The sequence below is a fragment of the Dyella sp. EPa41 genome (assembly GCF_016586165.1).
In the GTDB taxonomy this organism is placed as follows: domain Bacteria; phylum Pseudomonadota; class Gammaproteobacteria; order Xanthomonadales; family Rhodanobacteraceae; genus Dyella.
The window spans coordinates 56,573-114,243 of sequence record NZ_BCPR01000001.1; the positions used below are offsets into that span (position 1 = coordinate 56,573).

The following is a 57,671-nucleotide window of genomic DNA, read 5'->3' on the forward strand; positions in this document are numbered from 1 at the left end:
CGCCAAGCTCGAGGACGAGCTCGACGCGGTGAGCCGGGGCGAAGAAGCGTGGGTGCCGCTGATGGAGCGCTTCTGGCAGCCGTTCAAGCAGCAGGTGGAAGAAAAGACCGAGACGGTCGATCGCAGTGAAGCCACCGGCGCGCGCGAGCTGGGCACCGACCCCAAGAGCGGCAAGCCGGTCTCGGTGCGCCTGGGCCGCTACGGGCCGTACGCGCAGATCGGCGACAAGGATACGGACGAGAAGCTGCAGTTCGCCTCGCTGCGCCCCGGCCAGAGCATGCACACCATCACGCTGGAGGAGGCGCTGGAGCTGTTCAAGCTGCCGCGCAAACTCGGCCACGCCGAGAACGGTGACGAGGTGAGCGTGGGCGTGGGCCGCTTCGGTCCGTTCGTGAAGCAGGGCAGCACCTATGCCTCGCTCAAGGCCGAGGACGACCCGTACACCATCGAGCTGCCGCGTGCCCTGCAGATCGTGCAGGAAAAGCTGGAGATGATCGCCAACCGCATCATCAAGGACTTCGGCAACGGCGTGCAGGTGCTCAATGGCCGCTTCGGCCCGTACATCACCGATGGCGAGAAGAACGCGCGCATCCCCAAGGACCAGGAGCCGAAGGACCTGACCGAGGCCCAGTGCATCGAGCTGCTGGCGGCGGCGCCGGTCAAGAAGGGACGCGGCGCGTTCAAGAAGGCGGCGGCCAAGAAGGCGACGGCCGAGAAGAAGCCGGCGGCGAAGAAGGCCGCAGCCAAGACGGCCACCGCCAAGAAGACCGCGACCAAGAAGGCACAGGCGGCGAAAAAGGCGGCTGCCAAGAAGACCGTCGCCAAGAAGGCTCCGGCGAAGAAGGCCACCGCCAAGAAAGCCGCCAGCAAGAAGACGACCGCCTGAGTGGCGGTCCGTTTCACCCTCGCCGAGCTTGATGCCGCCGCCGCGCTGCTGCGCCGCGGCGGCGTGATCGGCTATCCCACCGAGGCCGTGTTCGGCCTGGGTTGCGACCCGCATGACCGTGCCGCGTTCGAGCGCATCTTCGCGCTCAAGCAGCGTCCCGCCACCCAGGGCGTGCTGCTGATCGCGGCGGATTTCGCCCAGGTCGAGCGCTATATCGATCTGGCGGCCGTGCCGGCGGCCGTGCTGGCCCAGGTCCGCGCCAGCTGGCCCGGCCCCTATACCTGGATCTTCCCGCGTTCGGCCGCCGTGCCCGACTGGGTCGCCGGCGCGCATGCCGGCATCGCCCTGCGCGTGACCGCCCATGCCCCCGCTGCCGCGCTTTGCCGTGCGTTCGGCGGGGCGCTGGTATCCACCAGCGCCAACCCCCATGGCGAGCCGCCGGCCCGCAGTCCGGCCGTGCTCGAGGCCTATTTCGGCGACCGGCTCGATGGTCTGCTCGATGCCCCGCTGGGCGATCAGCAAAAGCCTACGGTCATCCGCGACGCCATTTCAGGCGCTATCATCCGGTCCTGATAGAGATTGTTCGGTTCGCCAGATCTTGCGAATCATGAACAAGCTCCGCACGCCACGAAGCGCCGGTAAAGGCGGATTCAGTGGTTGCCCTGAGGATGGGGACCTCGTGGGCTCCTTGGTGTTCACCGTTCGCACGGCGGCCTGCGCGAGCCGGCTTGCCGGTGTCATGGCAGTGTTTGGGAGATGAGCTTGGCCATCGTTTTCGAAAGCTTCCAGCGGGACCAGGCGGCCAATGGCCTGCCCTTGCTGGTCGCCGGCCACCCGGACCGCACCGTGGCCTGGCGCCAGGGCGCAGCGGTCAGCGCCGCGCGATTCATGGCCCACGTGCAGGCCATCGCGGCCCAGCTCCCGCCGGCCGCCACGGCGGTGAACCTGTGCGAAGACCGCTACGCCTTCCTGGTCGCCTTCTGCGCCATCGCGCTGCGCGGCCAGGCCAACCTGCTGCCCTCCTCCCGCGCGCCGCAGGCGGTGGCCGAAGTGATGGCGGCACATCCGGGCTGCTACGCCGTGGGGGAGTTGGCGCTGGACCATCCCCCGCCGCACTACCGCCATCTTCCGGCGCTGTCGGTCACGCCCGAAACGGACGACGACTGCGCCTGGCTCGCGCTGCCGGCCGACCAGGTGGTGGCGATCGGCTACACCTCCGGTTCCACCGGCGTGCCCAAGGGCAATGCCAAGACCTGGGGCAGCTTCCACGCCAGCAACGCCGGCAACCTGCGCATGCTGCATGCCGCCGTGGGCAAGGGCTTCCACGTGGTGGCCACGGTGCCGCCGCAGCACATGTACGGCATGGAGATGTCGGTGGTGCTGCCGCTGCTGGGCGATCTCAGCGTGCATGCGGGACGCCCGCTCTTTCCGGCCGATGTCGCAGCCGCCCTTGCCGAGGTTCCCGCGCCGCGCGTGCTGGTGACCACGCCGGTGCATCTGCGTGCGCTGATCGAATCCGGCGTGGCCTTGCCGCCGATCGCCGCCATGGTATCGGCCACGGCGCCGATGCCCGTGGAGCTGGCCCAGGCGGCCGAGCAGCGCTACGGCGCGCCGCTGCTGGAAGTGTTCGGCTCCACGGAAACCTGCGTGTTCGCCAGCCGTCGTGCCGCGGCCGACGAGCCGTGGACCTTGTTCGAGGGCGTGCACCTGCACCCGCAGCCCGATGGCACCCAGGTGCGCGCGCCGCAGCTGGATGAGCCGATGACCCTGGCCGACATCGTCACCCTGCATGACGGCGGTCAGCGCTTCCGCCTGTGCGGCCGTCATTCCGACCTGCTGGAGATCGCCGGCAAGCGCGCCTCCCTCGGCGACCTCACGCGCCGCCTGCTGGCTGTCCCTGGCGTGAAGGATGGCGTGGTGTTCCAGCTCGACGGCGGCGACGCGCTGGGCGTGCAGCGCATCGCGGCGCTGGCGGTGGCGCCGGGCATGCACGAGCAGTCCATCCTCGATGGCCTGCGCCAGGCGATCGACCCGGTGTTTCTGCCGCGGCCGTTGAAGTTGGTGGATGGGTTGCCGCGGAATGAGACGGGGAAGTTGCCCAGGGCAGCGCTGTTGGCGCTGCTGTAGCTTCCCTCCTGGCTGACCAACACCCCTTGCACTGACCACGCCCCCTTGTACTGACCACGCCCCCTTTGTAGGAGCGCACCCTGTGCGCGACATCCTTTCGCGGCGGGCTGCATGGTTGTTTTTTGAGATTGGGTTATCGCCTTCGGTAGCCCCGCTACCGCGAGGTTGCCGCTTACGCAGCGGGCGTTTCGACGTCCTGCCGGCCGCCGAGTCACTTTTCTTTTGCTTGCCCAAAAGAAAAGTAACCCAAGAAAATGGCCTTGAGAGCCAAGGCTCACAGCGATATGGGGGATAGGAGCGTCGGACGACCGAGGCCAGCCGTGATGCGCTCGTTACTAGCTCGAACGGCGCGGCTACACCGCCACGCGCCGACGCGAAGAGGACTTAAAGCCACTTCGCTGAGCCGTGATGAAGCCTATGGGCTGCCGCCCCCTTTCTCCCTCTCCCCTCCGGGGCACGCGGGGAGCGGCCATGGATGGCCGCGGCTTTGAGGAGCGAGGAGAGGGCTGGGGTGAGGGGCGGGGCTCGCGAAATTCCTGCCTACCTCTGTAGGAGCGCACCCAGTGCGCGATCCGCGCTCGCGCTCACCAACCCCCACCTGACTCCCTCCCCCTCCCCCTTGCTGCGCTGCGCAAAGCCACCCCAGCCACTACAATGACGGGCTGCGCCGGCCATGGCGCCTTCTTTCGCAGTTGGAGTCCCCATGAAAGTCCTGGTTATCGGCAGCGGCGGGCGCGAGCATGCGCTGGCGTGGAAGCTCAAGCAGTCGCCGCGGGTGAGCGAGGTGATCGTTGCGCCGGGCAATGCCGGTACGGCGCGCGAGAAGGGGCTGCGCAACGCGAATGTGGCGGTTACCGACATCGATGGCCTGCTCAAGCTGGCGAAGGCCGAGAAGATCGCGCTGACCGTGGTCGGTCCCGAGGTGCCGCTGGTGGCGGGCCTGGTCGACAGGTTCCGTGCGGCGGGCCTGCGCTGCTTCGGTCCGCGTGCGGTCGCCGCGCAGCTGGAGGGTTCCAAGGCGTTCGCCAAGGATTTCCTGCTACGCCACAACATTCCCACCGCGCGCTACGCGGTGTTCACCGAGCTCAATCCGGCGCTGGCCTATGTGCGCCAGCACGGCGCGCCGATCGTCATCAAGGCGGATGGCCTGGCAGCGGGCAAGGGCGTGGTGGTTGCGCTTACCCTGGCCGACGCGGAGCAGGCATTGCGCGACATGCTCGGCGCGCACCAGTTCGGCGATGCGTCCGCGCGCGTGGTGATCGAGGAATTCCTCGACGGCGAGGAAGCCAGCTACATCGTGATGAGCGATGGCCAGCATGCGCTGCCCATGGCGAGCAGCCAGGACCACAAGCGCCGTGACGAAGGCGACCTCGGTCCGAACACGGGCGGCATGGGTGCCTACTCCCCCGCGCCGGTGGTGACGCCCGAGGTGGAGAAGCGCATCCTCAAGGAAGTGATCGAGCCGACGCTGCACGGCATGGCGATGGAAGGCGCCCCCTTCATCGGCTTCCTCTACGCGGGCCTGATGATCGACAAGAGCGGCACGCCGAAGGTGATCGAATTCAACGTGCGCTTCGGCGATCCGGAAACGCAGCCGATCATGCTGCGCCTGAAGTCCGACCTGGTCGACCTGATCGAAGCCGCGCTCGACGGCGAACTGCACCACACCCATGCGCAATGGGATTCGCGTCCGTCGCTCGGCGTGGTGATGGCGGCGGGCGGCTACCCTGGCAAGGTGCGCAACGGCGACGTCATCACCGGGCTGGACGGCGATTTCGGTGCGGACGTGAAAGTGTTCCACGCGGGCACGCAGCTCGATGCCAACGGCAAGGTCGTGACGGCGGGCGGCCGCGTGCTGACCGTCTGTGCACTCGGCAAGGACATCGCCGCGGCACGCGAACATGCCTACGCGGCGGTCGGCAAGATCCATTACGAAGGTGCGTTCTGCCGGCGCGATATCGCCCATCGTGCGCTGCATCGCGGCTGACGCGCGACGCCACCCTTCAGGAAAAAAGCCCCGGCCGCCATGCCGGGGCTTTTTTTATGGAAGCGCTCGGAGTGCTGCAAAGAGGCCGTGTCGTCGCGACACCGCATGAGTGCATTGATCTCTTCAGCGCCGCTTCGCCACCACCTTCAGCGCGCGCAGCACTTCACCGAAATCGCCCGTCACCATCGGGCCGAACGCCTCGGCCGACGGACCGGTGATGCGGGTGCTGTAGGTGACGCGCACGTCGCCCGACGCCATCGGGTGGATGCGGTGCTCGACGATCACGCGGGTGCCGTCGATCACCGTCTCATCGGTGAAGCCTTCGCGCGCGCGGACATCGACGAGCGTGCTGACGAAGGCGTCCGCGCCGGGTGGCTGCATGGTGAAGGTCGAGCCGGTGGCAAAGGCGCCGTGCAACTCGATGCGATCGATGCCGGCGTTCCAGGCCTTCCAGCCCGCCACGTCGGCGAACAGTTCCCAGACGCGCGCCGGCGTGGCGCGGATCTCGATGCTTTCTTCATGCGTCCACATGACAAGTCCTTGTGCGGGTGGAGGGGCATGATGGCATACGGCCAGGCATCGCTCAGCCCGGGATCTCCGGTTCGACCAGCGCGGCCAGGTGCAGCAGCGATTCCTGCCAGCCGAGGTAGCAGCCATCGACCGGAATCACCTCCGGAATGCCCTCCTGCACGACGGTCAATTCGGTGCCGCAGGACACCTTGCGCAGCGTGATGGTGGTCTGCATCTCGCCCGGCAGGTTTGGATCGTCGAAGCTCGCCGAATAACGGATGCGCTCGCCCGGCACGAGCTCATGGTACGTGCCGCCAAACGCGTGGCTGTGTCCGGTGCTGAAGTTGGTGAACGACATGCGGTAGCCGCCGCCGACCTTGGCGTCCATCTGGTGCACCTTGCCCGTGAAGCCGTTCGGCGGCAGCCACCGCGCCATGGCATCGACGTCCGTGAAGGCGCGATAGATCTTTTCGGGCGTGGTACGCAGTACGCGGTGAAGCTTGACGGTGTTGCCGGCCATGATGCTTTTCTCCAGAGGGTTTCGATAACCAGCAGCGTTTGCTGTGCTGGCATGTCAACGACGAACGGTCGGGCCGCGAATCGACACGGATGTGGAACACACGCGCTTCAGGACCGCTTGCGCAGGAACGCATGCAGCGCCCGCTCACCCTGCATGTGGTGATGGCATTCGTAACCGAGCGCACGCAGGTCGAGGTCCTGGAAGAGGTTCTCGCCCGAGCCCAGCAGCACCGGACGAACGGCCAGGTGCAGCTCGTCGATCAGTCGCTCCTGCAGGTATTGGCGCACCGTGGCCACGCCACCGCCGAGGCGCACATCGAGACCGCCTGCGGCGGCTTTGGCCTGTGCCAGCGCGGCATGAATGCCGCCGGTGACGAAATGGAACGTCGTGCCGCCCGCCATCGGCAGCGGTGGCCGTGGGTGGTGCGTGAGCACGAACACCGGCACGTGGTACGGCGGTTCTTCACCCCACCAGCCGCGCCAGCTCTCATCCGGCCAGGGGCCGCGCACCGGGCCGAACATGTTGCGTCCGAGTATCCATGCGCCGACGTTCTTGAAACCCGCTTCGGCCAGGGTGTTGTCGACACCGGTTTCGCCGCCGCCTTCGCCATACATCGACTGCCACAGCCGCGTGGGGAAGAACCATTCCATGAGTTCCGGGCCGCCGACGCCCAACGGGTTTTCCAGGTCCTGGCGGGGGCCGGCGCCGTAGCCGTCGAGGGAAAGGGCAAAGCTCTGGACGCGGAGTTTCGACATGGCCTGCTCGCTATCGTGGTGGACTCATTCCTGCGACGAATCGGCAGGCCCGATTTCGACAGGATAGGCCTCACGCGCGCTTCTTGCGACGACGCGTGGCGCGCCGCCGGGGACGGCCGAACAGCACGCGCAGCTCATCCTTGGCGTCTTCAAGATGCTTCTTCTGCTGCGCAGGCAACTGGCGGCCGCCGCGGTTGATGTAGAAGTTGAGCATCGACATGGCCGAGCGGAACGGCGACGACTTTCTGCGCCGGCTGTGCTCGGCCGAGGCCTTGAGCGACTTGGCGATGTCGGTGGGGTCGTGCTTGGTGAACATGCCCGATTTCAGGTCGAGCGCGTCGCTGGTCTCCATGACGTGCTTGGACCAGCGGCGCTTGCCGCGCGGGGAGCGCGGGTGGCGAGTACGTTTTGCCATGGGTGTACGGCTCGAGGAAAGACCCTTCATCACTAGCGCGCGGCCGGTCATGGCCACGTGTCCGCCGCCTGATGCGTGCGTGATCATGACGGGTGCAGGCCCCGCGCAAGCGCATGTCATGACCGCGGCGCTCGCGGCCATGGCCTAGGGAGGATCCTTGTCGAATGCCGCGATGCCGGGCGGCAGCGTCACCCATGGATGACGCCTGCAGTCGTAGACGGAAACCGTGGGCGCGGGAAATGCCGGATCCGCGAATGCTCCCACGGCGACGCTCACGCGCCCTTCTTCGCCTTCCTCGGTATGGAACACCGTGGTTGCGCATATCGGGCAGAACCGAAACCGGAATCGCGCGCCCTGGTCACCCGTGCGTACATAGTCGGTGGCCATGCCCGTGATGCGGAACGGCGCCGCGAAACTCGCCAGCGCCGCAAACACGCTGCCGGTGCGTTGCTGGCAGGCCAGGCAATGGCAGAGGCCAATGCCGCGCGGCTCGCCGTTGACCTCGATGCGCAGCTGGCCGCAGGCGCAGGATGCCGTTCGTGAAAGCATGGGCCGCCTCTTACGAAGCCGGATTCCCGCCACGGCCCGTCTCGTTCGGCGAGCGTCGGACAGGCACGCGATGCACCACCTTGGCCCCGGCGCAAAAGGCGATGCCGGCGACCAGGCCGGTGCAGGCTATCAGCAAGGTCTGCCCGGCAGATGCCAACCGGCTTGCCGTCAGGGTCACCACGGCGATGACGGCCATGCCTCCAAGCAGATGGCCTAGTGAGGCGATGCGTGGCGCCATCATCAGCACGAGCACGAGCACGAGCACGATCAGGGCCAACGGCGAAGCCAGCGTGGCGAACAGCACGCCACGCCAGAACGACCGTTCATGCTGGCGTCCATTCGTCGATGCCATGCCGCCGGAATCCCGTGTCGATGACGACGCGTCGTCAGCCGCGATGCGCCGCCTCGATGGTGGCGATGTCGATCTTCTTCATCGTCATCATGGCATCGAAGGCGCGCTTGGCGGCCTCGCGATCAGGATCGGTGAACGCCTTGATCAGGGCGACCGGCGTGATCTGCCACGACAAGCCCCACTTGTCCTTGCACCAGCCGCAATCGCTCTCCTGGCCGCCGTTGCCGACGATGGCGTTCCAGTAGCGATCCGTTTCGGCCTGGTCCTGCGTGGCCACCTGGAACGAGAAGGCTTCGCTGTGCTTGAACATGGGTCCGCCGTTGAGCCCGATGCAGGGAATGCCCATCACGGTGAATTCGACGGTGAGCACGTCGCCCTGGTGTCCTGAAGGATAGTCGCCCGGCGCGCGGTGCACCGCGTCAACGGATGAGTCGGGAAAGGTCTTGGCGTAAAAGCGCGCCGCGTCCTCGGCGTCGCCATTGAACCAGAGACATACCGTGTTCTTCGCGGGGTTTGCCATGTCGTTTCTCCTTGGGATGGGGGTAACGCAACGCACGTATCCAGCGTGGCCCGGCATGGGCCTCGCCGAGCCCTTGGCGAGGCCCACGCATCGCCCGGGGTGCGGTGGATTGAACGGGCTGATGGCGCGATTGAAAACTGCCGTGTTTGCCAATCACCGGGATGCCGCATCCGTGATGATGCGCGCCTTGGTTTCGCGCTAGGCTTGCGGCGCCGTCACGCCAGGGAATCGCATGAGCCAGTTCCAACTGCTGGGAAGCCGCCGTTTCGCCCCGTTCTTCTGGACGCAGGCGCTGGGTGCGTTCAACGACAACGCTTTCCGCAACGCGATGGTCATGCTGGTGGCGTTCCAGATGGGGCTGGACGACCACACGGTATCGCTCTACACCAATCTGGCGCCCGCCCTGTTCATCCTGCCCTACTTCCTGTTCTCGGCCACCGCCGGCCAGCTGGCGGAGAAGTACGAGAAGTCGCGCATCATCCGCTATGTGAAGCTGTTCGAGATCGCCGCGATGCTGATCGCGGCGATCGGCTTCTACACGCACCACACGACGCTGCTGCTGGCCGTGCTGTTCTTGATGGGCCTGCATTCCACCACCTTCGGTCCGATCAAGTACGCGATCCTGCCGCAGGCGCTGAAACCCGAGGAGCTGGTGGGCGGCAACGGCCTGGTGGAGATGGGCACGCAGCTCTCGATGCTGATCGGCATGATCGCCGGCAACTCGCTGATGCTCATCGCGGGCTACGGGCCGGTGGCGGCGTCTTCCGTCACGATAGGTGTCGCCGTGCTGGGCTATCTCGCCAGCCGCCGCATTCCGCCCGCGCCTGCCACGGCGCCGGACCTGGTGTTCAACTGGAATCCGCTTACCGAGACGGCGCGCGTGCTGGGCATCACGCGCGAAGACCGCAAGGTGTTCAACGCGGTGCTCGGCATTTCGTGGTTCTGGTTCTTCGGCACCGTGCTGGTCGCGCAGCTGCCGAACTACACGCGCATGAACCTGGGCGGCGACGGTTCGGTGAACACCCTGGTGCTGACCTTGTTCTCGCTGGGCACCGGCGTGGGCGCCCTGCTGTGCGAGCGCATGTCGGGACGTCGCGTCGAAGTGGGCCTGGTGCCGCTGGGCGCCTTCGGCCTCACGGCATTCGGCGTGGACCTGTATTTCGCGCATCCGCATCTGTCGAGCGTGCACGGCCTGGATTGGCTGGGTTTCCTGCGCAGCGCCGGCAGTTGGCGCGTGGTGCTGGATCTCACGCTGATCGGCGTGTTCAGCGGCTTCTACGTGGTGCCGCTGTTCGCATATGTGCAGGCACGCACGCCGCGCGAGCGACTGTCGCGCGTGATCGCGGGCAACAACATCCTGAACGCGCTGCTGATCTGCCTTGCCGCCGGGTTCGGGCTGGCGCTTGGAGCGCTTGGCCTCACCGCCGTGCAGATCTTCCTCGCGGCGGCCGTGCTCAACGTGGCCGTCGCGGTCTACATCTTCACGCTGGTGCCCGAATTCCTCATGCGCTTCATCACCTGGGTGCTGGTGAGCACGCTGTATCGCGTGCGCGTGGACGGGTTGGAGCAGATTCCCGAAGAAGGCCCGGCGTTGCTGGTGTGCAACCACGTCAGCTTCATGGATCCACTGGTGCTGATGGCCAACCTGCGGCGTCCCGCCCGTTTCGTCATGTACTACAAGATCTTCAACATCCCGGTGCTGAACTTCGTGTTCCACACCGCCAAGGCGATTCCTATCGCCGGCCAGAAGGAAGATCCCGTGGTGTTGCAGCGAGCGTACGACGAGGTGGATGCCGCGCTCGCCGATGGCGAGCTGGTGTGCATCTTTCCCGAGGGCGGCCTGACGCGCGATGGCGATATCGCACCATTCCGCCCGGGTGTCGCGCGCATTCTCGAACGCAGGCCGGTGCCGGTCGTGCCGCTGGCGCTGCGCGGCTTGTGGGGCAGCGTGTGGAGTCGTCGCGATTCGATGCTGCACCGCGCGCGATTGCCGCGACGTTTCCGCGCGAGGGTGGAGCTGGTGGCCGGCGCGCCGATCGCACCGCCGGATGCGCGCATGGCGACGCTGGAGGCGCGTGTGCGCGAACTGCGCGGGGATTTCGCCTGAGCGTTTCCTGTCTGTTTGTGGGAGCGCACCCTGTGCGCGACAAGCCTACGGAGCGGTAACGACGCTGCTTCGCGGTCGCGCACAGGGTGCGCTCCCACAGCGTCGATGCATCGTCAGGCCATCCAGCCCGCCAACACGATCAGCGCCACCACGCTCAGCCAGGCGAGCAAGGCGCGCAGCAGCGCCCCGCGGAGGCGGATCAGTTCGCCGACGGTGTCGGTGCGTTCTTCGGCGTAGCCGTCGCCCGCTTCGATGTCGACCTGCACGTCGGCACGCGCGGCGGCGCCGAGGAAGCCCGGGCCTTCGACGTACCAGCTGCTCGGCACCTGCTGCTGGTGCCAATGCTTCCAGGCGCCGATCACCGCATCCCAGTGGCCGACCAGCGCCAGGGTGAACACCATCAGCTGCGCCGGCAGCCAGTCGGCGATGTTGGCGAACGTACGCGCGGCACGCTGCGCGGCCGCATCCACCCGCAGGCTGGGATCGCGCCCCAAGGTCTGGGCGAGGCGGTACAGCAACGCGCCTGCCGGCCCCAGCACGAAGAACCACAGCAGCACGCCGAAGCGGCGACGCAACGCGGCATAGGCCGTGGCTTCGCCGAGCGCGACGGCGTTCCAAGCCACCGCCTCGCCATCGTCGGAGAGCGCTTGCGCGGCGGCCTCGCGGGAGGGCTGGTCGGGCGCCTTGATAATGGCTTCCAGGTCCGCTTCGAACGCATGCGGGCCAAAGCAATACAGCAGCACGACCAACGAGAAGATCAGGCGCAGCAATTCGCTGGCGGGCATCAGGCTGATCAGCCACACCACCAGCAGGCACAGCACCACCGGCACGCCGAGCGTCACCGTCGCGCGGGCCGGGCCGCTGGTGTCGCCCAGCTGCGCTACCCAGCGGCGGAAGCCACCGTCACCGCGCCAGTGCGCCAGCTGCGGCGCGATATGCACCAGTCCGAGTGCGATGAGGGCGGTGAGCAGGCTGACAGCCATGAAACGGTCTCCGGTCGTTGGCCGCATTGTAGGTCATGGGTATGACGGCCAGCAGCCAGCGCGACCGCGCCTGCCCCCTTGTAGGAGCGCACCCAGTGCGCGACCGCGGAATGGGGACTCAACTCGATGACCGGTTTTCGCAGGCAAGCCCATTCCGCGATCGCGCACTGGGTGCGCTCCTACAGGGGCGGATACGCGCTCAGCGCCGGTACTGCGCCACCAGCGCATCCAGGTCCAGCCCCGCGCGTTGCTTCAGCCAGTGCTCCAGCAGCCGGTAGGACACCGACAGCGGCAGCGAAGGCAGGAAGCTGCCGTCGGCGAGACCGTTCGCGATGTCCTGCGGGGTGAACCAGCGGGCTTCTTCCAGTTCGCGGTCGCGCAGGCGGATCTCGCGCGAAACGGCCTTGGCGGTGAAGCCCACCATCAGCGATTGCGGCAGGGGCCAGGGTTGGGAGGAGTGGTAGTGCACCTCGCCGACGATGACGCCCGATTCCTCGGCGACTTCGCGGCGCACCGCGTCTTCCAGCGCCTCGCCGGGTTCCACGAAACCGGCCAGGGTGGAATAGCGGCCCTTCGGCCAGCCGGCCTGGCGGCCGAGCAGGCAGGCGCCTTCGTGTTCCACGATGACGATGACGGCGGCGTCCGTGCGCGGAAAATGCATGCGGCCGCACTGGTCGTTGGTGCACTGCGCGCGATGGCCGGAAGCGACCAGGATCAGTGGCGAACCACAGTAGGCGCAGTAGCGGGTTTCGCGCTGCCAGTGGGCAAGCCCCTTGGCATAGGCGAACAGGCCCGCTTCGTCGGCGGCAAGCAGCAGGCCCACGTCGCGCAGGCCGGCACGCCGCGCGCCGAGCGTCGTTTCAAGCCCACTGGCCTGCTCGCTGTTGTCGACGGCAAGCAGGAAATGCGGCCGTTCGCCGGCAAAGCCGAGGAAGGTGGCCTTCAGCTCGCCCAGCAGGCGCTCGCGCTCGCCGCTGTCCAGCCAGCGCAGCGCGTCGCTGCCGGGCAGCAGGTAGGTCTGGCCCAGCGCATCGAGCACCAGGTAGCGGGCATGTTCGGACGCGGCGTGCTCGTTCACCCACAACGATTCGTCACGCTTCTCGGCGACCCGGTCGAGGATGAGGCTCAGGCCCGCGAAGGTGTTGAGGCGCGGCGTCGTAGTGCGGTCCATGCCTCGTCGGCGCTCAGGTGGAGAAGGAGGAGCCGCAGCCGCAGGTGGTCTTGGCGTTGGGGTTGCGGATGACGAACTGCGAGCCGCTCAGGCTTTCCGAATAATCGATTTCGGCGCCGGTGAGGTACTGCAGCGACAACGGGTCGACCAGCAGGGTGACGCCTTCGCGGTCGATCGCGAAGTCGTCTTCCGCCTGGGTCTCGTCGAACGTGAAGCCATACTGGAAGCCGGAGCAGCCGCCGCCCGTGATGTACACGCGCAGTTTCAGTTCCGTATTGCCTTCCTCGACGATCAGCTCATGCACCTTGCGGGCGGCGGCTTCAGTGAAGACCAGCGGCGCGCCGGCGCTGCGATAGTCGGGAACGATGGGAAGGGGGACGACGGTATCCATGATGCTCAGGTGGGGGTGAGGCGGCTCACACGCAAGGATACCGCGTTCAGGCCGGCACGGGCTCCGCATCGGCCAGCAGCGGGGCCGGCAGTTCACGCGGCAGCTCGGTGGCGTGGTGGCTCATGCGGCCGTTGACCTGGGCACCGGCGGCCATCTCCAGCGTGCGGTAGTGCACGTCGCCCGTGATGCGCGCCTCGGGCGCCAGCTCAAGGCGCTCGCCGGCATGGATGTTCCCCTGCACGCGGCCGTTGATGATGGCGTGCGGCACACGGATCTCACCTTTCACGAGACCATTCTCGCTCAGCGTGAAGACGGCGCCATCCTCTTCGGCCAGCACCGAGCCTTCGATCTGCCCGTCCAGGTGCAAGGTGCCGCTGAAACGCACGTCACCGCAAATGGCCGTGCCGCGCGCGATCAGGCTGGTATCGGAGGAATGGGCAGCAGGCGTGCGCTCCGGGCGCTTACGGTTGAGCATCTTGTTCCCCTTGGGTCGGTGTGAGGTGGCCGGACAGGGCGTCGCTCCATGTCACGGCGCGGCTGACCGCGTCATCGCCGGCCGGCTGGGCGGTGATCACCAGGCGGGTCGGCCGGAAATCGGCGGGCAGCACGATGGTCGCGTGCAACTGTTGAAAATATTTGAAGCGGAACGCCATGCCGCTGGCCTGCGAGGTGTCGCCCAGCGCGTCCCAGGCAAGCCGCACCACCTTGTCGCCGCGCAGGCCTTCCACGGCGACGGTGGCGTTGCCGCTCACGTCTTCGCCGCGCTTGGCGTTCTGGGTCAGGCTCAGGGTGAGGTTCCAGGCGTGCGAGCTGCTGACGGGCTGCAGGCGCACCTCCTGCACCTTGAGCCCCTCGCGCTGTGCATCGCCGCCAGTGAGGCGTGAATAGAAGCCCAGGTCCGCGCGCAGGCCGCTGAGTTCCTCCTCGCGTTCGGCGAGTGTCTTGCGCAGCGACTGGTTGGCGATGTCCGCCACCTGGTCGGCGCGCTGCAGGTTGGCTACCTGTTGCAGCAGGTCGTCGTTCTGTTTGCCCAGCGCCTTGAGCTGGCGTTCCTCGACGGCGGCCGGCGTGGCGTGGCGTACCGCGGCCCCTACGATGAGGCCCGTCAGCAGCAGGCTGAGCAGCCACGCGCCGCCCAGCCACCAGGCTCGGCGCCGCCAGCCGGCCGCGTCATGCGGCCGGACGACGAAACGCGGTGGTGGGCGTGAAGCCATGCGCGGCCTCCCCGGGAAAAACCAAGGTATAGCCGCGCCGTGACGAAAGCGTCAAGGAACGATGCCGCAGCTTTGAGCGTGGCCTGGCGGCCCCCGCCGATCAGCTGTCGATCTTGGACTGCAGGTAGCGCTCGGCGCTGATGTCCTTGATCAGGCTGAACTGGGTTTCCAGCCAGTCGATGTGCTCTTCCTCGTCATGGAGGATGGACTTGAACAGGTCGCGGCTGACGTAGTCGGCGATGCCTTCGCTGTAGGCGATGGCTTCGCGCAGGTCACGCACCGCGGCCATTTCCAGGTCGAGGTCGCCCTGCAGGCATTCGACGGGATTCTCGCCGATGCGCAGCTTGCCTAGGTGCTGCAGGTTCGGCAGGCCATCGAGGAACAGGATGCGCTCGATCAGGTGATCGGCGTGCTTCATCTCCTCGATGGATTCCTTCTGCTCGTGCTCCGCCAGTTCGCCGTAGCCCCAGTCCTTGTACATGCGGTAATGCAGCCAGTACTGGTTGATCGCGGTCAGCTCGTTGTAGAGCACCTTGTTGAGGAACTCGATGACCTTGGCGTCGCCCTTCATGAGAAGTCTCCTTGCGTCTACAGCACGCGACTATACGTCGCCCTTGACGCGGATGACGGAACGAGAATGACTTCGGACCGCCCAAACAAAAACGCGCAGCCGAGGCTGCGCGTTTCCGGCGTGCGTGCGGTCTGCGTCCGACTCAGGCGACGACGGCCACCGGCATCGTCAGCAGTACCTGCTGCACGGCCTTGTCCAGCGTGGCGCGCGCTTCCTGCTCGCAGCAGCCGCAGCAGTCGGAACAACCGGTGCGCGCCTGCAGGTCGGCGAAGTGATGGACGCCCTCGGCGGCGGCCCGTCGGATGTCGCCGTCGGTGACGGCGTTGCACATGCAGATATACATGGCTGCATATGGGAACGCAAATGCGAATGATTGTCAACTAATATTATTGCCCGCTGCCGGGCATCGGCCGGCCGTTCAGGCGGCGGCGCGGCCTTTCCGGGGCGAGTGGCCCGGATGCTGTCCATCCGGCTGAGGCAGCTGGCCCAGCTCCAGGCTGAGCAGGGATTCCACCAGCGGTGCGAAATGGCGCAGCGCGCGCTCGTAGACCTGGCGCTTGAAATTGACCACGTGGGCGGCCGGGTACCAGAAATCCACCCAGCGCCAATGGTCGAACTCGGGCTTCTCGCAGGCATCCAGGCGCAGGTCCTGCTCGTTGCCCACCAGGCGCAACAGGAACCAGACCTGTTTCTGGCCGATGCAGGTCGGGCGCTGGTGATGGCGTACGTAACGGCTGGGCAGGCGATAGCGCAGCCAGCCGCGGGTGGCGCCGATGACCTCGACATGGTGCGGGGCCAGGCCGGTTTCCTCTTCCAGCTCGCGGTACATGGCTTCCAGCGGCGTCTCGTCGCTGCGCATGCCGCCCTGGGGGAACTGCCAGCCATCACGATTGACGCGGCGCGCCCAGAACAGTCGGCCGTCCGCGTTCAGCAGAACGATGCCCACATTCGGACGATAGCCATCGACGTCGATCATGTTGCCTCCTGGGCTGGCCGCACGAAGGAAACGCGTATTTCCAGATAAGGCCGCCCGGGGTCGATTCAATCACAGGGTACGAAGACGCGGCAAGCCGAACACTTGAACCGGAGGGCCTCTCCGACTAAACTGCCGCGCCCCGCCTGATTGACGCCACGTCAACGCCCCTAGGCTGGGACGCACCCAAGGCTATGTAGCTCAGCCGGTTAGAGCACAGCACTCATAATGCTGGGGTCGGTGGTTCGAGTCCACCCATAGCCACCAAATTCAAGTTGCTTAACGACCGCCAAGGTCTTTAGGAAGGCTCAGAACCCGCATCACAGCGGGTTTTTTTGTACCTTAGGCGATGCCGCCGATCAAGCCAGAGCTGTTGTGGAGAAGGATGCCCCATTACACGAGAGAATGGCGCGGGTCGCTGCACTCATCGATGGCTTCGAAGACTCGTTTGGCTTGGAGCTTCTGAGCTCCGTGCACTGGGTTGCCACGCAGCAGTCGGCAAAGAGTGCTGACGAAGCAATATCGATGGTTCACAGTTGGAGCGAGCGCAAGCGTGCCCTGATGAAGCCAGAGCATTTGCGAAAGGCGTGGAGCAGACTCGATGATCAAGGCTGGCTCGCGACACCAGTACATCAGAAGGACGACTGATGTTCAGCCTGCTAGGGGCCTTCGCGCAGTTCGAGAATGACATCCGTGCCGAGCGTCAGGCCGATGGAATTACTAAGGCCAAGCAGAAGGGAGTGGCATTTGGGCGGAAGCGTGCTTTGACCGAGGAGCAATGCATCCGCATCCGTACCCTTCGGCATGAAGAAAAGTTCTCGGTCGCCCAGTTAGCCGAGCGATTCAATGTTGGACCCGCGACAATTTATAGGGCCCTTCAACAAGCCGACGAGACTATATGATTGGACCGTCTGCGAGGTCCGCTATCGACCCAATGCGGACGTCCTCCGTCTTGAGGGCGGAGCGAAAAGCAGCCTCAGGTGCAAGTGAAGCCGTTAGCTGGCGAGTCAATATCCCCCAATCCAGGTGTCCTCAATGTCGTCCTTGACGGCACTTCGCAGGTCTACATCTGACAGCTGAGAGATGCCGAAGAGCTTTCCATGGCGCAGGCCCCGAGCCTTCCCATGACGGCGAAAGCAGGCCGACCACCGTATGCTGTCCCGCACGGCACTAGAGTACTCAGCGGTGTAGATGTAGCCATCACTGGTCAAGCCTACGACGTCGGTCATGATCCCACCCTCACGGGGTTAGTCCGGCTGACAGTACTCCTGCCTTGGTATCGCAGCGTGAGTTTGTCGAGCGCCTTCGTGTGCGCTGCGGCCGCGGGCCAAGGTTAATCACCGCCTCCGATCCGCTGCGAACCCGCACGACAGCAAGCAGGCGACGTCGCAAATGGCTGCAGGCATGGGTATGTCTCTCGGTGCTTGCGGTCCGCCGCCGCGTCACCACCACGTAACAACTACAAGCGCATGCTCTCTGGGCGCCAGGATAGAAAGTCTCCTCCTTGGCAGGCGTCTCAGCCACGCGGTCCTCTTCCTAACGCCATCTGAGTATTTCTCCGATCTGCATCGGAGTTGCGGATTCGTCCGCTCTGGATCCGTCTCGCGGATCTCCCATGAAGGCAATTACCCATGTCTAATAACGATTCCAACGTTTCTCGCGTTAGCGGCAAGAACCTCGTCGATACAGCGGCAGCCGATGGTAGCTTCCATACCCTTGGCAAAGCTCTTGAAGCGGCAAACCTCACCAGCGTGCTGAAGGGTCCCGGCCCATACACAGTCTTTGCACCGACGGATGAGGCCTTCGAAAAGCTGCCCAAGGACACGCTAACTAACTGGCTCAAGCCGGAGAACAAGGCCGAACTAATTTCTGTCTTGAAGTACCACGTTCTGCCGGGTCGCGCGTCGGTCGTCGATGTCGAAAAGCTCACTACACCGAAGATGATGCAAGGCCAGACGGCGACGATCACCAAGGAAGGCGACAAGCTTCGCATCGACGAGGCCACCATCACGAAGCCGGATATCACGTCAAGTAACGGTGTCATCCATGCGATCGACATGGTGAATGTGCCAACCAAGCAGTAACCAGCAAGGGTTTGTGGTGGGGCCAGTCCCCGCCACAGAACCTGCCGGGACGCGTGCGGGAGCATCTCCGCATTATTGCCCAGACCGAAAGCGGTGGCGGTCTCGAACACATTCACAGGCGGATCAGCAGCGACTGTTGCTGGCCGCCTGGGCCTTTGGGCCCGCGGGCCGCCGTCCCGATGAGGGCGGCGTCATAATCTAAGGTGATACTCATGGCTGGTCATTCTCGCGCTCCATCCTTCTCATCTCGGCTAGCCAGGTTCACCGGATACATCGGTGATCTGCTCGATCGCATGTTCAGTGAACCATACGTGCAACCGTCGCCCGTGATATCCCGAAGGAAGCGGCTTGCTACCGCGATGGAAGCTGCACGAGTCCACAGGCGGGGTGGCGGTCGATGATCCTCGGTGGCATCGCAAGATTCAGGTATTTCTTCCGCCCATTCCGGAGAGGCGCTTACCAGCATGCGCCATCGATCGAGGAGTTGTATGTGATGCGGCAGAGAATGCATGAGGCCTGGTCGTCGCGGGTAAGCCGTTTCGCCCACGGGCTTGTTCGCCATCTTGTGGAAGCTGTACGGCGGTAGCGCGCATGGCCCTCACGAGAACACAGCTTGCTGAAGAGTTCATCGCTCTGGACGCAGAGCTACTGAGGCTCGAGGTCATTGGCGCGCCTGAGGAGGCAGTTCAACTGGTGCTTGAGCACTTGGTCAACGTGTCGACCCGGTCCGTCGGGCAGCGAGACCGCCTTTGGTGGTGGGGACGACTGTACTCGGCCATGGACAAACACGCCGCTCGACTTTCGACATCGTCGGTCGAGCCTGTGCCGCAATGAGAAGATGCGAAACTTCGAGAGCTGCGGGCGACTCCAAGCCGCCAGCCTAGTCACGTCAATTGCTTTCGCTTGAAGACTCGGTCACTCGAGGTACCTATGCCGCCGGATATGGCATGCGGTGACGAGTGCAAATCCAATCGACCATCTCGCACACCCAGTCCTCGTCCTCACGGCTCGATTGCGCGATGACATCAGAAAAAATGCCGTCGGTAGATGCAAAGAAATCCTTGTCCTGCGGGTGCTTGGTATGCAGTATCGAAACCGATGCATCCAAGCGGCTCAATAAAGCGCGTAGATCCTGACGTGAGCTAGACATGGCTTTGCTCCTGCCGTTGAGGCGGAGATGTTACGAGGCGGGTCTGCCGGATGACGGCTGGGCCAGCAGGGGAAATCCGTGCTAGCTAGGCCACTTTGCGCGTATTGGTGTTAGTCCCATGTAACGACATGGGGAAAGGCTTCGGTCGAGACGCCATCGGAACGAATTGAGGATGCGGGTCTAGTCTGTCTTGGAGAGGGAATAAAGTGTGTCCACGTGCGTCGTTGCATCAAAGCGATGGAATGCCGTTGAGCATTCGTAGGGGGCTGTCGGCAAGTTCAGTGCTAAGGTCCGCTCTCGACCCAGAGTGGACATTCTTAGAGACCAGAAAGACGTATCTGGCAGCCGTGACCAGTCATCAGGCCAGGATATGGCTCAATGATCACTGTGCCGACAGTCATCGAGTCGCCTCGAACAACGGCGGCTGATGCCATCGCGTCGGCATCCTGCTGGGACACTGCAGGTACGGCCGCACGAACGAGCTGGCTGCAAATCTGTGTCAGAAATTGCGCTCCCATCGTTCGCCCCTTGGTCGGGCCATAGCCACCATTGCGCGTACACGAAAGCCCTGCAGGCATGCGGGGCTTTGTTGTTTTTGGCGGCAGTGAGTCTCGCGGCCGATGATCCGTGGCGGCATGCCGTCGCGTGGCCATCCGCGATCGCTCCATCGCCGTCATGCGGCAAGTGCAACGAAGCGTCCCCGATGACGCGGGTGGGACCACGCGTTTGTTGTCCGCCTGACGACCGGGCCGGTCAGTGTCGAACAGCGCATGCCTTCCCCGGCTCACGAATGTGGTGCGGCGCACCACGTGTTTTCACCAATGCTTCGTGTGGATTGATGCCGCCAGAAGCGCGTCGTTCGCAGCAAATGCGGCGACAGCAAACGAAGAATCATCAAGAGCGCCCCGCTTTTTGACAATTGTTTGTCCGCACTCCGTCCTATTCACTACGCCGACGCCGAAGACCGCGCGATGGGGATCGCGCCGCCTCGCGAACTGCGAGGCACGGCTTCCAGCGTAGCGACACAACAACGGAACCGGGCGGCGTGAGCCGCCGGGGACATCACAGCTCGGGGGAGTGAGTTCGAATGAACGGCAAGATGCAAACGATCGATTTGCAGCGCAGGGCGTACCCGCTATTCACCGCTTCGCTGTCCCGCCACCGATTGGCGGCGAGCGTCGCCCTGGGCCTGGCGCTGATGCACGCGCCGACGATGGCCCTGGCGCAGGACGGCACCCAGGCGACGGCCGCCACGACCTCGGCGCCGTCGGAGGCCGGCAAGGCCGACGCGGCCAACAAGAAGAAGGACGGAAAGAAGGACGACGGCAAGAAGGACGTCCAGAACCTCGATGGCGTGACGGTCACCGGCATCCGCGCCAGCCTCGAGTCCGCGCAGTCGCTGAAGCAGAACGCCAGCCAGATCGTGGACTCCATCACCGCGACGGACATGACGGCCTTGCCCGATCGCAGCGTGACCGAAACCCTGCAGCGCATCAGCGGCGTGACAGTCGACCACTTCCTGGCCGACAACGACCCCGACCATCCCTCTTCCGAAGGCAGCGGCGTGCTGATCCGCGGCCTGCCCTACGTGGCCAGCCAGCTCAACGGGCGCGACAGCTTCTCTGCCAACAACGGCCGTTCGCTGGGCTTCGAGGACGTGCCGGCCGAACTGATGTCCGGCGTGGACGTGTACAAGAACCCGTCGGCGGAACTCATCGAAGGCGGCATCGCCGGCACGGTGAACCTGCGCACGCGCATGCCGTTCGACAACCCGGGCCAGGTGATCAGCTTCTCCACCGGCATCAACGAAGGCGACATGGCGAAGAAGAGCAAGCCGTCCGCCTCGTTCCTCTACAGCAACCGCTGGAAGAGCGACAGCCTGGGCGAGTTCGGCGCGCTGTTCGACGTGTCCTATTCGGAGCTCGCATCGCGCAACGACGGCATCCAGACCAACCCGTACGTCATGCGCCCCGATGCGACCGACTCGTCGTACTACGCGCCGAACATCGCGGCCGGTTCGCCGACCAGCACGGTGTACGTGCCGGGCGACATCAACTGGCTGGAGATGCAGATGCAGCGCCGGCGCATCGGCCTGTACGGCGCCATCCAATGGCGTCCCACCAACGATTTCGAGTTCTACTCGCAGTTCTTCCGCTCCGACTACAACCTGGAGTGGAACCAGCACAACGTGCAGACGAACGAGAGCGCGTACAACAACGTGCTGCCCGCGCCGGGCACCCAGTTCAACTACGACAGCCACGGCATCTTCCAGAGCGGCACCATGGCCTCCAACGCATGGCGTGGCGATGCGTCGATGGGCATCCCCGATGGTTACGTGAACTACTACACCGACAACCGCATCCAGCACCAGCACACGCGCACCACGGACTGGTCCAACGGTTTCAAGTACAACATCAACGACCACGTCCTGCTGAGTGGCGACTTCCAGTTCGTGAAGTCGACCAGCGACATGAACGACTTCTCGGTGTTCGGCCAGTTCTACATGCCGCCGGCGAACGTGAGCGTGGTCGGCACGCCGAGCCTGACGCTGTCAGACCCCAGTTACCTCGCCAACCCGGCCAACTATTACCTCGGCGCAGCGATGGACCACCTGGAATACGACTACGCCGTGCAGCGCACCGGCCGCCTGGACCTGGAATACAACTTCCAGGACAGCAGCTGGCTGCAGTTCGCCCGCGTCGGCGTGCGCGCCACCAATCGCGATGCGTCCAGCAACAACACCAACGGCAACTACAACTGGGGTGCGATCAGCCAGATCTGGAGCGCCTCCAATTATACCTCGACGGGCCTGGACTGGTTCACCCAGATCCCGTCCTGGATGTCCGAGCAGTACTCGATGTCGCATTTCTATCGCGGCGCGAAACTGCCGACCACGCTGTGGTTCCCCAGCAATGCGCTGGTGAGCAACTATACGAAGGCGATCCAGGCGCTGTATGCGATCGAGGCCGCGGGTGGCTGGCAGGCGCAGGTGCCGGGCCTGCCGGGTGAGAACAATCACCAGAATGAGGACACGCAGGCCATCTACGGCTCGCTGTATTTCGGCAACGAGGACGCGCTGGGCATTCCCTTCGACGGCAACATCGGCCTGCGTTACGTGAAGACGGACGTGAGCGCCAACGGCGCGATCCAATACCCGTCGGCCAGCAACATCAGCGGCAGCACCGCCAACCTGACGCCGGAGCAACTGGCCTTGTTCAGTGGCGCCTACGTGCCGATCTCCGGCAAGGGCAGTTACCACAATTTCCTTCCCAGCCTGAACCTGCGTTTCAAGCTGACCGACGAGTTGCAGCTGCGCCTGGCCGCGTCGAAGGCGATGACGCGTCCTGACATCAACCAGCTCAATTCGTACATGAAGCTCGGCGCCTCGTGGGGCGGCCCGGCCGGCCAGCAGCCGACCATCACCGGCTGGACCGCGAGCACCGGCGGCAACCCGAACCTGAAGCCGCTGGAGGCCAACCAGTTCGACACCGCGCTGGAGTGGTATTTCTCGCCCACCGGCATGCTGTACACCACGGTGTTCTACAAGAAGATCAAGAACTACATCACCAACGAAGTCACCACGGAAAACATCAGCGGCCAGGAATTCGCGGTCACCGGCCCGCAGAACGCCGGCGACGGCAACGTGAAGGGCATCGAGGCGGGCTATTCGCAGTTTTTCGACTTCCTGCCGGGCGCGTGGAAAGGCCTGGGCGTGCAGGCGAACTACACCTTCCTGCGCAGCAGCAAGATCGCCGGCACCACGTCGTGCGATCCGGACCATGCCAACGGCTCGTGCGGCGCGGATTACATCGTGACCAATCCGCCGCTGCCGATGGCCGGCCTGTCGCAGAACAGCTACAACCTGATCGGCATGTACGAATACGCCAACTGGTCGGCGCGCCTGGCCTGGTCGTGGCGCAGCCGCTACCTGATCACCACGGAAGATTCGGGCGATACCTACCTGCCGATGTGGAACGATGCGTTCGGCCAGCTCGACGCCTCGGTGTTCTACCACATCAACAAGAACATGCAGGTGGGCCTGCAGATGAACAACCTCACCAACTCGACCACGCGCGTGCTGATGGGGCCGGCCAGCTACGTCAACGGTACGGTGGATCCGCATCTGTACACCCGAGCGATCTTCGAGAACGACAGGCGTTACGAGCTGGTGTTCCGTGCCACGTTCTGAGGGGTTCCCGTCGCCCTGAAGGCAAGTCCGCGTTCGTTGCCGGCGTGCGGTTCCTCCCCGTGCATGCCGGCAACGAACGCTGCGGCTTGATCGCCAGGGATGCCCTGGCCAGGGCATCCCTAGGCCTTCAGCTGTTCCTGGTATTGCTTGGGCGTGCAGTCGAATTCGCGGCGGAACACCACGTACATGTACTGCAACGAGGTGAAGCCGCTGCGCACGGCTACGTCCGTGAGTGACATGGACGGGTCGGTCAGCAGCTGCCGCGCGCGCTCCAGCTTGTGCTCCAGGATCACCTGGTGCACGGACTTCTTCAGCTCGCGCTTGAAGTGCTCTTCCAGCAGCGTGCGCGATACGTTGACGTAACCGGCCACCTGCTCGGCCTTGATGCCCATGCAGGCGTACTGGCGGATGTAGTGCCTTGCCCGCATCACGTGCGGGCTGCGGATGCACTGGTACTGGCTGCTGGCCTGCACGTTGATGCCGGCGGGCGGCACGAGCACGCGCGAGCCGGAGCAGTCGCCTCCATGCAGCATCTGGTGCAGCAGCTGCGCGGCGGTGCGGCCCATTTCCTCGGCGCCCTGCATCACGGAGGTCAGGCGGATGCAGCTCAGCACCTGCACGATGGGGTCGTTGTCGATACCCACGATGGCGACCTGTTCCGGCACCGGCACATCGCCCACGATGCAGGCCTGCAGCAGCTGCCGTGCGCGTGCATCGGTGGCGGCGATGATGCCGATGGGCTTGGGCAGGCTGCGGATCCATTCGGCCACTTCGTGCTGCGCGCGTCCCCAGCCACCCGCGCTGGTGCATGCGCCGTGATAGACGATGCCTTCCAGCCCGTCCGCGGCGGTCAAATGGCGGAACCACATCTCGCGCTCATGCGCCCAGCGGTTGTCGGGCTCGGGCGGCTTGCCGAAGAAGGCGAAGCGCTCCAGTCCATGCTCGATCAGATGGCCATAGGCGGCCTGCACGAGCTTGCGGTTGTCGGTCGCCACATAGGGAATGCCGCCGGGGTACTGCGAGTCGTCGGCATACGAGCCGCCGACGGCCACCACCGGAATGGGCAGCGCCGACACGGCTTCGGCCACCACCGGGTCGTCGAAGTCGGCAATAATGCCGTCGCCCCGCCACTGGCGGATGCCCAGGGTTCGGCAGCGGAAATCCTCTTCCATGAAGAGATCCCACTTCACCCGCGTGAAGGTGAGGTACTCCCCGATGCCCGCGATGACCTGCCGGTCGTAGACCTTGTTGGCGTTGAAAAGCAGTGCGACGCGATGCGGCAACATCCGTCAACCCTTGGCGATGGGCAATGAGCTGGCAAGGTAGCGTCTTGAACTGGCAGCGACACGCTGCGCTGCATCATTCGGCAGCCGCTTATTTCCGGCCATTACGGACGTCTATACGTCCGATACGTCCATCGCTTCGGGATCAGGCCTCGTCGTCGGTTTCATGGGCCGAGGCATGCAGGTTCAACGAGGCCTGCGAGGATTGAACCAACCCGTGCGTGACGGCGTAACTGAAGATGTCGCCATCGGAGGCCAATCCCAGCTTCTTCATCATGGACACCTTCTGGGCACTGATGGTCTTCGGGCTGCGGTGGACATATTCACCGACCTCCTTGACGCTCAGGCCCTCGGCCAGCAGGCGCAGCACTTCCAGCTCCCGCCGGGTCACGTGCATGCCGCCGCCTTGCTGCGCCGGCGTGGGCGGGGAGTCCGCCAGGATGTCGCGCATCCGGGGCGAAAGGAAGGGTTCGCCGCGCAAGGCTTTCCGGATCGCCGTTTCAAACAGGCTGTAATGGTCGGACTTGCTGACGACGACGTCGACGCCCGTGTCCAGGATGCTACGCACGACCTTGCCGCTTTCGATGCCGGTCAGCACGGCGAGACGGACATCCGGAAAGCGGCGCTGCAGGAATCGCAGCAAGGTGATGCCGTCACCGAATTGGCCGTGCGGCATCGAAAAATCGATCATGGCGACGTCGCAGGCCTGCTTGGTGAGAAGTTCTATCAGCGACGTGGAGTTGGTTGCCTGCCCCGCCAGGATGACGTTCTGGAATCCCGACACCAGCTGCGCCATGCCCGCAAGCACGGTGGGATGGTCATCTGCGATAACTACCCGGGTCACCATGGCGGACATTATAGTGATGACTCCCCGGGCCATGCCTTGCGCCCTTGAGGCGGCCCCTTGACCAAAGACAGCGGCGGGCTGCTCGCCGTGACGGGCTGCCCATCATGACCCATGCACCCATTCGCGTCGCGATTGCGGATGACCACCCGGTGGTCCGCTTGAGCGTGGAAGCCGCGCTGGACGATATCCCGATGGTGTCCCGCATCGGTTCGGTCGGCAACTCGTCCGAATTGATGGAGCTTCTGGAGCATCGCCCGTGCGACGTGCTGGTGACGGATTACGCCATGCCGGGCGGTAGCCATGGCGACGGCCTGGACCTGCTGTGCGCCCTCCGTGCCCGCTTTCCCGCCATGGGCATCGTGGTGTTGACCGCCGTCGACGACCCTTTCCTGATACAAGCCCTTATCACGAGCGGGATCGTCAATATCCTGAGCAAGGTCGACGGCATCGCCCATATAGGACCGGCCGTGCAGGCCGCGCATGTCCGCCGCCGCTATGTATCGCCCAGCATCGCGAACCTCGTTGCTCCTTTTTCCAGGGCCAGGCCGAAGCTGTCGCGAGGCGAGGCCGAGGTGCTGGCGCTGTACATGGCCGGCGTGTCGATCAACGAGATCGCCGAGCGCTTGCAGAAAAGGAAGCAGACCATAAGCACGCAAAAAAGCCGCGCCATGGAGAAGCTCGGCATCGCCTCCGACGCCGATCTGTTCAAGCATGCCGCGGAAGTACGGCGGATGGCCTCGATACCGTGAAGGGCGCCGTCATCCGAGGGCATCCGACACCGTTCGCTTCCACTCGTTCTGTAGCTTGCGGCGCTGCGATTCCGACAACAGGATGTAGCGGTTCAACTCGCTGATGAATGACGATTGGGCGCCCAGGTCCAGCTTGCTGAAATCGAGCAACAGGCGCCGGGTTTGCACCGGGCTGAGCCGTGCGTCTTTCATGGTGCGGGGACGTTTCATGTCCGGTGCTTGTTCCCTGGCGCATGCTGAAATCCCCCCATTGCCGTATGCACGGCACGCTAGCGCGAGACGATGCGCACGTGTGTCGGACCTGTCCTAATTCGCTTGAGCCCGCGTCCAAGGACGCATCGACGCTCAAGGCTCGCTCGCATAGCGGGCGATCGTGTCGCGCAGCCGCTGCTCGAGCACCGCGACGGCGTCGCGGGTGGCATGCAGGCCCGCATCGTCCACTTCCGCCTGGAGGGTCGCGCATGCCTCGGCCAGGGATACTTCGCCCAGCACGAGCAGCGCGCCCTTCAACGAGTGCAACCGGTCCATGAGCATCGTCTCGTCGTCCCGGTTCACGGCGTCGAGGATGGTCTCCAGATCGTGCGTTCCCGAACGGACGAAGATCTCCCGCACCTTTGGCGACACCGGCCATGCCTGCGGCGGCGAGGTGGCGTCCGCGGCAGGCTCGGGCTGCCGGGGCACGTGGCGGTTCATGGCCGCCTCGAGCTGGCCGAGCGAGATGGGCTTGAGCAACAGGTCGGTGATGCCGGCCTCCCTGCAGCGCGACCGCTCGCTGGTGAGCGCCGCCGCCGTGACGGCAAGGATCGGCAGCGTGACACCCCGGTCGCGCAAGGCGCGCGCCAGCTGGTAGCCGTTCATGCGCGGCATGCTGATGTCGGTCAGCACGATGTCGAAGTCGCCGTTGGTCCACAGCTCCAAGGCGGCTTCGCCGTCTTCGGCGGTCGCGGTGGCGTAGCCCAGGGCTTCCAGCTGCTGCTGGATCAGCTCGCGATTCACCGGATTGTCGTCCACCAGCAGCACTCGTCCCCTGGCAGGCTGGCCATCGTCGGCAACGGGCGAAGGCGCTGACTCATCGCCGGTGGCCGGCGCCGCCGCCGCTGGAAGCGACGGCGCGTCGCCTGCCATCGGCTCGTCGGCATCCTCGCGCACGATGGCCGCGCGCAAGGCCTCGCTCGAATAACAGGAGATGAGCCAGGCGCCATCGACGCGGTGCGGAAGCAGGGGCCCGTCCATGTAGGCACGAATCACGCGTCGCGCGCACGCAAGCAAGGCGTATTCGTCCTCGTCGCTCCAGGATTGCTGCTCCCCGAAAATCACCAGCGCGTGCGCGTCGCGCACCCAGTGCTTGTCCAGTTCCGAGGGAAGGCCCACGGTCAGCACGTCGGCCCCCCAGCCGCCCAGCAATGCGCTCACTTCCTGGCGCCATTTCGCCATGCCGGACAACAGCGCGATCCGGTAACCCCGCAGCAGATGCCGGGTGTCCGGTTGCGCTTCGGTGCTTCGCACCGCCGGAATGTCCAGGGCGAAAATGCTGCCCACGGCAGGCGTGCTCTGCACGCTGATGCGTCCGCCCAGCAACTTGCCGAGTTGATGGCAAAGCGCCAGGCCCAGGCCGGTGCCGCCGAAGCGGCGCGAGATGCTGGCGTCGATCTGGGTAAAGGGTTCGAAAAGCCGGGACACTTCCTCGTCGGACATGCCGATGCCCGAATCGATCACCTCGAAGCGCAGCATGTCCGGTTCGCCTTCCCCGCCGGCGAGCCGCGACGCGCGCAGGAGAATCCGGCCCGACTCGGTGAACTTCACCGCGTTGCTCACAAGGTTGTTGAGGATCTGCCTGATCCGGTTCGCATCGGCGACGTAGCTGGGTTCCAGCGCGGGGTCGATGCCGAAATACAGGCGCAGTCCCTTGCGCAGCGCCAGGGGCGCGTAGAGCAACGCCGTCTGCTCGATCAGCGGGCGCAGCGCGAACGGCACCGGGTCGATCGCCAGCTGGCCCGCTTCGATCTTCGAGAAATCGAGCACGTCGCTCACGATGGTCAGCAGCAGTTCGGCCGACTGGCGAATGCGCCCGAGGTGTTCCCGCTGCGCCGTGTCGAGCGTGGAATGCGAGAGCAGTTCGAGATGACCGAGCACGCCGTTGAGCGGGGTGCGGATTTCATGGCTCATCATCGACACGAAGGACGACTTGGCGCGGTTGGCCGCCTCCGCCGAAAGCCTCGCCTGCTCCGCCTCGTGGCGTGTCTGGCGCAGGTATTCCTCCGCTTCGGTCTGGGCCGTGCCGTCGCGCACCACGCAAAGCAAGGCGCGCCGTTCGCGGTACACGTAGGGTACGGTCGCCACCAGCAGGTTGCGGTTTTCGCCGTCCCTGCGCTCTACGTCCAGCTGGAATTCCAGTTGCCCGGCCGGATGCCGGCGATCGGACCTGCCGGCTTCGCCGGGGCCCCCGCGGCGAGCCGGGCGTAGAGGCTCGACGGCGGTTCGGCGCTGTCCGCCGCGAACCCGCGCATCACGTCGTTCTCCATGATCGGCTGATGGTTTTCCGGGTCGAGCAGGCACAGGCCCACCGGTGAGGCTTCGATGATGATGCGGCTGAGCGCTTCGCTCTCGTAGACACGCTCGACGCCCGCCAGGGCCGGCGCGAAAACCCGCCGGTCGGTGTAGAGCAGCAGCGTCCACAGGATGGCGAGGATCAGCGCCGTGACCAGCAAGAACGGGAGCAGGCGATGGCCTATGTCCACCAGCATCTGCTGCCGGCTGTAGAGCCGCACCAGTGTCCAGTCGGCGTTGCGGAGCGTGCCGGCGACCTTGTACATGCCGCCCTTGCTGAACAGGACCGGGCCATGGTGCCTGGGCAGGTGGTCATGCAGTTCCTGCAGCAGGGCCGGGTCGGCCTTGTGCACGTCGGGCGCCTGGTTTTCGCCCAGGATGGTTTCGTCCGTTGCGGATACCAGCCGGACCGAAGCGGGCGGCGACAGGCTCTCCACCAGTTGGCCGAGGGACTCGAACACGATGGCGCGCGAACCGGAATCCGGTGCGAAGGGCAGCCGCAGCCCCTCCACGATCGCGGGCTCCCCCGTCAGCGGATCGTGGCCGAGGAAGAGGGGCGCGACCCGGTTGTCCACGGCCGGGGCGCCCATGGCATGGACGGCTTCGCGCTGCCAGCGGTCGTCGGCCAGCATCAGCCGTTCCAGCGCCTGCTTTCGCGTCTGCACGTGCAGCGCGCCGAGCAGCTGCGCTTCCGTATCGACGCCCTCGATCCCGAACATTCGCCCGAGCGGATCGTAGACGTAGGCGCGCGTCCCGGGTTTTCCGCCGCGCGCCGCCGGTGCCAGCGTCGACGCCTCCCTGGCCAGGCCGAGGATCGCAGCCTGGGTCGCATCGGGCAGGCCGGTGGTGTCCACGCCCAGGATCAGCCAGGGCTGGTTCGGCGGATCCACCTGGATCAGCAACTGGCCATCCTGCGCGGCAAACTGCTTCTGCAGGGGCGCGCCGACCGACTGCAGCCACGGCTGCTGGGTCAGCCACAGGCTGCTGAAGACGCGCATCGCATTGCGGTGCTGCAGCTTCAGGCGTGCCAGCAGTGCGTCGATGTCGGTGCCGGCTTCCTGGAAGATCTCGCGCTGCTGGCGGTGATAGTCGCGGATGCTGGACAAGGCGATGGCGAATATCGTCGCCACCATCAGCAAGGTCACCACGGCCCCGCCGAGGTACAGGAATCGCCGCTGATTGCGGTGCAGCGCGGGTAGCGCCTTGGGTTCGACCACCACGTTTTGACCGCTCATCGACGTGACCCACCTTTTGCCGGTTGGTGACCGCAGGCGATACGCGCCTTCGTAGACGTCCACCGAAGTCTCGCTCGCTCCCTCATGGCGTTTCAACAGCAGACCCGCGCCCGGCACGGGTCAGCCGCCTCCCGGAACCGGATCGGCCGAGTCGTCGCTCCATGCGCGGCCTTCGCTCCAACGCAGTGCCCGCAGCAGCGCATCCGTCGAATAGCAGCTGACATAGAACGTGCCGTTGCGGCGTTCGGGGAACAGTGGCCCGTCGGGCCGTGCGCGGATCAGGCGGCGCGCCCCCAGCCTGGTCTCTTCGCTTTCGCTCCAGCTTCCGCGTGCGTCGCCAAAGACCACCAGTGCATCGGCGGAGGCCACCCACGCCGGGTCGAGCTGCTGGGGATGCGCGGCCACCATCGTCTCGGCTCCCCACATCGCAAAGCGGCGTTCCATCCCTTCACGCCATTCGGCCGCCGGCGAAAGCAGGGCGATCCGCTCGTCCTGCAACGGATGCGCCAGGGCGGCGCTTTCGTCCTTGGACAACCGCAACGGCACGTCGAAAGCGAATGCGCTGCCCACGCCTTCGGTGCTCCTGACCGACATCGAGCCACCCAGCAACGCACTCAACTGCCGGCACAGCGCCAGTCCCAGGCCCGTTCCCCCGAATCGCCGGCCGATGCTGGCGTCGGCTTGCGCGAACGGTTCGAACACCGTCCGCTGCTGGGCCGGTGTCATGCCGATGCCCGAGTCGATCACCTCGAAACGCACCCAGTGGCGATCGTCGTCCAGCAGCCTGCGCGAAACGCGGATCAGCACCCGTCCCGTCGCGGTGAACTTGATGGCGTTGTTCAGGAGATTGCGCAGCACTTGTTCGATCTGGGTCAGGGCGCCCTGATAGAACGTGGCCACGTCCGCCGCGATGACATAGCGCAACTCGATGCCCTTGGCCTGGGCGGCGGGCGCATAGAGCAGCGTCACCTGTTCCAGCAGGTCGTAGGTGCGGAACGATCGATCGTCGATGCTCAGCTGGCCGGCTTCGATCTTGGAAAAATCGAGCACATCGTTGATGACGACCTGGAGCGCGTCCGCCGAGTGCCGGATCCGTTCCAGCCGTTGTTGCTGGTCCGCGCGCAATGGCGTCTTGGCGAGCAGTTCCAGGTGGCCAAGGATGCCGTTGAGCGGGGTGCGTATCTCATGGCTCATGGTGGCGACGAAAGACGTCTTCGCGCGGTTTGCCGACTCGGCCGCCTGGCGAGCCTGTTCCAGCGCCTGTTCCGATTCGACGCGCGCGGTGAGATCGCGCAGGATGCAAAGCAGCACGGGATGGCCGTCGTAGTCCATCGAGGCCGTCGCCGCCAGCAGGTGCCGCACCGGATGCTCCCCTTCGCCGGCAACGAGCAGCTCGAACTCCCTCACGTCGGGACGTTCCGGCGCCATGCGCCGGCTGTCCGCATGTCCCTGCAGCAGCTGCCGGTAAAACGATGCGGGGCCCTCGGCCGCGCTGGCCGCATACCCCTCGATCACGTCGTTGTGCATGAGGGGCCTGCCATCGGTGGCATCGATGACGCAAATGCCGCTGGGCGACCCGCTGACGATGGCGCGGTTGAGCTGCTCGCTCTGGTAGACCTTCGATGCCTGGGCGAACGCCGGCGCGAACAGCCGGCGATCCAGGCGCAGTAGGAGCATCCATGCGCCCCACACCATGAGTACCGTGAGCAGGGTGGCCGCGTACGCCACGTCCCGAATGGACGTCCATACGTCCATGGCGCCATACGTCGACATGGCTATCCAGTCCGTGCCGCGCACGGGGCGGGCCAGGTACATGCGCCCCCCGTGCCATCGGTGCGCGACGTCATCGCCATGGCGTCCGGGCCGGAAGGCCGGCACGGGCACGACGGCGCCCATGGCCTTTTCCGTGCTGAGCACGACCTCGCCCGAAGGCGTGGCCACCGTCAGGGCGATGTCGCCGAGCTCGCGCAACGGCGCGGTAAAGCGATCGATGGGATCGAACACGGCGAACGTCCCGAACGGGACACCCCGGTCGTATGCCTCGTAGGCGCTGATGATGGCGAGATGGCCGCTCACTGGATCGGGTCCGAACGTCGTGCGTATCGGTGACGGGTTGGACCGCTTGTACGAGGGCTGGGTCGGCGGCGCCACGGCGGTACCGGGCGCCTCGGCCGGCGCGCCAGGCACGGCGGCCTGAAACGCGGCGAGGGTGAAGTGCGCGGCCGCGCGCCGCAACGACGCTTCGTCGAGACCGGCGCCGGAAAACGCCACGAACGACTGGCCGGCGTCGCGAAAATACGTCGTCGTGCCCGCCTGCCAGGCCGGCGAATGGCCGGTATCCACCGACAGCTTCTCGATAAACCGCAGGTACCGTTCGAGCCGCGCGGGTTGCCGCGACAAGGCGCCCTCATCGGTGACGAGCCAGGGAGACGCCTCGGCGTCGGCCCGAATCACCGCACGCCGTCCGTCCTCGACGAACCGCCTTGCCAGCATGTCGTCATCGCCGGGCAGGGGGAGCGCTTTTCGCCAGGCGTGCTCGGCCCGGTCCACGCTTTGCGCGTACAACGCGTCACGCTGGACGAACAACGAGTCGATCACGCGCGTCGCATCGCGAAGCGTGTTCACCTGGGCCGCGTGATAGTCGGCGATGGCCAGCACCATCACCATCACGAATGCCAGCGAAGCGACGACGGTCAGCGCGATGCCGCCGCCGTAAGTCATGCGAAGTTGCCGGCGGCGCAACGACGCAATGTTGTCCGAACCGCGCGGAGAACCCTTGCGTCCCGCGCCGGCGGCAAGCCATTGGTGAAGTCGACGCATCATGGGCAAGGAGAAAACCGGGTCTGGGGCAACGGATGGCACGCGAGTCCGACAAGCGGAAAGACTTGGCCTGCCGGGGCATCAGCGGATCGCGGAGGTACTTTGTGGGCCCAGGCCCACCCGTCACGAATGACGACGCCTGCGCGGCTGCTGGGTAATGGCCACCCATGCTAGAGAGCCGATCGCGGTACAAGCGTAGGACTGGGCCTAAAAAACCGAGGCACGTCGTGTGCCATCGCGGGAAGGCTCGATACGAAAGCCCTCGGATGCGGGTGATGGCTCCGGCGCTTGTCAAAACGTGCGGCCATGTGCCGCGGCGTATCGGCAAATGGACGGCCAAACCGATGGTGAACGACGACGGTTCCATCGCATCACACACCGATTTTTAGGCCTAGTCCTACAGGCAAAAGCGGAGTCGGCGTGAAAAATATGTTTGCCGCCTGACGAGCTATTCGACTCGGCGGCCATGCCCCTTCCACGGTTCTCAGTCAGCGGTCCGGGGCATCCACGTGACAGCAAGCTTCAACTCCGCAGATTCACCCTCTAGGACACTCTCCATGAACAAGACTCTCCTCTCCATGGCTCTGGCTGCCGTATGCGCGGTGGTCGCGTGGGCTCCCCAGGCGGCCTCGGCGGCCGACGGCACCCTGACCTTCAAGGGCAACATCACCACGGTCACCTGCGACGTCACCGGCGGCGCCGGCACCGGCGGTGGCACGGGCGACATCATCATCACCTTGCCGACGGTAGGCGTGAGCACGCTCGCCGCCGCCAACCAGACCGCCGGCGCAACGCCGTTCTCGCTGACCATCGGCGGCACCGGCGCCACCGGTTGCACCAACGGCAAGATCGCGTCGCTCAACTTCGAGCCCGCATCCAGCCCGCTGGTCAACGCCACGACCGGCAACCTGAAGAACACAACGGGTACCGGCTACGCGCAGAACGTGGAAGTGGCGCTGGTCAATGCCGCCACCAGCCAGCCGGTCAACCTGTACACCAGCGCCAACTCGCCGCAGGCGACCATCGCGGGCAACACGGCCACGCTGAACTTCATCGCGCAATACATCGCCGTCGGCACGGCCGCCACGGAAGGCCTCGTGGATACGAACGTCGAGTATTCGGTGACCTACAACTGACCCGGGAAGGGCGAGGCCAACCGCACCGGCCTCGCTCCCTCTCCGTTGCATGGCGAGACAGACCTCATGAACACCTTTGCCCGAACAGCCTGCGTGCTTGCCCTGGCGCTCTGCGGATGGGCGGGCGCGGCACAGGCCGCCATCCAGATCGTCGGTACCCGCGTGATCTATCCCGCCGGGCAGCGCGAGGTCACGGTAAGCCTCTTGAACAACAACGAGTCGCCACGGCTGTTGCAGGCCTGGGTCGACGACGGCGACAGCACGGCCACCGCCGACACGGCCAAGGCGCCGTTCACGGTGACGCCGCCGATGTCGCGCATCGATCCGGGCAAGGGACAGTCCTTGCGCGTGATCTATACCGGCAAGGACCTGCCGCAGGATCGCGAGTCGGTGTACTGGCTCAACGTGCTGGAAATACCGCCGCGGCCGAAGGCGCAGGAGGGCGAGAGCCAGAATTTCATGCAGTTCGCCATACGCACGCGCATCAAGTTGTTCTACCGGCCCAAGGGACTGGAAGGCAACGCCGCCGATGCCTACGAAAAGCTCAGCTGGCGGCTGGTGCGGCAGGGCAGTGCCTACGCGCTGGAGTGCACCAATCCATCGGCCTTCAATGTTTCCTTCGGTTCGTTGCGCTTCAAGGCTTCCGATGTTGCGCGCACATCCGTGGCCGGCGGCGGCATGTGCCCGGCCAGGGGAACGCAGCTCTTGCCGGTGGAAGGTGAGCCAGCCGGAGGGAATCGGCTCGTGCTCGATGTCATCAACGACTACGGCGGCGTCGACGAGCGCGAGGCGAGCTATGCCCGTTGATCCGATACCGCCCAAGGCGGAACCGAAGGATCCGGGCTGACGCCACCTGCCGGATCACTGCCGTTCCCAACGCTTCATTCCAACCACGACCTGGTGGCTTCGAGGCTGCCAGCCAGGCAGAGCCTGCCTGGGCCCCGCACCCGGAACCCGCTGCCGCACTTTCGATCGCGGCCGCACCACGAGGATCACGATGTCCACGCACAAGCCAGGCATTCGTTGTCATGAGCCCCACGGCATGCGCCGCAAGCGCATCGTCGGGCTGATCCTCGTCGCGCTCAGCCCGTTGCCGGAATGGGCCTTTGCCAGCACAGGCCCGGACGCCTCCACCGCGACGTCGAGTGCCGATGCCGATGCGGTCGATTTCAACACCAGCTTTGGCGGTCTTGGCCAGGCCAAGGTGGACATCTCGCGTTTCGAGCGCGCCAACACGGTATTGCCCGGCACCTATCGCGTCGATCTTTTCGTCAACGACATCCGCCTGTCGCGCGACGACGTGAGCTTCCGCGACGTGGCCTCGCGCCGTACCGCCACCGCCTGCTTCAGCCGCGCGCAGCTGGAAAAGATGGGCATCGCCATGGACAGGATCGACCCGCACGCGTCCGCTGGCGGCGAGTGCATCGATGTGGCCGAGGTGGTGCCGGGTGCGCAGGTCCAATTCGACGCCGGCGCGCAGCGATTGGATGTTTCCATTCCGCAGGCAAGCCTCAACCGGCAGGCGCGCGGCTATGTCAGCCCGGCATTGTGGGATCGCGGCGCCACCGCCGCCACGCTGGGCTACAGCCTGAGCGCCTACCAGTCGGATCCCGCGCACGGCGCCAGCGAGCGTGGCGCCTTCCTTGGCCTCAACACCGGCCTGAACCTTGGCGGCTGGCGCCTGCGCGACCAGACCACGGCCACCTGGTCCAGCCATGGCGACAACCATTGGCAACACATCGGCACCTACGCCCAGCACGACGTGCAGCGGCTGCGCTCACAGCTGACCCTGGGCGACAGTTTCACCAGCGGTGAGCTGTTTGCGTCGACGGGTTTCCGCGGCGCGAGCCTGTCCACCGACGATCGCATGCTGCCGGACTCGATGACCGGCTACGCGCCTACCGTGCGCGGTGTCGCCGAAACCCGCGCCCGCGTCGAGATCCGCCAGAACGATTACCTGATCTACGAAACGACGGTGGCGCCGGGCGCCTTCGAGATCAACGACCTCTACGCCACCGGCTATGGCGGCGACCTGCAGGTGAACGTGATCGAGGCTGACGGGCGCGTGCGCAGCTTCAGCGTGCCCTATGCCGCGGTGCCGCGCCTGTTGCGGCCGGGCATGTCGCGCTATGCGGTGACGGCCGGCCAGGTGCGCAACACCGCCTCGTTCGGCGGCAGCCTGCCGACGTTTGCCGAGGCCACCTACCAGCGCGGCCTGAACAACTGGCTGACCGGCTATGCCGGCGCGCAGGCGACCAATAGCGATCTCTATCGCAGCGCGTTGCTCGGCGCGGCGGTCAACACTCCGGTCGGCGCCTTCTCGCTGGACGTGACCGGCTCGTGGGCCAAGCCGCGTTTCCAGAACGACCGGTTCAGCGGTTACAGCGTGCGCGCCACCTACAGCAAGACCATCCCGTCCACCGACACGAACTTCGCGCTGGCGGCGTATCGGTATTCCAGCCGCGACTACCTGGACCTGGCGGACGCCGCGTCGCTGCATGTCCGCGAGAACGATGTCGCCACCGGCACGGCGCCGCCCGGCTATCGCGCGCGCGACCGCTTCCAGCTCACCCTCAACCAGCGCCTGGGGCAGGCCGGCGGTGCGCTGTATGCCAGCGGCTCGTACTACAGCTACTGGAACGGCCAGCCCAAGGTGACCACCTACCAGCTCGGCTACAACAACCGTTTCCGCAGCGTCAATTACAGCCTCACCGCGAGCCGCACCTACAACGGCTACGGCAGGACGGACGTGCAGTACTTCCTCAGCTTCAGCATGCCGCTGGGTTTCGTGGGCGGCAGCCGTCCGCCGATGTTCAGCGCCACCGCCGCGGATGGCGGCGCGCAGGGCACCTCGCTGCGCGCCGGCCTCAGCGGCATGGCCGGCGAGCGCAACCAGGTCAACTACAACCTCAATGCCAGCGACAGCCAGCATGGCTCCGGCAGCGTCGACGGCAGCATCAACTGGCTGACGCCCTATGCCGTGCTGGGCGGCTCCTACACCTGGTCCAGCCAGCAGCGGCAGGCGACGGTGAATGCTTCTGGCGGCATCGTTGTGCATGCGGGCGGCATCACCTTCGCGCAGCGCATGAGCGAAACCATCGGCGTGCTGGAAGCCAAGGGCGCCAGCGGCGCGCTGCTGGCCAACGGCTCCCAGGGGCGGGTGGATGGCCGCGGCTATGCGGTGGTTTCCGACCTCATGCCCTACCGCATGAACAGCGTGTCGCTGGACCCCAAGGGAACCTCGATGGATGTCGAACTCCAATCCTCGCGCCTGCAGGTGGCGCCGCGCGCGGGTGCGGTGGTGCCCCTGAAATTCGAAACCGTGACCGGCCGCGCCGTGCTGATCCAGGCGCGGCTGGCCAACGGCGAGGCGTTGCCATTCGGTGCGCAGGTGCTCGACGCGCAGGGCCTGGAGATCGGCGCCGTGGGCCAGGGCGGCCATGTGTTCGCCCGCGGCGGCGAAGAGGGCGGCACGCTGACCGTGCGCTGGGGCGAAGACGGCAGCCAGCAGTGCCGGTTGAGCTATCAGCTGCCGGCTCGCGCATCGAACGATCGCTACAGCAGCTTCAGCACAACGGAGGCGCAATGCCGATGAACACCCAGACCATCTCCCGCCAAGCGTGGCGGACGCCGCGTCGCTGGCTGCCCGGCTTGATCGCGCTGCTGCTGTGGCCGGCGCTGGCGCATGCCAACTGCAGCTCCACCCCCCTCCACATCTCCGCCGCCAGCATGCCTACGTTGACAGGCCCGGCCGACCAGAACCCGGTCGGCAAGCAGATTGGCAGTTGGGGCGGCACCGTGTCCGAGCGAAACGTCTTTCAGATGGATTGGTTCGGGGGCATCGGCAACGGGTGCACCAACAACGACCACGGGGCGGACTTTGGCTATGCCGACTCCGTAGGCGCATCGGCGAACATGAAATATGAAGAGCCGACCACCCACAAGTTCTTCGACGTCTACCAGACCGGCGTCGACGGCATCGGTTATGTCGTTGGCATCCGCGACTTCAACGCGACCAACCTCGCGAACGAGATTCCACTCAATGTCGGAACCAACCAGACCTTTCCTTTTCCGGGATCGCTGAATACCGCCAACACCATCGGCTACCAGGTCCGGCTAATGTTTGTGGCCACCGGACGATTGAAAAGCGGTACCTACACCATTCCATCGATCAATGTCGCCAGGCTCTGGGTCAAGAACAACAACGCAAATGCGACCGTGCCTGCCCCTACCTATGTGACATTGAACGCAACCACCATCACCGTCAAAGCGCTGGGTTGCACCATCTATGCGCCCAGGGACCAGGTGATCAACATGCCGGCGGTGGCCATCGGCACCACCGACCTGACCCAGGCCGAGGCGTATTTCGAAGTTGGCGTGACGTGCGACGCGGGCGTGGCGCTGTACGCCACCCTCACCGACATGAGCAACCCCGGCAACACCAGCACCATCCTCCGCCCCAACGCCCACTCGCAGGCCCAGGGCGTGGGCATCCAGCTGTACAAGAAATTCGAGAGCGTGCCCGTCGGCTTCGGACCGGATTCCTCCGCCGCCGGCAACACCAACCAGTGGTTCGTCGCCGGCAGTGCCACCGCGAGCGCCAACGCCTACACGATCCCCTTCAACGCCAAGTACGTTGTCCTGCCCGAGCACGTGGTGGGCGCCACCGGCATCAAGGGCGTGAAGGGCGGTTATTTCGAAGCGGCGGCGTCCATTACGTTCTCCTACCAGTGAGGCGCATGCCCACGGTGGCGAAGTGAGCGTGGGGCCGCTGACAGCTCGACGGCGGGCCGCGCGCCGGCCTGACAGCGTCATGGCGTGACGGGGCGAGGCCGGCCCCGTTGAAGACATGCCGCAAACGCCCGCGTTGGTCGGCGCACCTGATCGTCCGGCATGGCCCCTGACGGCTTCGTTTGATTTTTGCACTGCGACATGGCTTTTTGCCGGCTCGCTAGTAGAGTCGGCAGCCACCACCCCCGCCCGGGGGTTTTCTTGGGCTGAATGATGGTAGCGCTAACATGCGCAGTGACGGGAGACGCATGAGCCTTGTGGTGGGTCTGGATGTCGGCACCCAGAGCGTCAAGCTGGTTGCCTATGATTTCGCGGCCCGGCGCGTGCTCGCCACGCATGGCCATCCGCTGGAGCTGATCGCCGGCGACGATGGCAGCCGCGAGCAGAAGGCCGAGTGGTGGATCGATGCGATCCGCGCGTGCTTCGCGAAGCTGGATGCCGCCTCGCGTTCGCAGGTGGTGGCGATCGGCGTGTCCGGCCAGCAGCACGGGTTCGTGCCGCTGGATGCCGCAGGCAAGGTGCTGGCGCCGGCCAAGCTGTGGTGCGATACCAGCACGCAACTCGAATGCGACGAGATCATGGAGGCGGCCGACGGCGCGACGCACTGCGTCGAACTGGCGGGCAACCCGATCCTGGCCGGCTATACGGCGTCCAAATTGCCGTGGACGCGCAAGCACCGTCCCGAGGTCTACGCGCGGCTGGCGACCATCCTGCTGCCGCACGACTACGTGAACTTCTGGCTCACCGGCGAGTGCTGGATGGAATACGGCGATGCGTCCGGCACGGGCTGGCTGGATGTGCGCACGCGCCAATGGTCGCCGGAGATGCTGGCCGCCACCGATGCGGAGCGCAAGCTCATCGATGGCCTGCCGCCCCTGGTCGAGGCCGATGCGAGCTTCCCCATCGCGCCCGCCATCGCTGACGAGCTCGGCCTGCCGCGCTCGGTGCTGGTATCGGCCGGCGGTGGCGACAACATGATGGCGGCCATCGGCACCGGCAATGTGGAGCCGGGCGTGCTGAGCATGAGCCTGGGCACCTCGGGCACGCTGTTCGCGTACGCCGATCATCCGGTCGTGGACGATGCGGCGGGCTGGGCCGCGTTCTGCTCCTCCACCGGTGGCTGGCTGCCGCTGATCTGCACCATGAACTGCACGATCGCCACCGAAAGCGTGGCCAAGGCCTTCGGCTTCAGCACGCGCGACGGCGATGCCGTGATGGTGGGCACGTCGCCGGGCGCGGGTGGCCTGGTGATGCTGCCGTTCTTGAATGGCGAGCGCACGCCCGACCTGCCGCATGCGCGCGGCAGCCTGCAAGGCATGGATCTCGCCAACGTCACGCGCGGCAACATCTATCGCGCCGCGATGGAGGGCGCCACCTACGCGCTGCGCAACGGTTACGACGCGCTGCTCGGTGCGGGCCTGCGCTTCGACGCGATCCGCCTCACTGGCGGCGGCAGCCACAGCGCCGCGTGGCGACAGATGATCGCCGACGTGTTCGAGCTGCCGGTGGACGTGCCGCTGCAGGCCGAAGGCGCCGCGTTCGGCGCCGCGCTGCAGGCGCTGTGGGCGCACGAGCGCGCCAGCGGACGCGACGCGGATCTCGCGGCGATGGCGCGCGAACACGTGCTGATCGCCCCCGGGCTCTCTGTTCGCCCGGATGGCAAGAACGTGCCTGCCTACCAGGCCTCGTATCGCCAGTTCCTGCGCCACCTCGATGGCGTCAAGACCTTCTACGCGAGTCACCCGGCGGGTACCGCCTGACTCCCGAGCCTGTTGCCTCATCACTCCTCGACCAGGACCACAAGATCATGAGCACCCCTTTCATCGGCAAGCGCGAATTCTTCCCCGGCATCGGCCGCATCCCGTTCGAGGGGCTCGGTTCGGACAACCCGCTGGCGTTCAAGCACTACGACGCGAACAAGAAGATCGGCGACAAGACCATGGCCGAGCACCTGCGTTTTGCCGTGTGCTACTGGCACAGCTTCTGCAATGCCGGCCATGATCCGTTCGGCCCGGGCACGCGCAACTACCCGTGGGATGCCGATGGCGCGCCGCTGGCGCGCGCCGAGGCGAAGCTGGACGCCGCGTTCGAGTTCTTCACCAAGCTCGGCGTGCCGTACTACTGCTTCCACGACATCGACATGTCGCCCGACGCCGACGACGTGGGCGAGTACGAAAAGAACCTCAAGCACATGGTCGCTCTCGCCAAGGAGCGCCAGAAGTCCACCGGCATCAAGCTGCTGTGGGGCACGGCGAACCTGTTCAGCCATCCGCGCTACATGAACGGCGCGGCGACCAACCCGGATTTCGCCGTGGTGGCGCGTGCCGCCGCGCAGATCAAGGCCGCGCTGGATGCGACGGTGGAACTCGGCGGCGAGAACTACGTGTTCTGGGGTGGCCGCGAAGGCTACGCCTCGCTGCTCAACACCGACATGAAGCGCGAACTGGACCACTTCGCGCGCTTCCTCACCATGGCGCGCGACTACGGCCGCAGCATCGGCTTCAAGGGCAACTTCCTGATCGAACCCAAGCCGATGGAGCCGATGAAGCACCAGTACGACTTCGATTCGGCCACCGTTGCCGGCTTCCTGCAGCAGCACGGCCTGGACAAGGACTTCAAGCTCAACATCGAAGCCAACCACGCCACGCTGTCGGGCCACACCTTCGAGCATGACCTGCAGGTGGCGTCCGACCACGGCCTGCTCGGCAGCATCGACGCCAACCGCGGCAACGCGCAGAACGGCTGGGATACCGACCAGTTCCCGAGCGACCTGTACGACACCGTGGGCGCGATGCTGGTGGTGCTGCGCCAGGGCGGCCTGGCCCCGGGCGGCCTCAACTTCGACGCCAAGGTGCGCCGCGAGTCCACCGATGCGGACGACTTGTTCATCGCCCACATCGGCGGCATGGACGCGTTCGCGCGCGGCCTGGAAGTGGCGCACGCCCTGATCACGCAGTCCCCGCTGGAGCAGTGGCGCGCCGAGCGCTACAGCAGCTTCGACAACGGTCCGGGTCGCGACTTCGCGCTCGGCAAGTTCGACCTGGCGCAGCTGCGCGACCTCGCCGCGAAGAGTGGCGAGCCCGCCAAGCGCAGCGGCAAGCAGGAGCGTTACGAGAACCTGCTGAACCAGTACCTGCTGCGTTGATGGGCGAAGCACGCTTCGCCAGCGTCTGATCTGAGTGGTCGGCAAGTCGCACGGGGATGTGCCTTGCCGACCTTGGGGAGCCGGAAACACGACCATGAGACACCGACTGCATGAACAGCGTAACGCTTGATGGCGCGGTAGCCGCGAAGCACGCGGAAAACACCCGACTCATCGTCCAGATCAGCTGCGTCGCCACACTGGGCGGCTTTCTGTTCGGCTTCGACAGCGGCGTGATCAATGGCACGGTGGATGGCCTCAAGCAGGCCTTCCAGTCCACCTCGGCGCAGATCGGCTTCGAAGTGGCCTCGATGCTGCTGGGCTGCGCGCTCGGCGCATTCTTCGCCGGCCGCGTTGCCGACATCTGGGGGCGACGTTCGGTATTGATCATTTCCTCCGTGCTGTTCCTGCTCTCCGCGCTGGGCGCGGGCGCGGCGCACAGCGCGAGCTTCTTCGTATTCGCGCGCATCATGGGCGGCTTCGCCGTGGGCGCGGCCAGCGTCATTGCGCCGGCCTATATCGCGGAAGTGGCGCCGGCCCGTTATCGCGGACGCCTCGCCACGGTGCAGCAGATCGCCATCATCAGTGGCCTGTTCAGCGCGTTCCTCAGCAACTTCCTGCTGGCCAAGGCGGCCGGCGCATCCACCGGCGTGCTGTGGCTCGGCCAGGACGCATGGCGCTGGATGTTCTGGATGCAGGCGTTGCCTTCGTCGCTGTTCCTGGTCTCGTTGCTGTTCATTCCCGAAAGCCCGCGCTTCCTCGTCGTGCGCAAGCGCGACAGCGAAGCCAGGGCCGTGCTCGCGCGCCTTTATGGCGAGCGGGAGGCGGCCAGCAAGTTCTCCGAGATCGGCGCGTCGCTGGCGCAGGACCGTCACCGTCCGAAACTGTCGGATCTGCTGGACAAGGCGAGCGGTCGCGTGCGCCCCATCGTGTGGGTGGGCATTGGCCTGGCCACGTTCCAGCAGCTGGTGGGCATCAACGTGGTGTTCTACTACGGCGCGGTGCTGTGGCAGGCGGTGGGTTTTTCCGAGAACGACGCGCTGTTGATCAACGTGTTCTCCGGCGCGCTCAGCATCGGTGCGTGCCTCATCGCCGTGCTGCTGATCGACCGCGTGGGCCGCAAGCCGCTGCTGTGGATCGGGTCGGTGGGCATGACGGTCACCCTGGCGCTGGTCACCTTCGCCTTCGCGCACGCCGGCCTCGATGCCAGCGGCAAGCTCGCGCTGTCGCCGGCCATGGGAACGCTCGCGCTGGTCGCGGCCAACGTCTACGTGGCGTTCTTCAACATGTCCTGGGGCCCGGTGATGTGGGTGATGCTGGGCGAGATGTTCCCCAACCAGATCCGCGGCTCGGGGCTGGCCGTGGCGGGCGCCGCGCAATGGACGTCCAATTTCGCCATCACGGTGAGCTTTCCTATCCTGCTGGCGAGCATCGGCCTTGCCGGCGCGTACGGCATCTACGCCGTGGCCGCGGCGATCTCGGTGGTGTTCGTGCTGCGCTGCGTGAGGGAAACGCGCGGCAAGGAACTGGAACAGATGGAAGGCTAATGCGATGCGTGGCGCCCGCCTTCCCGCTTGCCGGCGATCAGCCCTTGGGCCTGGTGCCGGCGCCGACGGGCGGCGCCACCGAATCGCGCTTGATCAACTGATGGGCGACCACATGATCGACCACCACCTTGGTTTCGGTGTCCTTGCGGCGGATCGCGCGCTGCAGGATGTCGATCGCCGAATCGGCCATGCTGGCGATCGGCTGGCGCACGGTGGAGAGTTCCGGCCACACGGTGGTGGCGGCCGAGGTGTCGTCGAAGCCGACGATGGACAGGTCGCGCGGCACGTCCAGCCCGCGCCGGTGCGCCACGGAAATCGCGGCGGCCGCCATGTCGTCGTTGCTGGCGAAGATGGCGGTGGGCGGCTTGCGCAGCGACAGCAGGTGTTCCACCGCCTCCAGGCCGGAGCGATAGGTGAAGTAGCCCTGCTGCACCAGGCTCGCGTCGTACGCGATGCCGGCGTCCTTCAGCGCCGCCTGGTAGCCCTCGAAGCGGCGCGCGCTGGCCGTCTGGTTGGGATGACCCTTGATGAAGGCGATGCGTGCATGGCCCATGCGGATCAAATGCTCGGTGACTTCCTTGCTGGCCAGGTAGTCGTCGATGCGCACGCTGGAGATGTCGTGGTTGAAGCGGCCCGAGGCGATCGCCACCACCGGCACGCCGGCGCTGACCAGTTCCTCGATCACCACCTTCGATTCGCACAGCGGCGGCGGCAGGATCACGCCGGCCACGCTCTTGGCCAGCGCGCGCGCCGCCTTGCGCTCGCCACCGGCGTCGAGTTCGTCCCAGTCGTCGATGACCAGCTGGGCCGCCGTGCGGGCGGAACCGCGCAGCGCGCCGAGCAGCAGTTCGCGCAGGTAGCCGGCACTGGGGTTGGTGTAGATGAGCGCGATGCGCGCGTCCTGCGCGGCCGCCAGCGAACTGGCCGCGAGGTTGGGGATATAGCCCAGCTCGCGCACCGCCGCCATCACGCGCTCGCGCGTGGCATCGCGCACCTTGCTGTGGCCGTTGACGACACGCGACACCGTCATGGCGGAGACTTTGGCCAGCGCGGCCACGTCGTCGATGGTGACGGCGGCTCCCTTGCGGCGAACCGACTTCCTGCCTGTCTTCTTCAATGCCGTATTCCCTCGCGCGGAGCTGACGCCACAAGGCGGGTGCCGCATCGCCCGCGGCCGCCGCTGTCAGTCCTGATGTCGGTCGGATCTGGAGTGCATTCTCTCATATGTTAGCGATAACTGCCGTGAGGCTTTTTCTACCATTGCGGTCCGCAAAGCCTGCGGAATGCCGGCTGACGGCAGCGTATCGTGCGCTTCTCCTGCTCGTGCTGGCGTTGCTCGCGACGGGCTTGGCGCATGCGGAGGACGGCTACGACCTGTGGCTGCGCTACCGCCCGTTGCCCGCGGCCCAGGCGGCCGTCTATCGCGGCCGCGCCGCGCAACTCGTGCTGCCCGTGGCCACGCCGACCCAGCAGGTGACGCGCGATGAATTGCTGCGTGGCCTCGCCGGGTTGCTCGGCGAGGCACCATCCACGGGGCCGAAGGTGGACCGCGACGGCGCCATCGTGGTGGGCACGCCGACCTCGTCGCCGGCGATCGCGCGGCTCAAGCTGGATACGCATGCCCTGGGGCCCGACGGCTACCTGATCCGCAATGCCGTACTGGATGGCCATCCCGTCATCGCGATCGCGGCCCAGGACGACGTGGCTGCGCTGTACGGCGCCTTCCATTTCCTGCGCCTGCTGCAGACGGCGCAGCCCGTCGATCGCCTCGATGTGCGCGAGACCACGCGCATGTCTTTGCGCGTGCTCGACCATTGGGACGACCTCGATGGGCACGTCGAGCGTGGCTACGCCGGCCATTCGATCTGGGACTGGCAGAAACTGCCCGACTGGCTCGATCCGCGTTACACCGACTACGCGCGCGCCAATGCCTCGATCGGCATCAATGGCACCGTGCTCAACAACGTCAACGCGAATGCCGCGATCCTCACGCCGCTGTATCTCGACAAGGTGAAGGCGCTGGCCGGGGTGTTCCGGCCCTACGGCATCCGCGTCTACCTCAGCGTGAAGTTCAGCGCGCCGATCGAGATCGGCGGCCTGAAGACCGCCGACCCGCTCGATCCCGCCGTGCAACGCTGGTGGCGCGCGAAGGCGGACGAGATCTATTCGCTGATACCCGACTTCGGCGGTTTCCTGGTCAAGGCGAATTCGGAAGGCCAGCCGGGCCCGCAGGATTACGGCCGCTCGCATGCCGACGGCGCCAACACGCTGGCCGATGCGCTGGCCCCGCACGGTGGCGTGGTGATGTGGCGTGCTTTCGTGTATTCGCAGCACAACACGGACGATCGCGCCAAGCAGGCGTATACCGAATTCAAGCCGCTGGACGGCAAGTTCCGTGCGAACGTGCTGCTGCAGGTGAAGAACGGCCCGATCGATTTCCAGCCGCGCGAGCCGTTCACGCCCTTGTTCGGCGCGATGCCGAAAACGCCGCTGATGATGGAGTTTCAGGTCACCAAGGAATACCTGGGCTTCGCCACGCACCTGGTGTACCTCGGTCCGCTGTTCGAGGAGGTGCTGCGCGCCGATACCTATGCCAAGGGCAAGGGCTCGACGGTGGCGAAGGTGATCGATGGCGAACTCGACGGGCACCAGCTCACGGGCATCGCCGGCGTGGCCAATATCGGCACCGATCGCGACTGGACCGGCTCGGACTTCAACCAGGCCAACTGGTATGCCTACGGCCGCCTCGCGTGGAATCCGCAGCTGTCCTCGCGCGCCATCGCCGAGGAATGGGTGCGCGCCACCTTCGGCAACGACGACGCGGTCGTGAAGCGCGTGGTCGACATGATGATGCTGTCGCGCGAAGCGGTGGTGGATTACATGACGCCGCTGGGCCTGCATCACCTGATGGGCAAGGGCCATCACTACGGTCCGGCGCCGTGGGACGCCAGCGGCCCGCGCGTCGACTGGACGCCGGTGTACTACCACCGTGCCGACCACGACGGCATCGGCTTCGACCGCAGCAGCACCGGCAGCGACGCGGTGGCGCAGTACGCACCATCCGTCGCCGATGGCTTCAACGACCTCAAGAAGATTCCCGATGCCTACCTGCTGTGGTTCCACCACGTGCCGTGGAACCATCGCATGCGCTCGGGCCGCACGCTGTGGGACGAGCTGGTGATGCACTACACCCGGGGCGTGGACGACGTGAAACAGATGCGCACGACCTGGCAGGCGCTGGACGGCCAGGTCGATGCGGAGCGCTATCGCAAGGCGGCCGTGTTCCTCGGCATCCAGGAGAAGGAGGCGCAATGGTGGCGCGACGCGAGCATCGCCTACTTCCAGAGCCTCAACGGCCTGCCGCTCCCGGCCGGCTATGCACCGCCGCCGCACCCGCTGTCGTACTACGAGTCGCTTTCGTTCCCCTTCGTGCCGGGCCATCGACCATGAGTCTTGCTGTCTCCACGACACGCCGCTTCATCGCGACGTTCGCCGCGCTGTTTCCCCTGGCCGCCCTCGCCGCGCAAGCGGATGGCGCGCTGCTCAACCCGTTGTTCCAGGATCACGCGGTGCTGCAGCGCGAGCATGCGAATCCCGTGTGGGGCCATGCCAAGGCCGGCGAGAGGCTGACGATCGAGTTCGCCGGCAAGCGCATCGATGCGCGCGCCGACGCGCAGGGGCGCTGGCAGGCGACGCTCCCTTCACTGAAGGCCGGTGGCCCGTACGCGTTGCAAGTGAAGACGTCCGGCGGCGCATCGCAGCGCATAGACGATGTGTTGGTGGGCGACGTGTGGCTGTGTTCCGGCCAGTCGAACATGGTGCTGCAGGTCAAGCGCACGCTCGACGCGCGCTCGGAGGTGCAGAACGCCGGCAACGACCGCATCCGCATGCTTACCGTGGACAACGTCAGCAGCGTGGCGCCGCTCGAGGCGATCCCGGCCACCGATCACTGGCTGAAGACCACGCCCGAGACCATCGCCGAGTTCTCCGCCACCTGCTACTACTTCGCGCGCGAGCTGCAGAAGACGCAGGACGTGCCGATGGGCCTGATCGTCTCCGCGTGGGGCGGCTCGCGCATCGAGCCGTGGATGAGCATGCGGGCGCTGCGCAAGGTCGGCGGTTTCGACCAGGGGCTCGACCTGCTCGCCATGCACCAGCAAGACCCGGCACTGGGCGGCGAACAGTGGAGTCGCCAGTGGCAGGCGTGGTGGCATGCGCGGCCGGGCGTCAGCGAGAGCAACGAGCCGTGGAATCCCGCGCGCGTCACGCACCAGGGCTGGCACCCGGCGCCGCTCGACAAGGGCGCCTGGCAACGCTGGGGCGTGCCGGAGCTGGCGAATTTCACCGGCACCGTGTGGTATCGCACCATCCTGAAACTGAGCAAGGCGCAGGCCGAGCAGGCGAACGAGCTGTCGCTGGGCGCGATCAACGAGACCGACCAGACCTGGGTGAACGGACATTGGATCGGCACCGGCTACGGCGGTGAGCGTATCTATCGGCTGCCGCGCGGCACGCTGCACGAAGGCGACAACCTGATCGCCATCAACGTGCTCGGCACCTATCGTGACGATGGCCTGTACGGTCCGGCGGACAAGCGCGCGCTGCGACTGGGTGACGGTTCGTCGGTGCCGTTGGGCGACTGGGAATACCAGGTGGTGCCCCCGTCGTACGGCTCGCCGCCGAGCCTGCCGTGGCATCCCACGGCGGGCCTCGCCACGCTGCACAACGGCATGATCGCGCCGCTCGGCGCCTATGGCGTGCGTGGCGCGCTGTGGTACCAGGGCGAATCCAATACGGGCGATGCCGGCAACTATCGCCGCCTGCTCGAGGCGCTGCGCGAGGATTTTCGCGCGCAGTTCGGCGCAAAGCTGCCGATGCTGATCGTGCAGCTCGCCGGCTACGGCCCGGCGCCGGTGCATCCGGTGGAAAGCGGCTCGGCCGAAGTACGCGAGGCGCAGCGCCTTGCGGCGGCGGATGATGCCCGCTCGGGCCTTGCCGTGGCGGTGGATATCGGCGAGCGCACGGACATCCACCCAGCCAACAAGCAGGAGCTGGGACGCCGCCTCGCCCGCGCCGCGCGCCATGTCGTCTATGGCGAATCGCTGCCGCCCTCGGGCCCGGTGCCCGCGGGCGCGCAACGCAACGGCGACGCGGTGATGCTCACCTTCCGCGATGTCACCGCGCCGATGGTGGCGTACGGCGCGGATCACCCGGTCGGCTTCGAACTCTGCGGCGCGCAGCCTGGCTCGTGCCATTACGCCGACGCCGATATCCGCGGCAACCAGGTGGCGCTGCGTGCCTCGATGCCCGCGGCATCGGTCACGCGCGTGCGCTACTGCTGGGCCGACAGCCCCATCTGCACCCTCTACGACGGCTCGGGCCTTCCGGCGGGACCCTTCGAGTTGTCGCTCTCCACGTCTTCCGCTGACCAGGAAAAACATCCATGAGCACCGCTCCCATCGACCACCAGGGTTCCGCGCGCGATCGCGAGATCGTCGAGGCCAAGGTCATCGTCACCTGCCCGGGCCGCAACTTCGTCACGCTGAAGATCGTGACGCGCTCGGGCGTCACCGGCCTGGGCGATGCCACGCTCAACGGCCGCGAACTGGCGGTGGCCGCGTACCTGCAGGACCACGTGGTGCCGAACCTGATCGGTCGCGACGCCGGCCGTGTCGAGGACATCTGGCAGTTTTTCTACCGTGGCGCGTACTGGCGCCGGGGCCCGGTCACCATGACCGCGATCGCCGCCGTCGACGTCGCGCTGTGGGACATCCTCGGCAAGATGGCGGGCCTGCCGATCTACCAACTGCTCGGTGGCCGTTCGCGCGAAGGCGCACTGGTGTACGGCCACGCCAACGGTCGCGACATCAGCGAGGCCAGCGAAGAGGTGGCACGTTTCAAGGACATGGGCTTCCTCGCCATCCGCGCGCAGTGCGGCGTGCCGGGCGTGAAGAAGGCCTACGGCATCTCGGTCGGCGGCAAGCCCTACGAGCCGGCCGAAAGCGAATTGCCGCTGGAAACCGTGTGGTCCACGCCGCGCTACCTCGAGGTGGTGCCCAAGCTGTTCGAGCGCCTGCGCGCTGACCATGGCAACGAGGTGGAGCTGCTGCACGACGTGCATCACCGCCTCACGCCGATCGAAGCCGCCCGCCTGGCGCGCAGCCTGGAGCCCTATCGCCTGTTCTGGCTGGAGGACGCCACGCCGGCGGAAAACCAGAAATCGTTCGAGCTGATCCGCCAGCACTCGGTCACCCCGCTGGCGGTGGGCGAGGTGTTCAATTCGATCTGGGACTGCAAGCACCTGATCGAGAACCAGCTGATCGACTACATCCGCACCACCATCGTGCATGGCGGCGGCATCACGCATCTGCGCCGCCTCGCCGACTTCGCCGCGTTACACCAGGTGCGCACCGGCTTCCATGGCGCCACCGACCTCTCGCCCGTGTGCATGGGCGCGGCGCTGCACTTCGACACGTGGGTGCCGAATTTCGGCATCCAGGAATACATGTTCCATTCGGACGAGACGAACGAGGTGTTTCCGCACGACTATGCGTTCCGCGCCGGCCGCCTGCATTGCGGCGAGAGCGCGGGTCATGGCGTCACCATCGACGAGAAGCTCGCCGCACGCTTCCCCTACGCGCCCAAGCAGCTGCCGGTCGCGCGGCTGGAAGACGGCTCGATGTGGGACTGGTGAGCACGATGCGCCACCTACTTCGTCGCGTCGCGTGTGGCCTGACCCTGGTGCTTGGCACGGCGGCGCATGCGCAGGAGCCGGTGCTGTTCGACTGGTTCGAATACCGCGGGCATGACGCCGCGTTCGACCAGCCATTGCCGCCGGGGCATTACACCAACCCGGTGCTGGCGGGCTTCAGCCCCGACCCCAGCATCGTGCGCGTGGGCGAGCACTACTACCTGGTGAATTCCAGCTTCGCGTACTTTCCCGGCATTCCCGTGTATGAGAGTCGCGACCTGGTGCATTGGGCGCCGATCGGCCACGTCATCGACCGGCCATCCCAGCTTCGCCTCGATGGCCTGGGCATGTCGCGTGGCGTGTATGCGCCGGCCATAGCCCACCACGACGGCACGTTCTTCGTGATCAATACGGCGGTGGACAGTGGCGGCAATTTCATCGCAACCGCCGACAACCCGGCCGGGCCGTGGTCCGACCCGGTGTGGCTGCCGGAGCTGGCCGACGGCATCGACCCATCCCTGTTCTTCGACGACAATGGCAAGGCCTACATCGTCAACAACGGCGTGCCGGCAGGCGGCTCGCGCTATGACGGCCATCGCGCGATCTGGATGCAGGAGTTCGATATTGCGCGGCATGCGCTCACGGGGCCGCGCCGCGTACTGCTCGACGGTGGCGTCGATCCGGCGAAGAAGCCCATCTGGATCGAAGGACCGCACGTCTACAAGCGCGACGGCTGGTATTACCTGATGTGCGCCGAAGGCGGCACCGGGCCGCAGCATTCGGAAGTGGTGCTGCGCAGCCGCGCGGTATGGGGGCCGTACGTGCCCTATGCGGGCAATCCCATCCTGACCCAGCGCGATCTGCCCGCCGACCGCGCCCATCCCATCGTCAACGCCGGCCATGCCGACCTGGTCGAGGCCCAGGACGGCAGCTGGTGGGCGGTGTTTCTCGCGAGTCGGGCTTATGACCGCGTGCACTACAACACCGGGCGCGAGACCTTTCTCCTGCCCGTGACGTGGAAGGACGGCTGGCCGTCCATCCTTCCAGCGGGCAAGGCCATACCGCAGGTGGCGAAGGGTCCATCATTCCTCGCGGCGGGGCCGCAGGCACCGCACAGCGGCAACTTCACCTGGCGCGACGAGTTCGACAAGCCCGCGCTGGATGCGTCCTGGCAGTTTGTCCGCACGCCATCCACGCCATGGGCGGACCTGCGCTCGCATCCGGGCCAGCTGGCCATCGAGCCGCAGGCGCAGGATCTCGATACGCTGCACAACCCATCCTTTCTGGCCCGTGCACAGCAGCACCTGGCGTTCGATGCCAGCACCGAGCTGGTCGTGCCTGCGCAGGACGGCGTCGAAGCAGGCATCGCCGCGTTCCAGAACGAACACTACTGGTATGCCTTCGGCGTGCATCGCGCGGCCGGAAAGTATCTGCTGACGGTGCGCCTCCATCGCGGTGCGGCCAGCGAGCTCATGGGCACCGCCGCGCTCGATAAAGCGCCCGCGCACCTGCAGTTGAAAATCAGCGCAGACGCCGGCCGTTATGACTTTGCCTACAACGAAGGCTCCGGGTGGAAGCTGCTGTTGCGTGGCGCCGATGGCAGCTTGCTCAGCACCGATGTGGCCGGCGGCTTTGTCGGCGCCACGCTGGGTCCGTACGCGCGCCTGCTGGACAAACCTTGAAGAGGGACGGGATGAAGATGATGACGTACGGGACGGCAGCCAGGCGCAACGCGCTGCGGACCATGGCGTGGGCGGTGGTGCTCGCGCTGGGCACGTCGTCGTGTGCGCCGCATGCGGGTGGCGTGAAGCCGACGGCCACCGCGACGCTGGTATACCGCGACCTCAGCCGCAGCTTCGAGGATCGCGCGGCCGATCTCGTCTCGCGCATGACGCTGGAAGAGAAGGTCGCGCAGATGCAGAACGACGCGCCGGCCATTCCGCGCCTGGGCGTGCCGGCCTACGAATGGTGGAACGAGGCCTTGCATGGCGTGGCGCGCGCCGGCGGCGCCACGGTGTTCCCGCAGGCGATCGGTCTCTCCGCCACGTTCGACACCACGCTGATGGGTGAAGTCGCCACCACCATCAGCGACGAGGCGCGCGCCAAGCACCAGGAATTCCTGCGCCACGACATGCACGGCCGCTATGAGGGCCTCACCTTCTGGTCGCCCAACATCAACATCTTCCGCGATCCGCGCTGGGGCCGCGGGCAGGAAACCTACGGCGAGGATCCCTTCCTCACCTCGCGCATGGGCGTCGCCTTCGTGCGTGGCCTGCAGGGCGATGATCCGATCTATCGCAAGCTCGACGCCACGGCGAAACACTTCGCGGTGCACAGCGGTCCGGAATCGGAGCGCCATCACTTCGACGTGCACCCCAGCGAGCGCGACCTGCACGACACCTACCTGCCCGCGTTCCAGGCGCTGGTGCAGGAGGGCCACGTCGACGCGGTGATGGGCGCCTACAACCGCGTGAACGGCGAATCCGCCTCGGCCAGCCCGCGCCTGCTGGGCGAGATCCTGCGCAAGGAATGGGGCTTCAAGGGCTACGTCGTGTCCGACTGCGATTCGGTCGACGACATCTTCGCGCGGCACAAGATGGTGGCGACCGCCGAGCAGGCGGCCTCGCTGGCGGTGAAGCACGGCGACGACCTCAACTGCGGCCACACCTACGCCGCGCTGGTCAATGCGGTGCACCAGGGCCTGATCAGCGAAGCGGACATCGATGTCTCGCTCAAGCGTCTGATGCTGGCGCGCATGCGCTTGGGGATGTTCGATCCGCCCGAGCGCGTGCGCTGGGCGCAGATTCCGTACGCGGTCAACCAGTCGCCCGGGCATGACGCGCTGGCGCGCCGCGCGGCGGAGGCATCGATCGTGCTTCTGAAGAACGACGGCGTCCTGCCGTTGTCGCGCGAGCTCAAGCATGTGGCGGTGATCGGCCCCACGGCCGACGACGTCACCGCGCTGCTGGGCAACTACCACGGCACGCCGGCGAACCCGGTGACCATCCTGCAGGGCATCCGCGAGGCCTTGCCGCAGGCGGAGGTGACCTACGCCCACGGCGCTTCGCTGGTGCAGGGCTTCGATGGCCAGGGCACGTCGGCGCTGATCGAGGCGCGCTACCTGCGTCCTGCCGCGGATGCCACGGAACATGGGCTCAAGGCCGAGTATTTCCGCGGCAACGACGTCACTTCGGCGCCCGTGCTCACGCGCGTCGATCCGACGATCGGGTTCCAGTGGGACCACGGCACGCCCACCGACGACCTGGTCATGCGCGGCGAGCTGCCGTCGGATCATGCGTTGGCCATCCATGAGTTCAGCGTGCGCTGGAGCGGCCAGCTGCTGCCGCCGGTGTCCGGCCGCTACGAGTTGAGCGCGCCGGCCAGCGATGGCTATCGACTGTACGTGGATGGGCGCCTGGTGCTCGACGCCTGGCGTGCCGATCCCGCCGCCGCGCGTCCCAGCAGCGTCTTCGTGGACCTCAAGGCCGGCAAGGCCTATGACCTGCGCCTGGAGTACGCCAACAACAACCAGAACCACGACGTGCGCCTTGCCTGGCGCCTGCCTGGCGCCAGGCCGCCGCTGGAAGAGGCGTTGGATGCGGCGCGCCGCGCGGACGTGGTGATCTACGTCGGTGGCCTCAACAGCGACGTCGAAGGCGAGGAGATGAAGGTCAACTACCCGGGCTTCGCCGGAGGTGACCGCACCGACCTGCGCCTGCCCGCCACGCAGGAAACACTGCTGGAAGCGCTGCGCCGCACCGGCAAGCCGATGGTGATGGTACTCACCTCCGGGTCCGCGCTGGCGATCGATTGGGCCAGGCAGCATGTGCCCGGTATCGTGTTGGCCTGGTATCCCGGCCAGCGCGGCGGCAACGCGGTGGCCGACGTGCTGTTCGGCGCGGTGAACCCCGCCGGCCGCCTGCCGGTGACCTTCTACAAGGCCAGCGAGAAACTGCCCGCCTTCGACGATTACGACATGCGCGGCCGCACCTACCGCTACTTCTCGGGCACGCCGCTGTATCCGTTCGGCTACGGCCTGTCCTACACCACGTTCGGCTACTCGGGCCTCGCGCTCGACCGCGACAGCATCGCGCGCGACGGCAGCATGAAGGTGACGGTGAAGGTGAAGAACACCGGTCATCGCGCCGGTGACGAAGTGGTGCAGCTCTATCTGCGTCCGCTGCAGCCGACGAGATCGCAGGCATTGAAGGACCTGCGCGGCTTCCAGCGCGTCACGCTGCAGCCGGGCGAGGAGCGCGAGGTCAGCTTCACCGTATCGGCGGCGAAGGACCTGCGCCACTACGATGAACAACAGCGTGCAGAAGCCGTAACGCCCGGCCGCTACGAAGTGCAGGTCGGCGCCTCCAGTGCCGACATCCGGGCCACCCAGGCATTCACGGTGACGCCGTGAGGACCATCGCATGAGCCATTCATCCCAACGCGCACGCATCGTCTGCTTCGGCGAAATGCTGCTCAGGCTGTCGCCACCCGGCCAGGAACTGCTGTTGCAGTCGCCGCGCCTCGACGCCCGCTTCGGCGGCGCCGAAGCGAACGTGGCGTCCTCGCTCGCCATCCTCGGCCACGACAGCGCCATGGTCAGCACCCTGCCCGACAACGCCATTGGCCACGCCGCCGCGGGCGAACTGCGTCGCCACGGCGTGGATACCTCCCGCATGCATTACGCGGAAGGCCGCATGGGCCTTTATTTCCTGACGCCCGGTGCGATGCAGCGGCCCACCGACGTGCTGTACGACCGCGCGGGCTCGGTGTTCTCGCACGCCGGGGCGGAAAGCTATGACTGGCCGCGTCAGCTCGAAGGCGCGCAGTGGCTGCACCTTTCGGGCATCAACCTCGCGCTCAACGAGACCACCGCCGAGGCCGCGCTGGCCGCCGTGCGCGCCGCGCGCGACAGGGGCGTACGCGTTTCCTTCGACTGCAATTACCGCGGCAAGCTGTGGGGATCGCGTGCGACGCGTGCGCCGGCGTTGCTGCGAGAGGTGATCGATCACGCCGAGCTGGTGTTCGGCAACGACCGTGACGTCGCGCTGGTTCTCGGCAAGGCCTTCGCGCAGGCCGACGCCGGCGAGCGCTTTGCCGCCGCGGCCGCGGCCGCGTTCGGGGCATGGCCGAACCTGCGTCGCCTGGTGGCGACGGCCCGCCTGCACAGCACCGTGGACAACCACCAGCTGTCCGGCCTGTTGGCCCTGCGCGATCGCGTGTTGCGCACCGCGCCGCACGCGCTCACCGGCATCGTCGATCGCATCGGCGGCGGCGATGCGTTTGCCGCGGGCTTCCTGCATGGCCTGCTGCGCGACATGGACGATGAGGCGGCGCTCGACTTCGCCATGGCCGCCACCTGCCTCAAGCATGCCATCCCCGGCGATGTGAACCTGTCGCGCGAGGCGGATATCCGCGCCTATCTCGCGCAGGACGGTTTCGAGGTGAAGCGTTGATGGTGGTGGATTCGCCTCTCAAGCGGCTTTCCTTGCGTACGCTGGCCGCGCTTCCCGCATCGGTGGCGACGCCGGCCTACGCGCTGGACGAGGTCCGCATCGGCATCGTGCATATCGGCGCGGGGGCGTTCCATCGCGCGCACCAGGCGGTCTACCTCGATGATCTGCTGGCACGCTTTCCTGGCTGGGCCATCTGCGGCGTGTCCCTGCACAGCAGCGAGGCGCGCGACGCGCTGCGCCCGCAGGACGGCCTTTACGCCTTGTCGCTGCTGGGCCGGGAGAATCGCCTGCGCGTGATCGGCTCGGTGCGCGAATGGCTGTGCGCGCGCGACGAAGGTGACGCCGTGCTTGCGCGGCTGGCCGATCCGCAGGTGAAGCTGGTGACGCTGACCATCACTGAGAAAGGCTACTGCCTGGCCGGCCCCGACCTGGACATGCAGCATCCGGACATCGTCCACGACCTGGCCTCGCCACGCACGCCGCGCAGCGCCGTCGGCCACCTGGTGGAAGGCTTGCGCCTGCGCCGCGAGCAAGGCACGACGCCCTATACCGTGCTCAGCTGCGACAACCTCGCCGACAACGGCCACCGCCTGCGCCGCGCGACGCTGCAGTACGCGCAGCGCCTCGATGCCGCGCTGGCCCGCTGGATCGAAGCGCACGTTGCGTTTCCGTGCTCGATGGTGGACAGCATCACGCCGGCCACCGACGATGCGCTGCGCGAACGCGTGCAGCACGAACTCGGCGTGACCGACGCGTGGCCCATCCAGCGCGAAACCTATACGCAATGGGTGGTCGAACACCGCTTCTGCAACGACCGCCCGCCGCTGGAACTGGCCGGCGTCACCCTCAGCCGGGACATCGCCGGCTACGATCGCGCCAAGCTGCGACTGCTGAACGGCGCGCATTCGTCGTTGGCCTACCTCGGCTCGCTGATGGAAATCGACAGCGTGGGCGAGGCGATGGCCGAACCGGCGCTTGCCGCGTTCGTCGAGCGCCTGATGCGGGAGCACATCGCGCCGGTAATCGCCTTGCCCGAGGGCCTCGATGCGGGAAGTTACATCGAGGCGATCCTGGAGCGCTTCCGCAATCCGGCCATTCGCCACCGGCTCTCCCAAATCGCATGGGACGGATCGCAGAAGTTGCCGGTGCGCCTGCTCAGCACGATTGGCGAAGCGCTCGCCCAGGAGCGGACCATCGCGCCACTCTGCATTCCGGTGGCCGCGTGGATGCACTTCGTGCGCCGGCAAGCCCATCGCGGCATGGCGCTGGTCGATCCACTGAACGACACGCTGTCGGCGCTGGGGCAGGCGTGCAACGGTGACCCTGAAACCGACGTGCCGGCCTTCCTTGCCTTGGATGCGGTATTCGCGCCGCTCTCGGGCGATGAGCGATTCCGTGCATGGTTGCTGCGCGCCTATGGCGCCCTGGGGGATGCCAGGCCGGCGACGGTGGCGCGCGTGCTGAAGGCGGTCTAGCGGGCCTTCGGCAAACGGATGAGAGCGATGCGCATGAAGAAGCGGATGAATCGCCTGCTTGGCCTGGCCGGGGTGCTGGCGCTATGGACAGGTGCGGCGCAGGCGGCCGAACTGCCGCGGGTGGTCCGCGCCCAGGGTGCCAGCCAGCTGATCGTGGACGGCAAGCCGTATGTGATCTTCGGCGGTGAACTGGGCAATTCCTCGGCGGGCACCGAAGCGCAGGCCGACGCCATACTGCCGCGTCTTGCCGCGCTGCACGTCAACACGGTGCTGATGCCGGTGGCGTGGGACCAGCTGGAGCCGCGCGAAGGCAGCTACGACTTCCGCCTGCTCGACCATTGGATCGACGCGGCGCGCGCGCAGCACTTGCACCTGGTGTTGCTGTGGTTCGGCAGCTGGAAGAACAGCTTCTCCGACTATGCGCCGGCCTGGGTGAAAGCCGACGCGCGGCGTTTCCCCCGCGTGCGCGGCATCGACGGCGCGCCGCTGGAGATCCTCTCC

47 protein-coding genes and 1 tRNA gene (2 of these 48 running past the window's edge) are annotated in these 57,671 nt (G+C 66.2%); 25 read left to right on the forward strand and 23 right to left on the reverse strand.

Annotated elements, in window-relative coordinates:
• From JMF82_RS00250 to purD, 4 genes are all read left to right on the forward strand, one after another.
• Window positions 1–886 carry the final stretch of a DNA topoisomerase I gene (locus JMF82_RS00250; RefSeq protein ID WP_201312530.1) on the forward strand. The gene continues 1,634 nt to the left of window position 1, outside the view, so 886 of the gene's 2,520 nt are visible here — the last part of the coding sequence; its start codon lies beyond the left edge, outside the window; it ends in the stop codon at window positions 884–886.
• Window positions 887–1,459: a Sua5/YciO/YrdC/YwlC family protein gene (locus JMF82_RS00255; RefSeq protein ID WP_201312531.1), complete on the forward strand. Its 573-nt coding sequence runs from the start codon at window positions 887–889 to the stop codon at window positions 1,457–1,459. It begins immediately after the preceding gene.
• A gap of 189 nt (window positions 1,460–1,648) precedes the next feature.
• Window positions 1,649–3,013, forward strand: coding sequence for an AMP-binding protein (locus tag JMF82_RS00260; RefSeq protein WP_201312532.1), 1,365 nt, complete (start codon window positions 1,649–1,651; stop codon window positions 3,011–3,013).
• A 703-nt stretch (window positions 3,014–3,716) separates the two neighbouring features.
• Window positions 3,717–5,000, forward strand: a complete 1,284-nt coding sequence (gene purD / locus JMF82_RS00265) for a phosphoribosylamine--glycine ligase (RefSeq protein ID WP_201312533.1) — start codon at window positions 3,717–3,719, stop codon at window positions 4,998–5,000.
• Window positions 5,001–5,123: 123 nt separating this feature from the next.
• Here purD and JMF82_RS00270 read toward each other — a convergent pair whose 3' ends face one another.
• From JMF82_RS00270 to JMF82_RS00300, 7 genes are all read right to left on the reverse strand, one after another.
• Entirely contained in the window at window positions 5,124–5,531 is a 408-nt protein-coding gene (locus tag JMF82_RS00270; RefSeq protein ID WP_201312534.1) for an SRPBCC family protein, read from the reverse strand.
• Window positions 5,532–5,583: 52 nt separating this feature from the next.
• Entirely contained in the window at window positions 5,584–6,030 is a 447-nt protein-coding gene (locus tag JMF82_RS00275) for an SRPBCC family protein (RefSeq protein WP_201312535.1), read from the reverse strand.
• 107 nt (window positions 6,031–6,137) lie between these two features.
• Window positions 6,138–6,785: a dihydrofolate reductase family protein gene (locus tag JMF82_RS00280; RefSeq protein WP_201312536.1), complete on the reverse strand. Its 648-nt coding sequence runs from the start codon at window positions 6,783–6,785 to the stop codon at window positions 6,138–6,140.
• Between the two features lie 70 nt (window positions 6,786–6,855).
• Window positions 6,856–7,200 (reverse strand): DUF3175 domain-containing protein, encoded by a 345-nt coding sequence (locus JMF82_RS00285; RefSeq protein WP_201312537.1) that lies wholly within the window; start codon window positions 7,198–7,200, stop codon window positions 6,856–6,858.
• 144 nt (window positions 7,201–7,344) lie between these two features.
• Window positions 7,345–7,749, reverse strand: coding sequence for a GFA family protein (locus tag JMF82_RS00290; protein ID WP_201312538.1), 405 nt, complete (start codon window positions 7,747–7,749; stop codon window positions 7,345–7,347).
• Window positions 7,750–7,759: 10 nt separating this feature from the next.
• A complete protein-coding gene (locus JMF82_RS00295; protein ID WP_201312539.1) occupies window positions 7,760–8,101 on the reverse strand; it encodes a hypothetical protein in 342 nt (113 codons plus the stop codon).
• A gap of 34 nt (window positions 8,102–8,135) precedes the next feature.
• Entirely contained in the window at window positions 8,136–8,621 is a 486-nt protein-coding gene (locus tag JMF82_RS00300) for a VOC family protein (protein ID WP_201312540.1), read from the reverse strand.
• Window positions 8,622–8,853: 232 nt separating this feature from the next.
• Here JMF82_RS00300 and JMF82_RS00305 point away from each other — a divergent pair, with 232 nt between their 5' ends.
• Window positions 8,854–10,728: an MFS transporter gene (locus JMF82_RS00305; protein ID WP_201312541.1), complete on the forward strand. Its 1,875-nt coding sequence runs from the start codon at window positions 8,854–8,856 to the stop codon at window positions 10,726–10,728.
• 113 nt (window positions 10,729–10,841) lie between these two features.
• On the opposite strand, the gene JMF82_RS00310 is transcribed toward JMF82_RS00305, so the two are convergent.
• The 8 genes from JMF82_RS00310 to JMF82_RS00345 form a co-directional block, all read right to left on the reverse strand.
• Window positions 10,842–11,711, reverse strand: coding sequence for a regulatory signaling modulator protein AmpE (locus tag JMF82_RS00310; protein ID WP_201312542.1), 870 nt, complete (start codon window positions 11,709–11,711; stop codon window positions 10,842–10,844).
• A 199-nt stretch (window positions 11,712–11,910) separates the two neighbouring features.
• Window positions 11,911–12,882 (reverse strand): NAD(+) diphosphatase, encoded by a 972-nt coding sequence (gene nudC, locus JMF82_RS00315; protein ID WP_201312543.1) that lies wholly within the window; start codon window positions 12,880–12,882, stop codon window positions 11,911–11,913.
• 13 nt (window positions 12,883–12,895) lie between these two features.
• Window positions 12,896–13,273, reverse strand: coding sequence for an iron-sulfur cluster insertion protein ErpA (gene erpA / locus JMF82_RS00320; RefSeq protein ID WP_201312544.1), 378 nt, complete (start codon window positions 13,271–13,273; stop codon window positions 12,896–12,898).
• 46 nt (window positions 13,274–13,319) lie between these two features.
• Complete coding sequence (locus tag JMF82_RS00325; protein ID WP_201312545.1) at window positions 13,320–13,748, reverse strand: polymer-forming cytoskeletal protein; 429 nt, start codon at window positions 13,746–13,748, stop codon at window positions 13,320–13,322.
• Window positions 13,735–14,487: a DUF6776 family protein gene (locus tag JMF82_RS00330; protein ID WP_201312546.1), complete on the reverse strand. Its 753-nt coding sequence runs from the start codon at window positions 14,485–14,487 to the stop codon at window positions 13,735–13,737. The genes JMF82_RS00325 and JMF82_RS00330 overlap by 14 nt, the downstream gene beginning before the upstream one ends.
• Before the next feature lie 100 nt (window positions 14,488–14,587).
• Window positions 14,588–15,058: a bacterioferritin gene (gene bfr, locus JMF82_RS00335; protein ID WP_201312547.1), complete on the reverse strand. Its 471-nt coding sequence runs from the start codon at window positions 15,056–15,058 to the stop codon at window positions 14,588–14,590.
• Between the two features lie 142 nt (window positions 15,059–15,200).
• The gene (locus tag JMF82_RS00340; RefSeq protein WP_201312548.1) at window positions 15,201–15,401 is read right to left on the reverse strand and encodes a (2Fe-2S)-binding protein; all 201 of its coding nucleotides are present in this window, start codon (window positions 15,399–15,401) and stop codon (window positions 15,201–15,203) included.
• A gap of 75 nt (window positions 15,402–15,476) precedes the next feature.
• Window positions 15,477–16,034, reverse strand: a complete 558-nt coding sequence (locus JMF82_RS00345) for an RNA pyrophosphohydrolase (protein WP_201312549.1) — start codon at window positions 16,032–16,034, stop codon at window positions 15,477–15,479.
• A gap of 187 nt (window positions 16,035–16,221) precedes the next feature.
• On the opposite strand from JMF82_RS00345, the gene JMF82_RS00350 reads away from it, so the two are divergent.
• From JMF82_RS00350 to JMF82_RS00360, 3 genes are all read left to right on the forward strand, one after another.
• Window positions 16,222–16,298, forward strand: a tRNA-Met gene (locus JMF82_RS00350).
• 344 nt (window positions 16,299–16,642) lie between these two features.
• Window positions 16,643–16,933: a helix-turn-helix domain-containing protein gene (locus JMF82_RS00355; protein WP_255559913.1), complete on the forward strand. Its 291-nt coding sequence runs from the start codon at window positions 16,643–16,645 to the stop codon at window positions 16,931–16,933.
• Between the two features lie 729 nt (window positions 16,934–17,662).
• Entirely contained in the window at window positions 17,663–18,115 is a 453-nt protein-coding gene (locus JMF82_RS00360) for a fasciclin domain-containing protein (protein ID WP_201312550.1), read from the forward strand.
• Between the two features lie 928 nt (window positions 18,116–19,043).
• Here JMF82_RS00360 and JMF82_RS00365 read toward each other — a convergent pair.
• Complete coding sequence (locus JMF82_RS00365) at window positions 19,044–19,265, reverse strand: hypothetical protein (protein WP_201312551.1); 222 nt, start codon at window positions 19,263–19,265, stop codon at window positions 19,044–19,046.
• A 1,099-nt stretch (window positions 19,266–20,364) separates the two neighbouring features.
• On the opposite strand from JMF82_RS00365, the gene JMF82_RS00370 reads away from it, so the two are divergent.
• On the forward strand, window positions 20,365–23,454 hold the full coding sequence (locus tag JMF82_RS00370; protein ID WP_236585214.1) for a TonB-dependent receptor: 3,090 nt from the start codon (window positions 20,365–20,367) through the stop codon (window positions 23,452–23,454).
• A 119-nt stretch (window positions 23,455–23,573) separates the two neighbouring features.
• Here JMF82_RS00370 and JMF82_RS00375 read toward each other — a convergent pair whose 3' ends face one another.
• Both JMF82_RS00375 and JMF82_RS00380 read right to left on the reverse strand, forming a co-directional pair.
• Window positions 23,574–24,740, reverse strand: a complete 1,167-nt coding sequence (locus JMF82_RS00375; RefSeq protein ID WP_201312552.1) for a DNA-binding transcriptional regulator — start codon at window positions 24,738–24,740, stop codon at window positions 23,574–23,576.
• Window positions 24,741–24,882: 142 nt separating this feature from the next.
• Entirely contained in the window at window positions 24,883–25,593 is a 711-nt protein-coding gene (locus JMF82_RS00380) for a response regulator transcription factor (RefSeq protein ID WP_201312553.1), read from the reverse strand.
• A 95-nt stretch (window positions 25,594–25,688) separates the two neighbouring features.
• Here JMF82_RS00380 and JMF82_RS00385 point away from each other — a divergent pair, with 95 nt between their 5' ends.
• Complete coding sequence (locus JMF82_RS00385; RefSeq protein ID WP_201312554.1) at window positions 25,689–26,333, forward strand: response regulator transcription factor; 645 nt, start codon at window positions 25,689–25,691, stop codon at window positions 26,331–26,333.
• A 9-nt stretch (window positions 26,334–26,342) separates the two neighbouring features.
• Here the strand turns inward: JMF82_RS00385 and JMF82_RS00390 are convergent, their stop codons facing one another.
• From JMF82_RS00390 to JMF82_RS00405, 4 genes are all read right to left on the reverse strand, one after another.
• On the reverse strand, window positions 26,343–26,543 hold the full coding sequence (locus JMF82_RS00390) for a hypothetical protein (protein ID WP_201312555.1): 201 nt from the start codon (window positions 26,541–26,543) through the stop codon (window positions 26,343–26,345).
• A 135-nt stretch (window positions 26,544–26,678) separates the two neighbouring features.
• Window positions 26,679–28,673, reverse strand: a complete 1,995-nt coding sequence (locus JMF82_RS00395; RefSeq protein WP_201312556.1) for a hybrid sensor histidine kinase/response regulator — start codon at window positions 28,671–28,673, stop codon at window positions 26,679–26,681.
• Window positions 28,674–28,705: 32 nt separating this feature from the next.
• On the reverse strand, window positions 28,706–30,115 hold the full coding sequence (locus JMF82_RS00400) for a hypothetical protein (protein WP_201312557.1): 1,410 nt from the start codon (window positions 30,113–30,115) through the stop codon (window positions 28,706–28,708).
• A gap of 120 nt (window positions 30,116–30,235) precedes the next feature.
• The gene (locus JMF82_RS00405; RefSeq protein WP_201312558.1) at window positions 30,236–32,938 is read right to left on the reverse strand and encodes an ATP-binding protein; all 2,703 of its coding nucleotides are present in this window, start codon (window positions 32,936–32,938) and stop codon (window positions 30,236–30,238) included.
• 554 nt (window positions 32,939–33,492) lie between these two features.
• Here JMF82_RS00405 and JMF82_RS00410 point away from each other — a divergent pair.
• From JMF82_RS00410 to JMF82_RS00440, 7 genes are all read left to right on the forward strand, one after another.
• Window positions 33,493–34,071, forward strand: coding sequence for a fimbrial protein (locus JMF82_RS00410; RefSeq protein ID WP_201312559.1), 579 nt, complete (start codon window positions 33,493–33,495; stop codon window positions 34,069–34,071).
• 66 nt (window positions 34,072–34,137) lie between these two features.
• Window positions 34,138–34,878, forward strand: a complete 741-nt coding sequence (locus tag JMF82_RS00415) for a fimbria/pilus periplasmic chaperone (RefSeq protein ID WP_201312560.1) — start codon at window positions 34,138–34,140, stop codon at window positions 34,876–34,878.
• Between the two features lie 235 nt (window positions 34,879–35,113).
• Window positions 35,114–37,666: a fimbria/pilus outer membrane usher protein gene (locus tag JMF82_RS00420; protein ID WP_201312561.1), complete on the forward strand. Its 2,553-nt coding sequence runs from the start codon at window positions 35,114–35,116 to the stop codon at window positions 37,664–37,666.
• Window positions 37,667–37,722: 56 nt separating this feature from the next.
• Window positions 37,723–38,805, forward strand: coding sequence for a fimbrial protein (locus tag JMF82_RS00425; protein ID WP_201312562.1), 1,083 nt, complete (start codon window positions 37,723–37,725; stop codon window positions 38,803–38,805).
• Window positions 38,806–39,110: 305 nt separating this feature from the next.
• A complete protein-coding gene (xylB, locus tag JMF82_RS00430; RefSeq protein WP_201312563.1) occupies window positions 39,111–40,622 on the forward strand; it encodes a xylulokinase in 1,512 nt (503 codons plus the stop codon).
• A 47-nt stretch (window positions 40,623–40,669) separates the two neighbouring features.
• Entirely contained in the window at window positions 40,670–42,007 is a 1,338-nt protein-coding gene (gene xylA, locus JMF82_RS00435) for a xylose isomerase (RefSeq protein WP_201312564.1), read from the forward strand.
• 110 nt (window positions 42,008–42,117) lie between these two features.
• The gene (locus JMF82_RS00440) at window positions 42,118–43,551 is read left to right on the forward strand and encodes a sugar porter family MFS transporter (RefSeq protein ID WP_201312565.1); all 1,434 of its coding nucleotides are present in this window, start codon (window positions 42,118–42,120) and stop codon (window positions 43,549–43,551) included.
• Between the two features lie 37 nt (window positions 43,552–43,588).
• Here JMF82_RS00440 and JMF82_RS00445 read toward each other — a convergent pair whose 3' ends face one another.
• Window positions 43,589–44,668 carry a LacI family DNA-binding transcriptional regulator gene (locus tag JMF82_RS00445; RefSeq protein ID WP_236585216.1) on the reverse strand — a complete coding sequence of 360 codons (1,080 nt, stop codon included), beginning with the start codon at window positions 44,666–44,668 and terminating at the stop codon, window positions 43,589–43,591.
• A 173-nt stretch (window positions 44,669–44,841) separates the two neighbouring features.
• On the opposite strand from JMF82_RS00445, the gene JMF82_RS00450 reads away from it, so the two are divergent.
• The 8 genes in view from JMF82_RS00450 to JMF82_RS00485 are tightly spaced (at most 33 nt apart) and all read left to right on the forward strand, a layout consistent with a single transcriptional unit that may run on beyond the window.
• Window positions 44,842–47,001: an alpha-glucuronidase family glycosyl hydrolase gene (locus JMF82_RS00450; RefSeq protein ID WP_236585226.1), complete on the forward strand. Its 2,160-nt coding sequence runs from the start codon at window positions 44,842–44,844 to the stop codon at window positions 46,999–47,001.
• Window positions 46,998–48,998, forward strand: coding sequence for a sialate O-acetylesterase (locus tag JMF82_RS00455; RefSeq protein WP_201312568.1), 2,001 nt, complete (start codon window positions 46,998–47,000; stop codon window positions 48,996–48,998). Before JMF82_RS00450 ends, JMF82_RS00455 begins: the two co-directional genes overlap by 4 nt.
• Window positions 48,995–50,245 (forward strand): D-mannonate dehydratase ManD, encoded by a 1,251-nt coding sequence (gene manD / locus JMF82_RS00460; RefSeq protein ID WP_201312569.1) that lies wholly within the window; start codon window positions 48,995–48,997, stop codon window positions 50,243–50,245. The genes JMF82_RS00455 and manD overlap by 4 nt, the downstream gene beginning before the upstream one ends.
• Window positions 50,246–50,250: 5 nt before the next feature.
• A complete protein-coding gene (locus tag JMF82_RS00465) occupies window positions 50,251–51,924 on the forward strand; it encodes a glycoside hydrolase family 43 protein (RefSeq protein ID WP_201312570.1) in 1,674 nt (557 codons plus the stop codon).
• A 17-nt stretch (window positions 51,925–51,941) separates the two neighbouring features.
• The gene (locus JMF82_RS00470) at window positions 51,942–54,653 is read left to right on the forward strand and encodes a glycoside hydrolase family 3 protein (RefSeq protein ID WP_236585227.1); all 2,712 of its coding nucleotides are present in this window, start codon (window positions 51,942–51,944) and stop codon (window positions 54,651–54,653) included.
• Window positions 54,654–54,663: 10 nt separating this feature from the next.
• Window positions 54,664–55,695 (forward strand): sugar kinase, encoded by a 1,032-nt coding sequence (locus JMF82_RS00475; RefSeq protein ID WP_201312571.1) that lies wholly within the window; start codon window positions 54,664–54,666, stop codon window positions 55,693–55,695.
• Window positions 55,695–57,170 carry a mannitol dehydrogenase family protein gene (locus JMF82_RS00480; RefSeq protein ID WP_201312572.1) on the forward strand — a complete coding sequence of 492 codons (1,476 nt, stop codon included), beginning with the start codon at window positions 55,695–55,697 and terminating at the stop codon, window positions 57,168–57,170. Before JMF82_RS00475 ends, JMF82_RS00480 begins: the two co-directional genes overlap by 1 nt.
• 33 nt (window positions 57,171–57,203) lie before the next feature.
• Window positions 57,204–57,671 carry the beginning of a DUF5597 domain-containing protein gene (locus tag JMF82_RS00485; RefSeq protein ID WP_201312573.1) on the forward strand. The gene runs 1,155 nt beyond the window's last position, so 468 of the gene's 1,623 nt are visible here — the first part of the coding sequence; the start codon lies at window positions 57,204–57,206; its stop codon lies beyond the right edge, outside the window.

Coding starts and splice junctions, on each gene's coding strand:
- JMF82_RS00475 (WP_201312571.1), top strand. CDS start 54,664: ATGAGCCATTCATCCCAACGCGCACGCATCGTCTGCTTCGGCGAAATG.
- bfr (WP_201312547.1), bottom strand. CDS start 15,058: ATGAAGGGCGACGCCAAGGTCATCGAGTTCCTCAACAAGGTGCTCTAC.
- JMF82_RS00480 (WP_201312572.1), top strand. CDS start 55,695: ATGGTGGTGGATTCGCCTCTCAAGCGGCTTTCCTTGCGTACGCTGGCC.
- JMF82_RS00280 (WP_201312536.1), bottom strand. CDS start 6,785: ATGTCGAAACTCCGCGTCCAGAGCTTTGCCCTTTCCCTCGACGGCTAC.
- JMF82_RS00275 (WP_201312535.1), bottom strand. CDS start 6,030: ATGGCCGGCAACACCGTCAAGCTTCACCGCGTACTGCGTACCACGCCC.
- JMF82_RS00455 (WP_201312568.1), top strand. CDS start 46,998: ATGAGTCTTGCTGTCTCCACGACACGCCGCTTCATCGCGACGTTCGCC.
- JMF82_RS00340 (WP_201312548.1), bottom strand. CDS start 15,401: ATGTATATCTGCATGTGCAACGCCGTCACCGACGGCGACATCCGACGG.
- JMF82_RS00385 (WP_201312554.1), top strand. CDS start 25,689: ATGACCCATGCACCCATTCGCGTCGCGATTGCGGATGACCACCCGGTG.
- JMF82_RS00360 (WP_201312550.1), top strand. CDS start 17,663: ATGTCTAATAACGATTCCAACGTTTCTCGCGTTAGCGGCAAGAACCTC.
- xylB (WP_201312563.1), top strand. CDS start 39,111: ATGAGCCTTGTGGTGGGTCTGGATGTCGGCACCCAGAGCGTCAAGCTG.
- JMF82_RS00305 (WP_201312541.1), top strand. CDS start 8,854: ATGAGCCAGTTCCAACTGCTGGGAAGCCGCCGTTTCGCCCCGTTCTTC.
- JMF82_RS00325 (WP_201312545.1), bottom strand. CDS start 13,748: ATGCTCAACCGTAAGCGCCCGGAGCGCACGCCTGCTGCCCATTCCTCC.
- JMF82_RS00375 (WP_201312552.1), bottom strand. CDS start 24,740: ATGTTGCCGCATCGCGTCGCACTGCTTTTCAACGCCAACAAGGTCTAC.
- JMF82_RS00370 (WP_236585214.1), top strand. CDS start 20,365: ATGCAAACGATCGATTTGCAGCGCAGGGCGTACCCGCTATTCACCGCT.
- JMF82_RS00400 (WP_201312557.1), bottom strand. CDS start 30,115: ATGAGCGGTCAAAACGTGGTGGTCGAACCCAAGGCGCTACCCGCGCTG.
- JMF82_RS00415 (WP_201312560.1), top strand. CDS start 34,138: ATGAACACCTTTGCCCGAACAGCCTGCGTGCTTGCCCTGGCGCTCTGC.
- purD (WP_201312533.1), top strand. CDS start 3,717: ATGAAAGTCCTGGTTATCGGCAGCGGCGGGCGCGAGCATGCGCTGGCG.
- JMF82_RS00410 (WP_201312559.1), top strand. CDS start 33,493: ATGAACAAGACTCTCCTCTCCATGGCTCTGGCTGCCGTATGCGCGGTG.
- JMF82_RS00420 (WP_201312561.1), top strand. CDS start 35,114: ATGCGCCGCAAGCGCATCGTCGGGCTGATCCTCGTCGCGCTCAGCCCG.
- JMF82_RS00405 (WP_201312558.1), bottom strand. CDS start 32,938: ATGATGCGTCGACTTCACCAATGGCTTGCCGCCGGCGCGGGACGCAAG.
- xylA (WP_201312564.1), top strand. CDS start 40,670: ATGAGCACCCCTTTCATCGGCAAGCGCGAATTCTTCCCCGGCATCGGC.
- JMF82_RS00330 (WP_201312546.1), bottom strand. CDS start 14,487: ATGGCTTCACGCCCACCACCGCGTTTCGTCGTCCGGCCGCATGACGCG.
- JMF82_RS00465 (WP_201312570.1), top strand. CDS start 50,251: ATGCGCCACCTACTTCGTCGCGTCGCGTGTGGCCTGACCCTGGTGCTT.
- JMF82_RS00380 (WP_201312553.1), bottom strand. CDS start 25,593: ATGTCCGCCATGGTGACCCGGGTAGTTATCGCAGATGACCATCCCACC.
- JMF82_RS00300 (WP_201312540.1), bottom strand. CDS start 8,621: ATGGCAAACCCCGCGAAGAACACGGTATGTCTCTGGTTCAATGGCGAC.
- nudC (WP_201312543.1), bottom strand. CDS start 12,882: ATGGACCGCACTACGACGCCGCGCCTCAACACCTTCGCGGGCCTGAGC.
- JMF82_RS00290 (WP_201312538.1), bottom strand. CDS start 7,749: ATGCTTTCACGAACGGCATCCTGCGCCTGCGGCCAGCTGCGCATCGAG.
- manD (WP_201312569.1), top strand. CDS start 48,995: ATGAGCACCGCTCCCATCGACCACCAGGGTTCCGCGCGCGATCGCGAG.
- JMF82_RS00440 (WP_201312565.1), top strand. CDS start 42,118: ATGAACAGCGTAACGCTTGATGGCGCGGTAGCCGCGAAGCACGCGGAA.
- JMF82_RS00285 (WP_201312537.1), bottom strand. CDS start 7,200: ATGGCAAAACGTACTCGCCACCCGCGCTCCCCGCGCGGCAAGCGCCGC.
- JMF82_RS00470 (WP_236585227.1), top strand. CDS start 51,942: ATGATGACGTACGGGACGGCAGCCAGGCGCAACGCGCTGCGGACCATG.
- erpA (WP_201312544.1), bottom strand. CDS start 13,273: ATGGATACCGTCGTCCCCCTTCCCATCGTTCCCGACTATCGCAGCGCC.
- JMF82_RS00365 (WP_201312551.1), bottom strand. CDS start 19,265: ATGTCTAGCTCACGTCAGGATCTACGCGCTTTATTGAGCCGCTTGGAT.
- JMF82_RS00345 (WP_201312549.1), bottom strand. CDS start 16,034: ATGATCGACGTCGATGGCTATCGTCCGAATGTGGGCATCGTTCTGCTG.
- JMF82_RS00310 (WP_201312542.1), bottom strand. CDS start 11,711: ATGGCTGTCAGCCTGCTCACCGCCCTCATCGCACTCGGACTGGTGCAT.
- JMF82_RS00390 (WP_201312555.1), bottom strand. CDS start 26,543: ATGAAACGTCCCCGCACCATGAAAGACGCACGGCTCAGCCCGGTGCAA.
- JMF82_RS00295 (WP_201312539.1), bottom strand. CDS start 8,101: ATGGCATCGACGAATGGACGCCAGCATGAACGGTCGTTCTGGCGTGGC.
- JMF82_RS00270 (WP_201312534.1), bottom strand. CDS start 5,531: ATGTGGACGCATGAAGAAAGCATCGAGATCCGCGCCACGCCGGCGCGC.